Below are 56,184 nucleotides of genomic sequence, written 5' to 3'. Positions count from 1 at the left end.
GGTCATCAACTGGAACTTGTTCTTGACGACCTGGTTCACCTGTACTTGCAGCTCGTTCCTGTAGGAGACGGTGTCGTAGATGCCGCCATTTTCGTCAGCCATAAGGCTGATCTCGGCCGCCACGACACCATCCTGCACTGCCTGCATCATGATCTGCTCCATGACCATATGGCGATGGGCCACCTGGGGGAGGAATCGGATCACCAGATGCTCGGTGACATTGCAGTCGATCACTGTGCCGTTCTCGGTGACCTCAAATGGGTCGTCAGAGGCGATCACGCCCTTGGTCTCCCCATCGGAGATGACCAGCTGATAGGTCAAATTGCAGTTCTCATCCATCACATTCTGCTCTATGACCAGCATGTCCCCGGCCAGGGTGATGGTGATGTTGGTGCTCTCGTTCACAAAGAGATGGTACATACCAGTGGGGTTGTCGTGCAGAACGACCGTTGTGGTGTCGTCGACGATCTTGATGATGGACCCATGGGTCTCGATTTCATCAGGAGTGGATCCTTCCATGACTATGCTGGATAGGATGACCTTTTCCCCGTCGGAAGTGATCAGGCCGTAGTCCGTGATCATGCCGTTCTCTTCATTCAGATCGTAGAAGATAAATCCGCCTTGACCGTGGCCGTAGCTATAGGACATCTTCCCCATCAAGGAGCGGTTCACTCCCAGTTGATACATGGAATCGTTCACCTGCTCGCCCGGAGTGGCTGGCTTTTCCCCGCCGCCCTCGGACCAGGGGCCGTTCCCATCTTCGTTGCTCCCTCCGTTACCGTCCGCCAGGACTGGCGTGGCTACGAAGGCGAGTGCCGAGATGAGAAGCAAGCCTCCCAATATAATGCTCAACGCCTTCTTGTTCATTTTTTATCACCTAATTGCTAGACCCCGGGGAAGGGTCATGAGCGTTTTGGTACGGTCGTCGAACCGGTTGGTACAGGTTTCGAACTCATAGGATAAATCCTGAGTCCTGCAACACCCGAGCGAACTCGGGCAGTATGTCCATGATGCCATTGATGACGAATTGTATGGATATGGCCATGACCAGCAGCCCCATCAGACGGGTGACCACCTTCCTCCCGCCCTCCCCGAAGAACCGATCTATACGCTCCGACTGGACCATCATAAAATAAGATATGGTGATGGTCACGGCGATACCGATATAGACTCCTAGGACGGCTAGGCCGCCGGTGAGCACTCCGTGTTCAGATATCAGATTCATTGATTCTGACATCAGGACCACTACGGTAACGATGGTCCCAGGCCCGCTAGTGAAAGGTATGGCCAATGGAATGAGGGCGATATCCCTAAAACGCTCCTCGACATTCACCCCGCTCTCCCTGGGGTTGAGCATGCCAACCGCGGTGCTGAAAAGCAGGACGCCCCCGGCGATGCGGAAAGCCCCCACGCCAAAACCGAAAATCTGGAACACCAAGAGGCCAGTTAGGGCGAAGAAGATCAATATGCCCCCGGAATAACGAATGCTCTTCGCAGCTATCCCTCGCCGCTGTTCGTGGCTCATCCCTTCGGTCAAGGTGATGAAAACGGCCGATGTGGAGATGGGGTTGGAGATGACGAGTATGGAAACGATGGCCGCGACCACGAACTCCAGCCCTATCACTAGATCGCCCATGGAATTATCTAAGGGGAACGTCCATAAACAATTTCCCATCGGTTCGATGATTGAACCATAACGGTTTATTGCCAAAAAGGGTATGGAACAATCATGCAACCTTTGGATTTGGCCTTGAGGATCGTGCTGCTCGGTCTTTCGGTCATAATGCTTGTGGTCAGCGTGCAGGCCTGGAGAAGGGTCAGGGGAAGGAGGATGACCTGGGTCATGCTCTCCTTCCTGGGGTTCACCGCACTCTCGGCCATGGCGCTTTTCGGGGAGCTTACCGATGATGCGGTGTGGGGCATACCTAACCTGGTGGTGCTGGTATTGATCCTAATAATCGGCACGAACTACCTGGCTCTGTTAAAGGGATGATATCGATGGACGAGCCCCTGGACCTGGAGAGCCGCCGTAGGATATTCGAGTTCATACGTTCCAGGCCAGGTACATATATGAGAGAGATGGAGAGGGAGCTGGACCTGCAGGTGGGTATGCTCACATATCATCTGCGAGTGCTCACGGACGCAGGCATGATCCGGGCTGAGGAAGAGGGGAACCATCAGCGCTACTTCCTTTCGGAGGGTTTTATTCTCACAGACCGTAAGATCCTGTCCCATCTCCGCAATCGTTCTACCCGGGCCATACTCATGCACGCCCTGGACCGGGGCAGCGTCAGCTTTTCTGACCTGATGCTCCTGGTGGCAGTGTCCAAGTCCACCCTCTCCTATCATATAAAGCGGCTGTCCGCCGCCGGTCTGATCAAAATAAGCAAGGACGGAGGGACCTTCGTCAGCGTGGTCGACCCTAAAAAACTGGCCGATCTGTTGGTCTGGGTGGAGGGAGACATGGAAAGAGATGCCGCCGACGCCCTCATCGACATCTGGAACAGGATGCGGAATGATTAGGCTGAAATCATATCCATACCTGTCCGATCCTCGAAAATCGTATTTATTGGGCAAATATGGGCATAGATTATACGTTAATCGTAGTCTTTCTTACGAATTAACGTAATTAAGTCCTTTTTCATTATCCCAAATGAAAATAGTTTTAAATTAAAATAAGGCATCCGTGTCGAATTATGGCAGACGATACCAATTCTAGTCAACCTGCTGACAGCGGGGCCTCCCTGAAAAAGAAGGGTGGTAATAAGAACATGATGATCATCGCCGTCGTGCTGGTGGTCGTTGCGGCACTGGTGGCCGTTGTGGTATTGGGTGGTTTCCTCAACAGCGACAATAGGACCGCTTTGGAAAAGATCCAGGACCGCGGAACGATCATTGTCGGAACCCAGGTCCCATATCCTCCGTTCGAGAACATCAACGCTACCACTGACGAACTCGAGGGCATAGACATAGAGATCATGCAGTACATCGCCGCGAAGCTAGGTGTCGAAATTGATTGGCGACCCATGGACTTTGACCCGCTGTTCGCCGCTGTGCAGACCGGTCAGCTGGATTGCGCCATATCTTCCATAACCATTACCGCTGCGCGTGACGTGATCAATGACTTCACCGTACCCTATTACGTCGCCAACCAGGCCGTCCTGGTGCAGAATTCAAGCACCATAGCCGATCTCGACGACCTGAACGATTCTACCCTGGTCACTCAGACCGGGACCACCGGACAGTGGTGGGTCGACGATAATCTGGACCCGGTCAGTCATGTGCCCCTCTCCGACGTTCCCGCAGCCGTGCTGGGAGTGGAGAACGGACTGTATGACGCTTTCGTGGTGGACACCCCCGTGGCCAACAAGTATGCCAACGATACGAACTACAATCTGAAGGTGGCTTTCGTCATCTACACGATGGAATCCTATGGTATACTCATACCCGACAGCGAACCCGAGCTGAAAACGGTCATGGATTCAGCCATCAACGACATGGTCGCTGACGGCACCCTGGACGAGATCATGCTCAAGTGGCTGATCTAAGCGTTCTACAGGAACTAAACCTCTTCCCTAATCTATATTTCAAAAAAAGAAAGGGTGCTGCAACATGGTAATGACCATCGACTGGACCATTGTCCCGGAATACTTCGACGTCTTTATGCGAGGGTTGCAGATGACCCTCCTGATCGCGGTCATATCGATCGTTCTCGGGTTCATAGGGGGGATCCTCATCGGCATGGGGAGGATATCCCGTAATCCGGTGATCTACGGTCTGTCCACGATCTATGTGGAGGCGTTCAGAGGAACGCCACTTCTGATCCAAATATTCCTTGTCTATCTCGGCCTTCCGCAATTGGGCATCTATGTATCCAGTCCTCTAGTGGCTGGTCTCCTCGCTCTTTCTCTGAACAGTGCCGCCTATCAGGCGGAGATATTCAGAGGTGGGGTCCAATCAATATCAAAGGGACAGATGGAGGCAGCCAGATCCTTGGGCCTCAGTTATAATCAATCTTTGTTCAGCGTCGTGATCCCCCAGGCCATCCGCAATGCCCTACCTCCGTACACGAACGAGTTCATCACTATGATCAAGGATTCCTCGCTGGTAATGACCATAGGGGTCCTAGAGCTAACACTGAGGGGTAAATTGATCAGTGCAACGACCGGTCAATCCATCCCGGTGCTCATATTCGTGGCGGTGCTCTATTTCGTCTTGACCTTCAGCACGTCAAGGATCATGAGGGTCGTGGAGAAGAAGTTCGCCATACCAGGCATGATGGGGAGTGAGTGAAGATGGTGGAACCTATTCTCGAACTCGTGGACGTCAAGAAATCGTTCGGTGACCATGAGGTCCTCTGCGGCATTTCAATGAAGGTCATGCCGCAGGAGGTCATTACCATCATTGGTCCCAGCGGCAGCGGGAAGAGCACTTTGCTGAGGTGCATGAATCTGTTGAACGAGCCGGACGGTGGAAAGGTGATCTTCCTGGGGCACAACATCACCGACAAGGACATCGACATCAATGCAGTGCGCGCCCAGATGAACATGGTGTTCCAATCCTTCAACCTCTTCATGCACCTTACGGCCAAGAGGAACATCTCGTTGGCCTTGATGAAGGTCAAGAAGATGAAGAAGCAGGAGGCCGAGGAACTGGCGATCCAGACCCTCAACAAGGTGGGGTTGAGCGACAAGGCGGACGCCTATCCCGGTGAGCTCTCCGGGGGGCAGCAGCAACGGGTGGCCATCGCCCGCGCGTTGGCCATGAACCCCAAGGTCATTCTGTTCGACGAACCCACCTCGGCCTTGGACCCCGAACTCATAGGCGAGGTGCTAGATGTCATGAAGTCCTTGGCCTTATCGGGAATGACCATGGTGGTCGTCACTCACGAGATGGGCTTCGCCCGGGACATGGCCGATCAGGTGATCTTCATGGACCAAGGCCTAATAGCAGAACAGGGAACGGCCGAGCAGATATTCGTCAATCCGCAGAATCCCCGTACCAAGACCTTCCTGAAGCGCATCTTAAAGGAAGTAGGTGCGCTGGACCCAGGCATACCCAGCGATTTCGTACCGGACGCCGAAAACGGACAAGACAATCCTTAAATAGACCAGCGGAAATACAAACGGACCATGTACGCGCTAGGCGATTCGACCGATATTGTTCTGGTCCAGCGCGTCTTGGGTATTTGAAAGGGGAGCCGATGGCTTTCCCGATCTATTGTAGGATGGTATGGCAATGAGAGGTTCATTCTTTCTCGGTCTCATGGCGATCGGTCTGGTGGAAGGAGGGGTGCGCAGGTCCAAGAAGATCAGGGAGGGCAGTGAATGCCATCAGCTCCCATGGCTCTCCACTCCAAAATATCCGTGCGGCCAAGACAATGGACGGGACGACGAAGGATATTATTCTCCGATAAAAAAGAATCATACCGTGCGCAATTACCAGATACCGATAAAGAACAAGAAGAATTGAAGGTCAGGGATTCGACATGGAAGTCATATCGATGGTCGTGAACGACGAGTTCGGAGTGATGCAGAGGATCATGGGTGAGTTCACCCGCAGGAAGATCAACGTGGATACTATCGTGGTAGGTAAGTGTGAGATGCCTGGTAAGTCCCGTGTCGTCCTGAGCGTCTCCGACCGCAAGGAGGCAGAGTGGGCAGTGGACAGTCTGCAGCGCCTGCAAGACATCGTCCAAGTGGAGATCGTGGACGATACCCGTCAGGAATCCTACGCCCTAGTGGCGAACACGGTGGGCAAGGCCCGCCTCATAGGCTCCATAGAGGAAGTGGAGAAGATGGTCCAGGCCACCAAACCTGATAAGTACATAAGGGCAGTGAACGCCATTTGAGGGATAGCATGGACAGCAAGATCTGGATGGACGGCCAGTTGGTGAACTGGGAGGACGCCAAGGTGCATGTGCTGGCCCACGGTTTCCACTACGGTACCGGGGTCTTCGAAGGGATCAGGGTGTACCACACCCCTCAAGGAAAGAACATATTCCGTTTGAGGGAGCACATGGTGCGCTTCCTGAACTCGGCCAAGGTTCTGCAGATGAAGGTCCCCTATACGCTGGACGAACTATGCGAGGCCTGCCGTAAGGTCGTGCGCACCTCTGGGCCGGAAGGAGATTACCTCAGGCCCATAGCCTTCTACGGAGTGCATCCGGAGTTCAAGATCGGGTTGAACCCTTCGAAATTGGGAACGAACGTCTCCATCGTATGCACCCATATGGGCGTGTACATGGGGAAGGACAAGGTGGAGCAGGGTGCGAACATAGTCACCTCCTCCTGGGAGAAGTACTCCAATCGCGCCGCGGCACTGAACGCCAAGATATGCGGGCACTACGTCAACTCGGTGATCGCGAAGCTCGAGGCGATCCAGCGAGGGGCGGACGAGGCGCTAATGCTCAACGGCAACGGCACCGTTGCCGAAGGCACCGGGGAGAACATATTCATGGTGAAGAACGAAAAGGTCTTCACCCCTCCAGTGTCCGCTGGGATCCTGGAAGGCATCACCAGGGACTGCATCATGACCATCGGACGAGAATTGGGTTATGAGGTCATCGAGAAGGAGATCACCCGCTCGGAGCTGTACATGGCCGATGAGGTGTTCATGACCGGCACGGCAGCTGAAATTTCGCCGATCAGGACCATTGACGGACGGATCATTGGCGACGGGAGCATCGGTCAGATCACCAAGCGCATCGGACGGTCCTTCCACGCCGCGGCCATGGGCGAGGACCCCAAGTACGCGCACTGGTTGGACATGGTGAAATGAAAATTCCCTGCTGAGAGAAACCTCTTTCCGTCTCCAATTTTTCAGACAGCACTATTTTTCAAAGAGACGGCCGCTATTACAGCACCTTAATACTAAATAGCGTGGGAAAGATGATAATTCTCCGCTGGAGATAGGCCATGGACCGTCTTGTAAGACTATCAAGTCTGCTGTTAGTGGTTATCGTTTGCTTCAGCGCGCTCACTGCCCTGGTCCAGCAGACCGAGACCTCCTCGTTGTACTCACAGGAGGTGATGGGCGGCATGTCCTCTGGAAATATGGACCTAAGGTACGCCCCCGCCGGCAAGGACAAACTTTTCGATCTGGTGAACACCACTGGCGTCTCCTATCTTCGCGTGGAAGTACTGAATCTATATCTTGATGGAATGTGGATCAAGGAGGAGAGCGGTTTCGAGAAGATGGTCGAATGGTCCGATCTCAACGAACATACTCCGGAGGTGGACATGACGGTCGTTCCGGCCATGCGCATGAGCGGCGGCATACCTATCCTTAAGGATTGTGTGGAGGTCGATTTTGGCAATCTGCCCAAGGGGCGCTATAATACCGAGCTGCAGGTGCTGCGCAGCAACACTCCGGTGCTATTCCCCTATCACGTGAAGGCAGCCAATATCATGTTCCCCCGGGAAACCTTGGAGGCAGCCAACGTCACGTCCGAAGAGGTATACACACAGGTCCCGACCGAACTGCAACAGCGGCTATTGGATACCGCCAGCATGATCACCGTCGGTCTAGGCAGTCCGTACGAGAAAGCGCGTGCCCTCAACGAGTTCATCCGGGAGAACTACGAGTACCGCTTCGATTTCTCCAGTCCCCCGGACGGCGTCGACCCCATGGAATGGTTCCTTTACAACAGCAAGGAGGGGGTATGCACTCATTACAACACCGCGTTCATCATGCTGGCCCGGAGCTTGGGCATCCCCGCGAGGATGGTATACGGTTTCATGGTCAATCCCTACCTTCAGAACCAGGAGGTGACCGGCGCCCAGGCGCACGCCTATGCAGAGGTGCGCTTCGACGGGTTGGGCTGGATAATCATGGATGCCACTGGCCTTCGGGATGAACAGCTGTTCCCCGATGAGAGCACCGCCATGACCATGGCGGGAGTGGTCTTTGAGGACCTGAACATGAACCAGATCCGGGACCCGAACGAAAGGGGGTTGGCCGATCAGGAACTGCGGATATCCGGATCCGGCGGTCCGTTGAAGGTGGTTACCACCGACGAGGGCGGTGCCTACTCCTATCGATATCCCAACCCCGGTCCCTACGGCATCGATTATATCGTACCGGAGGGCTGGCGTGCGACCACCAATTCCAGCATCCATATGAACTTCATAGGGGTGAGGATGGAAGGGCTGCAGTTCGGGGCGGTCAGGGACCAGGACGTGGGCGGGGGTGCCTCGGCGATCCATACGAGCCCTGTCGACCCAGAACTGGACAAGACGACGACCTTCTCCGTTTCGGGGAGGCTCGAATCACTGATCGGCAGGTCGGTGGAGATGACCAAGGTCCGAGTCTACCTGCAATCCCCATCGACAGTGCCGGAAAGGACATTGGTGGCAGAGACGAACGTCATCGATGGTCAATTCTCAGCAGTATGTTGGATACCGAGGGAGCTCAAGGTCGGAAACTACCGTCTGGTGGTCCGGTCATTGGGGAACAGCGAGCACTCCCCGGTAGAGGACGAGCATTTTGTCAGGGTAACCGACCATGTCACCATGCAGTTCCTTCGCCCAGAGAAACTGGCGGCGGGCGTCCCGGTCACAGTGACGGTAATGGTCACGGAGAGGACCTCAGGCCGCCTGCTGGACGGTATAACCGTACATCTGGAGGTGCCGGGGGCGGACATGTGGCCCAACGACCGGAACGTGACCTCCGATTTCTTCGGCCAGGCGGTGTTCACTGTCCGTTCTTGGAACGTCGGCCTTTTGACCTTACGGGCCATTTCCGACGATTTCAGTTTCTTCAGTGACCATCAGATCAAGGATGAGGTGCCGGTGGTCCTGCCGATGCTCAGCCTTAGCTCGGAAAGCCTGGTCCGAGGGGAGATCAACAATCTCATCTTCCGGGCGCAAGCCGAGGAAGCCCCGCTCACCGAACTAAAGGTCCGGTTCGATCTGGAGGGCGGTGAAAGAGCGGGGTCCGAGACGGACAGCGAGGGCTTCGCCATACTCAGTGTTCCAATGGGCAACGACAGTCAGTTGGGGCCGAGGAACGTGACCGTGGTGGCGCTGGTCCGTGGTGACAGCATCCCTCTGCAGGAGTTCTCCATCGATGTGACCGCCAGGACGGTGCTGCTCGGTTGGCAGGAAGGGGACGTTCTCAAGGCCAGATTGACCGACGACCATGGTGTGCCCTTCCCGGGCACTGCCCTGACGGTGAGATCGGGGGGTGATGACCTACATCTCACCACGGACATCAACGGAACCATCTCCCTGCCGCTGCAGGAGCTAGGTGCCTTGGAATGCACCGTGGCCTTCGCTGGCGAGGGCTCATATCTTCCGAGCACCGCCGATGTGGTTCTGCAGGGCGAGATCGAGGGAGGCTTCCCGTACATGACATTACTGATGGTCCTGGTACTGATCGTCGGCGTCCTCGGGACGGTGGCCTACCTGCGCCCCCGGCGCGCCGTTGGGTCATCGGAGATCGATGAGACCGAACCGGACAACATTGACGGACCACACATCCTCACGTTCCCCCAGATCCCTCAGGGGATGCCTCTGATATGGGCTCCAGGAGAGCCGTTGGAGGTCAATGTGGCCACCCAGGACGAACAGGTGATCTTGTCGATCGACGGGGGCGAGTTCATAATGGACACCTCCTCGGGAGGGGCTACTGTCACGCTTCTGCTGGCTGCAGGGGCGAACGCATTGAGGGTCAAGGGTGACAGCGGGCAGACCAAACGGACAGTGTACATCTCCTCATTCCGGGAAGCGATCGCCGCCACCCTCGCTCAGGTGGTGAAAGACCTTCCGGAGAACGATCTCCGGGTGCAAACACCCAGGGAGGTCCAGGCCATCATCAAAAAAGGGTTGGACGAGCCAAGGGCCAAGAGCTTGGACGAACTGCTCGATCTGTTCGAAAGATCTGAATACGGTCCATCAGAGATGAGGCTGGACGATTATCAGCAGGCCTATCGTTTGATGGTGGAGGTGATGGGACGGCATCCTTGAGCTCGATACTCCGCAGGAAGGAGGTTCGGTTCCGGAGCGGTCCGGAGGTGTTGCGAAAGCTGGCGGCTTTGACCGCCGCCCTGGCATTGCTGATCATCCTGATCGGCGTCATATTCTCATTGTTGGCACCGAGCGAGGAAGGTCAGATGGACCTAGGTTTCCTCTCGATCCCCCTGATGCTCTTTGTTCTCCTTTATTACGTATCCGCATTGATGACCACCACACTGGAAGGTCCATTGGCACGACCGCTCTCATCCGGTACGATACTGTTAGGCAGCGCGATCTTCATGTCTCTGGTCCTGACCACCGGCCCCTGGTTCCGAGGACGACTGGACGTGGGTGTCTTGGCAGTGACGATCGGCATATCTCTTCTGGCCATGACCGTCACCCGTCCCTGGAAGCGGAACTGGTTCACCATCTCCCGCACAGTGACACTGGCCGCCCTCGGCGCATTCGAGGCGGTCCTGCTCTGGGCGTTGGGTGAGGAAGGCACCGCCCTGATGGCGATCGCGATCTCCTTGATCGCCATCGTCCTCTCGATATCATGGTTCAATTCCCGCGCTCGATTTTGGAGGTGGACAGGGTGGGCCGCTTCCACGCCAAAACTGTTCGGCTCCTATGCCGTGCTGACCATCATCACCATCTATATCATGACCGCCAGGGGTCTGGTGGCCGAGATCGGACCGGACCAGCTTATCATGGTGGACTTCGGACTGACCGCCGGCTGCGCCCTGATCGTAGCCAGTATACAGTTCGTTGCCAGTCGTTTCCCGGAGGAGGGCGTTCTCAGAAACATGGAGGCCCCCAGATCCCTGACGTTCTTCCCCGAGGGGGTGGAGGAGTTCTCCGCACCCATCCGCAACTTCGTGGAGCAGGGGGAGAGGGAATGGTTGGTGGCATTGTTGGTCAGGGTCCTTCTGGAGAATGGTTTGAAGGAGGGCGAGACCGCTCCAGTGCTGCGCATCCTGACGCGGTATCAGGAACCTCGTCGCGCCCTGTGGCCAAGCTGGCGATCAGAGAGGTTGGAGGAAGGGAGACGGAAGGCCCGCAAGGCCACAGTGTCCTCGGTGCTGAACCAAGCAGAAATAGCTATCGAGAATCACAGTAGATATGGAACGGGAAGGTGAAGCGGTGGAGATCAAGGAGTTCAAGAGTTTGTCTCGGGAGTTCATAGATGTCATAGGCGGACTGTTCGTCAGCGATGAGACGGTGGTGCGCAAGACATTGAGCGCGGCCCTGGCCAACGGTCACGTTCTCTTCGAGGACATGCCCGGATTGGGAAAGACCCTGCTGGCCAAATCCTTCGCAAAGGCCAGTGGTTGCCGGTGGAGCAGGGTACAGTTCACCCCCGACATCATGCCTGCGGATATTCTGGGGACCAGGATATGGGTCCCCAGGAGCGGGGAGTTCGTGCTGGAGAAGGGGCCGATATTCACCAACATTCTGCTGGCCGATGAGATCAACCGCGCACCGCCGAAGACGCAGAGCGCCTTGCTGGAAGCAATGGAGGAGAGACAGGTGACCATTGAAGGCAACACGCTGACCCTCACCCGTCCCTTCTTCGTCATCGCCACTCAGAACCCTATCGAGCACGAGGGCACCTTCCCATTGCCAGAAGCGCAGATGGACCGTTTTCTGCTACGCATGCGGACCGGGTACGTCAAGGACCTCGATTCAGAGATGGAGATACTGAACCGTCGGGTGCGATGGCGAAGCGAAGATCCGGTGGCGGACCTGAGGCCGGTGGTCAGTCAGGAACGTTTCGTGGAGATGCAGGCCGTGGTGGAGGAAAGCATATTCGTGCATCCTGTGCTCATCTCCTACATATGCCAGCTTGTCCGCGCGACCCGGGAGCATTTCGCGGTGGAGGCAGGTTCCAGTCCCAGAGGCTCCTTGGCACTGATGAAGCTGTCCCGGGCTCACGCTGCCATCATGGGACGCGATTTCGTCACCCCGGACGACGTGAAGCTGTTCGCCCTGGAGGCTTTGTCCCACCGTATCATCCTGAAGATGGAGTACGAGGTGGAGGGTGAAATAACCCCTGCCCAGGTGGTCGAGGAGGTCCTGAAGGGCGTCGAGGTGCCCAAGGACTTCGGCCGGTGACCAGATGACCCCTCGCAGAAAGGCGCTGACCGCCAGGATCGCCCCTATCGCGGTCATTATGATGACCGGTCTGTTCCTGGGGAACATGGCACTGATGATCATCTCGTTGGTACCCTGGTTCTTCCTGGCATTCAGCATAGCCATACCCGGACCGCGCGTCTCCAGGTTGGAGGGGGAGATCAAAAAGGGAGCGATCTTCGTGGGTCGCGATCTGAAGGTGGAAAGGGAGACGACCATCGATCACGGCATGGGGCTGGTCGTTCTGGCGGAATCGATCTCGCCCACCTTCGAACAGAGGGATGGAAAAGCCATACGTGTTCTCTGGAAAGGCAGAGGGGTCCTCAACGCTCCTTTCAACTACACCATAAGACCGATGCGCCGCGGGGAGTACGATATCGGCAACGTGAGGAGCGAGGGAATACATTTTTCCGGACTCTTTCCCAGTGATCAGAATGTCTGGGGAAGTAAAAGGTCCCTGCATGTGGAGCAGATGGTCATGCGGGCGGCGGAGATCAGGGACCCACGTCTGGAATCACGCATGCCCATGCCCGCATCGGTCATGAGCTCTCACGGAGCACAGACCACGAACTTTCTCGATATACGTCGTTATCAGCGGGGGGACCAGTTCCGCTCCATCAATTGGAAGGCCACGGTACGTTCGGGTGATGTGGAAGCACTGCGTCCCTTGGTGAACGAATACGAACGTGAAGGTCGTCGTAAGGTGTGGATACTGGTGGACGATTCTGAGCGCATGAGGGTAGGTAGTGAGGCCGAGAGCGCCTTCGAGTGCGCCCTGCACGCTGCCCGGGCGCTCTCCGACTTCTATCTGCAACGTAATTGTCTGGTGGGCGCGGCGCTCATCCATCAGGGACGGTGTCAGCTGCCGGAGGGCGGAAGACGTCAGAAGGTCATGCTGGCCGATATGCTGTATCGGGCGAATGTCAAGGGCAGTTCCGGCAGTTTGACCGGTTTCGTCCACGGCCACCGGGGTCATCTAAGGCAGGGCAACCCTCTGTTCATCATCATCTCGATCCTCGATCGGGGCAGCCAGCCAGAGCTCAGAGATGGATTGAAGGAACTGAGGCGCAATTCCGGTCCCAAATCTCGATTCCTGCTCATCGACGTGGACCTTAAGAACATTGCCAGCCGGGACGAGGTGGAAAGCCTGGGTATACAGCTGCGGGGGTTGGAGGAGACCACTGTCCGAGGGCACATCAAGAAGTTGGGCGTGCGGGTCGTCTCCTGGGAGCCCCGGGAGCAGGACCTCTTCCAGGTTTTATTGACATCCAGGGCGGTCGGGGGTGAGTTCGGGTCATGAGCGCGGAGAAAAGCTCACCCTGGATCGCTCCCTCGGTCTCCATCGGTCTCATGGTCGGTCTGGCATTCTCCTGGTGGACCTTCTCCAGCAACCTGCTGTTCGTTGATATGGGACTGCACGATCTGCTGTCACCACTCGACCCATTGGTGCTCACCGGCGTGGGCATATTGATGTTCATCGCCCTGCTCTTTCTCATACTGGAAGGTCGCTGGTCGGTGCTGGTTATCATCGCTGGATGGGGACTGTACACTCCATCCTTGCTGTATATGTCAGGTATCGATTGGTCCTATGCCTTCGGACTGTCCGTGGACAAGTACGCCTTTTACACCATCACGTCGCCGTTCCTCATCGCCCTGAACGGTGTGGTCCTGGCGGCGAGCACCTTACTATGGCGCCAAGGCGCACGCCTGGAGAGGACCGCCCGGCAATTACTGGAAAAGGGGGCTACGGGACCGGAGGTCAGTACTGTGATGAACAAGGCCTGGGTCCTGAACGTGACATTGGTTCTGGTCGCCTCTATCACTACCGTTGGCGTTCTCCTGCTGACGGGGGCGTGGTCCGATGCCGTCGGTGAGATACTACCACCTCCGGAGTTCCAGGGGCTGCTGTTCGCACTTTTAGCAGCGGTCATGGTCCTGTTCTCGCTCTGGATCTACGCTCGGGACCCCGAACATAGCTGAGAGAGTTTCGTATCCAGTCCGCTACAATGATTAAATACGATTCGCTCACATAATACACTGGGTTCGCAATGTTCGAGGTCAGGTTCCACGGTCGAGGGGGTCAGGGGGCGGTGATGGCCGCTCAAACGCTTGCCGAGGCGGCGGTCATCGAGGGAAGGCATGCCCACGCGTTCCCTTTCTTCGGAGCGGAAAGGCGCGGAGCTCCGGTCATGGCCTTCGCCCGCATCGACGACGAGAAGATAAGCATCAAGTCACAGGTGTATGAACCGGACCTGCTGGTGATACTGGACGAATCGCTCATCGACATCGAACCCGTAGCCCGGGGCCTTAAGAAGGATGGAAAGGCGGTCGTGAACACCCGGAGGTCGCCGCAGGAGATCGACCTAGGTGTGGTGGTGGAATGCGCCACGGTCAATGCCAACGTCATCGCCCTGGAGTTCCTCAAGGCGCCCATCGTGAACACTGCCATCCTGGGGGCCGTGGCCAGGGTAACCGATCTGGTCTCCATAGGCTCTATGAAGCAGGCGATAGAGAACCGCTTCGGGGAGAAGTTCGGGGAAGAGGCCGCTCGGGTCAATGTCGGAGCGGCCGAGGCGGCCTACGAGCAGGCGTCCGTCGGATTATGCCAGGGCATCAGACCCTTGGTGACCAAGAGGGAATGGCTTCCGGATTGGAGGGACATTCCTATCGGCAACAGTCTGTCAGTGGGCACCAAGGACGGGGTGATGGTGGGGCCCGGTGGCGCTCGACAGAACCTCACCGGGAGCTGGAGGGTGCAGACTCCCCACTATGATAAGGAGAAATGCGTGCGTTGCCTACGCTGTTGGTTCACCTGTCCAGAAGGATGCATCAAACGAGAGGAGGACGACTACGTTCGATGGGACCTCAACTATTGCAAGGGCTGTGGCATATGCTCCCAGGTATGCCCCGTGAACGCCATTGACATGATCAAGGGGGGTTCAAGATGAAGGTCAGGGTCATCAGCGCCGATCACGCGGTGGCGTATGCGGCCAAGCTCGCTCGAATTGAAGTGATACCATCGTTCCCCATCACCCCGCAGACGCTAATAGTGGAACAGCTGGCGGAGTTCATTAGCAACGGGGAATTGGACGCGGATTTTATTCCGGCCGATAGCGAGCATTCGGTGATGAGCATAGCAATAGGCGCTAGCGCCGGGGGAGTGAGAGTGTTCACCGCGACCTCCTCGCAGGGACTGGCCTTGATGCACGAGATGTTGTATTGCGTCCCCCAGAACCGTCTGCCCATCGTGATGGTCAATGTCAACCGCAGCCTCGGTGCCGCCTCAGGCATCTGGGTGGAGTACAACGATTCCATGGCCGAGCGGGACTCGGGATGGCTGCAGATGTACGTGGAGGACAACCAGGAGGCTTTGGACGCAACGATCATGGCTTTCCGTCTGGCGGAGGACCGCCGGTCGTTGCTGCCCGTCATGATATGCCTGGACGGTTTCATTCTATCACATACGGTAGAGAAGGTGGAGCTACCGGAGCAGGAGGAGGTAGATGATTTCCTTCCCAAATACGACCCGCTCAACATTTTGGACCCCGCGGACCCCAAGGTGATCAATCCCATCGTCCCGCCGGAGTACGCCATGGAGATGCGCTACCAGTTGGATAGGGCGATCGAGCATTCTCGGGAGATCATCATGGAGGTGGACAAGGAGTTCGCCAAGGTCTTCGGCCGCTCCTACGGTGGTCTCATCGACACCTACCGCATGGAGGATGCGGAGTTCGCCATGCTGACGTTGGGGACGGCGACGGGTCTAGCGAGACGCACGGTAGACGAGATGAGGGCCGAAGGCAAAAAGGCCGGTCTGATCAAGCTGCGTTTCATGCGTCCCTTCCCTTTCAAGGAACTGTGCGAAGCCACCAAGGGCCTCAGGTCCCTGGGTGTCTTCGACCGTTCCGTCTCGTTCAACGGCGGGGGGCCGGTCCACACGGAGGTGGCGGCAGCCCTGTGCAACGTACCGGTGACCGTCACCGGACATATCGCCGGGATCGGCGGCCGCGATATCACTCCCAGGCACATGCGGGATATGTACGACCTTGTGGAGAAGGCGGCGAGGGGCGAGGACGTTCGAAAGGTCACCTGGCACGGCCTAAGGGGGGATATGGAGTGAACGAGAGGGAGATGAGCACCATCAAGGACATGCCCCGGAACGATCCGTTCACCAGCGGGCACGGTGCCTGCGCCGGCTGCGGCATGGCCGTGGCGGTCAAGAACATCATGAGGATATTGGGCGAGAACACCACCGTGTACGTCCCGGCCAGCTGCCTCATCGTCATCAGCGCCATGTACCCCACGACCAACTTCCGGACGCCCTATCTGTACACCGCTTTCGAGAACACCGGGGCGGTGATCACCGGGATACGCGCTGCCCAGAGACGACGAGGACTGAGCTCCACCGTCGTCGGTCTGGCTGGAGACGGCGGGACCTTCGACATCGGTCTGCAGGCGCTGTCCGGCGCCGCGGAGCGAAACGAGGACGTCCTCTACGTCTGCCTGGACAACGAAGGTTACATGAACACCGGCATACAGAGAAGCGGGGCCACACCGTTCGGTGCCTGGACCACCACATCCCCGGTGGGGGACATCGTAAAGGGAAAGAGGGAGTTCAAAAAGGACCTGATGGCCATCATCGCCGCTCACGACCCCCCCTACGCCGCTTCGCTCTCCATAGCTCACTTCAACGACTTCGTGAAGAAGGTGGAGAAGGCCAAGAACATGAAGGGATTCCGCTTCCTGCATGTCATGACCCCCTGCGTCCCTGGATGGCGCAGCGATCCCTCCATGACCGTCGAGATATCCCGGTTGGCGGTGGAAACTGGTATGTGGACGCTGTTCGAGATCGAGGAAGGCAGCTCCCGAACGACCTATCGTCCGCAGACCATGCTGCCGGTGACCGACTATCTGAAGCTGCAAGGTCGGTTTCGTCACATGGAGAACGACGACATTGCCAAGCTGCAGGATTGGCTATGCCGAAAATGGTATATTCACTACGGGCACGAGGCTGAGCAGCCAGTATGCGCCGTCTTCGAAAAGCAGAAGCCCATGCGCACTCCGCAGGAGGAGCAGCTGCACTTCATCTAGGACCTCGTTCAACCGGACCGCGGAAGGGACCGCGCCAGGATCTTGGTATCTTCCAGGCGGTCCCTCAGGACATCCAACGTACCGTGGCGGGCTTCGTACCTCAGCTTCAGCGTCTCGGCGAAATCCATTGACTTCTGTTCGTAATGATCGCGATCACCGATACCGGTGTCGATGAACAGCAATCGAGAATATCCATCGAACAGTATGTCTAAGAACCACTGCACGTCCACCCCCAGCTCCTCGTGGTTGGGCATCTTGCTATCCAGATCCTTCTGGAAGTACTCGACCCCCATGTCCGAGACGAACGGTATGGAGAACAGGGTCCCGGTGCAGACCTTCCTTTCCCTCGTATACTCGTCGGTGGTGAGCAGCGCTCCGACGCAATCGTCCGCGTCTATGGTGACGGTCGGCACCTCCAGCTCTTCGATCACGTCCTTCAGCGAGTTGCAGGTTCCGTATCCCAGGAACACTGCGTCCACCTGTCCGCGCAGTACATTGACATGAGCGATAACTTCCCTCTTCAGGTCCTGGGGGTAAGAGTGCAATCCGAACTCCAGGTATTCCTTGAAGGTGATGTCCGGGTCCCCCTCGGTCAACAGGTCTATCTCCTTCTTGAAACACTCGCAGGCCACTACGCCGATCCTCAATCATCCCACCATCTAACGGCACCTGCCGTCGGCCACGCTATCGTCCTTGGTAATATTTAAATATAATTTAGTACAATTCTTCTATTACTGATGACGGCTACCAACGATGACCTGTTGAAGAAGATCGAGGAAATGCGGCAGGAGATGGACTCGATCAATCGATCCGTCGTATCACTCCGGCAGGACAACATGACCAGGGTGTTCAGGGAGCAGATCGGGGCTTCCTTCCTGGACCACAACCGGGGTGCTTTCCGCGCGGCGATCGAGGACCGGCGGGACATTGCGTCTGGATATTCCAGGGAATCGCTGGGCCGCCTGTCGGATCTCTATGATAATGCTATCGACCGTTACAAGGGCGACGACCTGAGCGGAGCCATGCACGGGCTGGATGAGCTTAGAGGTCTCATCAGCCAGGTCTCCGATGCGGAGACGATCAACCGGACCCTGCTGGAGGTCGTGGACCGAGCACGGCAGCAGATGGCATCGATGGAGACGCTCCGTTTCCAAACCGGGAGGCCGATGCTGACGCGGTCCTGCGAGAGCGTTTTCGGCGAGGTGGAGCCGGAGAGAATGGAAACCTACCTCGCACCACTCTCGAGCGCTATACGGTTGAAGATACTGGCCATGCTGTATACCAGCTCGCGCAGCTTTACCGAGATCAGTAAGGAGCTGGACATGAAGAAGGGGCACCTCCAGTTCCATCTCCGGAAGCTGGTGGATGCCGGTTATGTGAGCGTCGACCCCCGGACGCACCTATATTGCATCGAGGAAGAGGCATTCCTCATCCTGGAGGGACTGGGAAGATTATTCTCCCAGATTAGCTAGGGAGGACGCCGCCAAGATCCACCGGCAGTAATATCATATGGATCGGTCCGCGGGTTCAGGCCACAATGCACTTATGCGTTTCGAGCGTTCTTATCGCTATAGAAATGTCGCATACCAGTGATATACGGTCACCCGACCGTTCGACCACGACGGCATTGGATAACCCTTTTATAGAACCATACCTTTGAGCGTTCCTGCTCTAATGAGCCTGTGAATAATGAGGATGTTTATACATCGGAAGGAGGTATAAGTTTGGCAAAAGCAGTATTTGTTAGGTTCGAAATGCCCAAGGAGCTCAAGGACAAGGCCTATGAGGTCGTAGAGCTGGCCCGGGATACCGGCAAGCTAAAGAAGGGCACTAACGAGGTCACCAAGATCGTAGAACGCGGCGAAGCCGTCCTGGTCGTTCTGGCCGAAGATGTTCAGCCCCCTGAGATCCTGGCCCACATGCCCATGCTATGCGAGGAGAGAAACATTCCCTACGTATACGTGGACAGCAAGGCTCAGCTGGGAAACTCCTGCGGTCTGGAGAAGCCCACCGCTTCCATAGCGGTGCTCGATGCTGGAAAGGGCAAGCCCATCCTGGAGAACTTGGTCGACCAGGTCAAAAAGATAAAGGGCTAAAGGGTGTAGTAAATGGCTGACGAAGATAGCATTCCTTCAGAAGTCGTGGAGGTTATCGGCAGGACGGGCATGACCGGGGAAGCCACCCAGGTAAAGGTCCGCGTGCTGGACGGCCGTGACAAGGGAAGGATCATCACCAGGAACATCATGGGGCCGGTCCGAATGGGCGACATTCTGATGCTCAGGGAGACGTCCAGAGAGGCTCGAAAGCTCTCTCTCAGGTAAGGAGGTCATCAACATGGTCGAGCAACGTTTATGCTCCTTCTGCGGCGAGCAGATCGAGCCTGGAACCGGCAAGATGTACGTCAAGAAGGACGGCACCGTATTCCTCTATTGCACTAACAAGTGCTACAAGAACATGGTGACTATGAAGAGGGTGCCCCGGAAGATCACCTGGACCCAGGCGTACGCCGTCAAGAAGAACCTCACCCTGGCAGCCAGGGAGAAGATCGAGCAGAAGGAGCGAGCTCAATGATCGAGCGCACCTTCGTGATGCTCAAGCCCGATGCGGTGCAGCGCGGTCTGATTGGTCAGATCGTAGCCCGGTTGGAAGCTAAGGGCTTCCGCCCGGTAGCCATGAAGTTCATGCGCATCCCGCGCGAGCTGGCTGAGCGTCACTATGGTGAGCATAAGACCAAAGGTTTCTTTCCCAAGTTGATCGATTACATGACCGCTGGTCCGGTGCTTGTAATGGTCTGGGAGGGAGACAATATCATCTCCGTGATGCGAGGTATGATGGGCAAGACCAACCCGGTGGAGGCCGCACCCGGCACCATCAGGGGCGATCTCGCTCAGCAGACCGGCCGCAACATCATACATGGATCCGATTCCCCGGAGTCGGCCAAGCGGGAGATCGAGCTTTTCTTCAACGACTACGAGATGCAGAGCTACGAGATCTGCAGCAAGGTCTGGCTGTTCGAGTAGAATAAAAATCCTTTCCCCAAACCTTATTTTTTATACCTTTTTTTTTCAATATGATGCTTCTACGCCAGTCGACCGTGGTTTGGAAAAGATACTAATATGCATTTTCGAATCCGATGAACATGACCATCCGGCAACCCATCGTCAGCGTGCTGGGCCATGTGGACCACGGCAAGACCAGCCTGCTCGATTATATCCGGGGGACGGCGGTCATAACTCACGAGGCGGGAGCCATCACTCAGCATATCGGCGCGACGGAGGTGCCGTTGGATCACGTCAACAAGGTCTGCGCCAAGCTGCTCGGCAGCAGGAAGTTCACCGTACCGGGACTTCTTTTCATCGACACCCCTGGGCATCATTCCTTCACCACGCTGCGCGCCAGGGGCGGGTCCTTGGCCGACATAGCCATCCTGGTCATCGATATCAACGAGGGATTGAAACCGCAGACCCTGGAATCGATAAATATCCTCAGACGTTTCAAGACCCCTTTCATCATCGCCCTGAACAAGATCGACCTGATCAACGGCTGGGTCACCCACCCTTCGTCTCCTTTCATTCTTTCCGAGAAAGCGCAGACCGAGGAGGCGCTGGATGCGATGAACGAGAAAATGTATAACGTGGTCGGCCGCCTGGCATCCGAAGGGCTCTCCTCCGAACGCTACGATCGCATCGAGAACTTCAAAAAGAACATAGCGCTGGTCCCCATCAGCGCCAAGAACGGCGAGGGCGTACCCGACCTCCTTCTGGTCCTGGTCGGCCTGGCCCAGCGCTTCTTGGAGGATTCACTGAACACCGCCGTGGGTCCGGGCAAAGGCACCATACTGGAGGTCAAGGAGGAGCGCGGGCTGGGGCCGACCATCGACATCATACTCTACAATGGGGAGCTCAGGCAGGGTGACACCATAGCCCTCGGGACGAAAGGTAAACCGTTGGTCACCAAGGTCAAGGCCATACTGAAACCTAAGCCGCTGGACGAGATAAGGGACCCGCGGGACAAGTTCGACCGCATGAAGGAGATCACCGCGGCAGCGGGGGTCAAGCTGCTCTGTCAGAACTTGGAGGGGGCGGTCGCAGGGGCGCCCCTGCGGGTCATCAAGGGCGATCAGGACGAGGTGCTGAAGGAGATCGCCGAGGAGACCACGATCAACATCGAGGTAGTGGACAACGGTCTCATGATCAAGGCCGATGCCCTCGGCTCATTGGAAGCGCTCGCCTTTGAATGCAAGAGGGCGGACATACCCATCCGCAAGTACGAGATCGGGGACATTTCCAAACGTGACATCACCGAGGTCACCGCATATAACGATCCGTTGCACAAGGTGGTGCTGGGCTTCAACATCAACATGCTTCCGGACGCGAAAGAGGCACTGCTTCATCACACCTCCAAGGTATTCATCAACGAGGTGGTGTACGGTCTCATAGACGATTACCAGAGATGGGTAGGGGAGGAGAAACGCAAGGCCGAGCTGGAGAAGCGTTCCTTGGTGGCCTTCCCCGGAAAGATCAAGATATTGCCCAACTGTATCTTCCGCACCAGCAAGCCGGCCATCGTCGGCGTGCGTGTGCTGGCGGGCCGCATTCGTACCGGTCAGAAGCTGATCACCCATGACGGCAAGGACCTCGGCCGCATACGTTCGCTGCGGACAGGCGAGGACGTTCTGCGCGAAGCGATCGCTGGTCAGGAGATCGCCGTGGCCATAGAGGATGCCACCGTGGGGCGGCAGATAGACGTGGAGGACATCCTCTACATCGATATTCTGGAGTCGGAGATCAAGAACCTGCGGGACTACGACCTAAATCACGACGAGAAGGAGGTCCTGGAGCAGCTGTTGGAGATCAAGCGAAGAGGCGACCCCTTCTGGGGAATGTGATCATCTTTCTTTCCCGCAGTACGGGCAATATCGTCCGTAGGATGGCATGACCTCGCCGCAGCCCGCGCACTTCCTGTCACTTGATTCTGTTGCCCTCTGCAATCTGTTGCGGTTGGAGATGCGGAGCACGATCAGGAAAACCATACCGACCATGCCCACGAAGGCCATGAGGCCAATGAAAAGGTCCCAACGTGGCTCCTGCTGTACCTCCAGGTTCTGGGTGACCACCTGGTAATGCACCGTAAGATCGCCAGGGAAGGACGGTGTCCCGCCCCGGTCCGAATTGTCGATAAGCAGGGTGAAATCGCCCCCCTCCAGGAATAGGTGGTAGACACTGGCCGGTTCAGACCCAGCGTTCAATGAGGAAGAGTCGCTCACGTATTGGAACGGTCGTCCCGCCAGATACTCGCCGAATTGATCCTGGGTCATCAGCAGCACGTCGAAGCTGGTCTGCTCCGAACCAGTTTTAAGATAGGCCAGATAACGAATGCTGCCCGCGTCGTTGTAGGTGTACATCGAGGGAGCGGCATCGACGGTGAAGTTCATGATCACCATATGTCCCCCGGCCTCGATAGTGATGTCGTCATCAAGGGACAGCGCCTGGACCGACGTCGGTATGAACGAGGTCAGGACGACCAGGATGAGGACCGTGGCCAAGAGGCGGATCGACGACCTTGACACGGGCCATTCATGAATTTCCAGATAGATAAACCATGGTCAGGGTTATCTATCCTCACGCTGTTTCCCGTGACATGGGCTCCCGGCCGATCATCAACGTATACAATCCTGCCACTTTGGAAAAGGTTGGCCAGGCGGTGTCTACGCTTCCGGACGAGGTCCCCGGCATGGTCGAGAAGGCCAGGCAGGCGCAGTCCGATTGGGCCACCAGTCCACTGGCCGAGAGGTCCAAGGTCCTTCGTAAGGTGCAGAGCGCGCTGGTGGAAAGGGCGGACGAAATAGCTGAACTGGTGTCCCAGGAGACCGGCAAGCCGCTTATGGAGTCCTTAGCAACCGATGTCATGAACGCGATCAGCGTAGGAGACTTCTCCATCGAGCGCATGGCGCACCTCTTCCGCCGGAGCACGATCGATCTCGGCAGGATCTCGTTGATCATGAAATACATGGGCCGCTCCTCGTACATCGTCCCCCGGCCCTTGGGGGTGATCGGTATAATCACCCCTTGGAACTATCCTTTGGCGATTCCATATTCACTGACAATGATGAGCCTGGCCGCCGGTAACGCGGTGATCATCAAACCTTCCTCGTTCACTCCGCTGACCGCGTTGCGCTTGAAAGAACTGATGGAGGAGGCTGGATCGCCGACAGGGCTGGTCCAGGTGGCCGTAGGGGCAGGGGATGAGATCGGCGAGGCGGTGGCGTCATCGGCCGTGGACCGTATTATCTTCACCGGTCACGCCGACGTGGGCCGAAGAATAATGGTCCTGGCCTCTCAGCGGCTCACGCCGATCACCCTGGAACTTGGAGGTAAAGATGCGTTCATCGTCCTGAGGGACGCCGAACTGAAGCGCGCGGCCAAGGCGGCCTGCTGGGGTTCCTTCGTGAACAGTGGTCAGACATGCGGGGCCATAAAACGCATCTACGTTCACCGTTCGGTCAATGAAAGGTTCACTGCCCTACTGATGGAGGAGGTACGCTCCCTCCGCCAGGGTTTCGACCTGAAGGACCCGACCATATCCATGGGGCCTATGATCTCTGAGGAGATGGTGCAGAACATGGAGAATCAGGTCTCCCGAGCATTGGGAAAGGGGGCCAAGGTGATGGTCGGGGGAAAAAGGAGCGAGGGTCTTCGGGGGCATTACTTCGAACCGACGTTGATATCGGACCTGACGCAGGATATGGATATAGTGCATCAGGAGACCTTCGGACCGATAGTTGCTATGCTGACCTTCGATACCGAGGAGGAGGCTGTACACATGGCCAACGACAGCGCCTTCGCCCTTAACGGCAGTATCTGGACCGCAGACCTGGAGCGGGGGAAAAAGTTGGCCACCGAACTTAGGGCGGGCACGGTCATGGTGAACAACGTCGCCTACACCTATGGGCTGGGGGCCACTCCATGGGGTGGCCGGGGCGAGAGCGGCTCCGGCCGTACTCACGGGGATATAGGCTTCGAGGAACTGGTGGAAAGGCAGCACCTGCACGTCGACAAGGGAAGTTTCTCTTCGGAAATATGGTGGCATCCCTATGGAAAGGATGGTGTGGAAGCTATGCATGACTTCACTGGAATGGTGTTCAACCGGGAGAGAGGCAGTCTCATCCCTCGATTGCTGAACTCCCGTCGTCTTATGCGCCGCTGAGGCAGCAAACGGTATTATAGCATCCATCCGTTTTTGTGGGAGGGTCGGGATATGAAAAGTAGGGGCTGGAACGATCGAGCCAAATGGTATTTCATCTTGACCATCTTGCTGATAGCGATCGCATGGTCCTACACATGGTTCAGCCGGGAGGTGCCCCTGCACCAACATCTGCTGATACCTTTTGCCTTCGTCACCTTGGGCATGGCCATCAAGTATGGTGACCAGGTGTTCGACCTGAACATTGGGAGCAAGCGGAAGGCCACTCTGCTCTCGATCCCTGTCGGAATGCTCATGGGGGCATTGATCTTCCTCGACGAGGGATCGGCGACCATTTTCATCGGGCTATTACTGGCGTTGCTCATCGCCTCCAAATACGATAACCTGGCCTTCCGGTTGGGCTTCGTGGTCGCCGGGGGGTTTTCCATACTGGCGGTGGTGAGTGGCAACCCCTTCCACGGGGTCGGGGCCATAATGGTGATGATGGCGGCCTTCGCCGATGAGGTGCTCAGCGACCACGGGGACCGTATGAAGCCCGGTGTGCTATCCATATTTCTGCGGGAACGCCCGATCCTCAAGGTGGCCGTGCTCATGTTGTGCGTTGTATCGATCCTACCGACCTACCTTTATTTCATAGCGTTCCTGGGCTTCGACACCGGTTATTCGTTCGTGGAGCAGATCAGTCTTTCCGGAGGGATCGGACATCGAAAACCATGATGTGCTGGTGGTCGGCGCCGGTCCTGCCGGTGCCGCGGCGGCCTTCTTCCTATCTTATCTAAGCGAAGGAAAGCTGGACGTACTGTCCCTGGAGAAGCTGGAAGAGCGTTACGACCGTTACCATCACATGTGCGGGGAGGCCATGAGCGAGAAGGCCTTCGAGAGACTGAGCCCATTGATGCCGGAGGCGGTCACTTTCAAAATAAAGAGGGCGGTGGAGCATTGGCCCGGGGACATAACCATCGAGACCGAAACCCAAGGCTATATTCTGGACAGGCCGGCCTTCCTACGCAGGTTGCGGGAACGGGCGGCAAAGGAGGGCTGCCACCTGGAAAAGGGTACGGCGGTGAACGTCACCAAAGTGGGAAATGGATACCTGGTCCGGACCCGAGAGGGAAATGAGCATCGGTGCAAATGGTTGGTGGGTGCGGACGGATGGAACTCCCTGGTCCGCAGGACCTTCTTCGCCGGAGGTCCGCGCCTGCTCTGGGCGGAACAGTACGTCCTGGAAACGAAGACCGAGAACGACACCATGCACTTCCATTACGATGAAAGATATCGGGGGGGATACCGCTGGGTGTTCCCTCATCCATGGGGGAGCAGGGTGGGGTTCACCCGGGGGACGGAGCCCCGCCCATCGGCATTGGAAAGGCATGTGCGGGCCATCCCCTACGATTATCGGGAGGTGGTCAAAGGTAACGCCTGCCTGGTGGGGGATGCCGGAGGGCAGGCAAACCCTATTACCTTCGGAGGCATAGGCATCGGCATGAGCGCGGCCATGACCATGGCCAGATCATTGGTCGAAGGGAGCCTTTCCGGTTATGCCCACGATTGGCCCCGTTCGCCTTACGCTTCCCCGCTCTACGTCGACGCCTTCAACGCGTTGCGGGGGATGGACAACGCCGCTTTACGTCGTTCGGTGCGACCGTTCGTGAAGGGCTACGGCCGGGCAGCGGCCCTACGGGCCGCGGTCTCGGACCGGGAGAGCAGAAGATTGTACCGGGCATACGATCTGGCAGCGAAATGGGGATGGTGAGATGATGGACTGTGATGTGTTAGTGGTGGGGGCAGGACCGGCAGGCAGCGGCGCGGCCAGGACGTCCGCTTTGACCGGGGCGAAGACCTTGATGGTCGACAAGAAGAAGGAGATAGGCACACCGGTGCAGTGCGGAGAGGTGATCGGGCTGGAACTGGTAAAGCGATCAGGATTACGCATCCCTCCCCAGACCATCTGCGCCCGGCAGTCCTTCACCCGCTTCGTGCTGGGACGAGAGATCATCGTTGACAATGCCGAACCGTACTGGCGCAGCGTGACGGTCGAACGGAAGCTGTTCGACAAACATTTGGCGTTGAGAGCGGCCCTAGCCGGCACGGCGGTCCAGGCGGACACCAAACTTCTGTCGGCCAAGATGCGGGACGGGGCGATCACCAGCTGCCTGCTGAGCCATCACGGAGAGGAGATAGAGGTCGAGCCGAAGGTGGTGGTGGCCGCGGACGGGGTGCACTCTACACTGGCCAAGGTCATGGGGGCGGAGTTCTTCTCCCCGCAGGACGTGGCGCGAGGCGTGGAGTTCGAACTGGTGGCAAAGAAGGACCTCCCCGGATGCATGCAGATATTCATCGAGGAGGAGATCGGCCTAGGTTATGGCTGGATCATTCCCAAGGGAAGGAGGAGGGCCAACGTCGGACTGGGCCTCGTAGGCGTGAACGCCTCCCGCCGCTCCTTCCTGGAGGATTGGATAAACGGTCATCCAGTGGTCTCCCAGTACTTCGACGTGGAGAAGGTTTTGGAAGTGAAGATGGGCGACGCCCCTGTGCCCGGTTTCTTGGGCGGTCCGGTTAAAGGCAACGTGCTCTTCTGCGGGGATTCGGCCGGACAGACGCTGGCATTCGTGGGCGAGGGCATAATGCCATCGTACATATGTGGCGGACTGGCAGGCAAACACGCCGCGCTTATGGCCCAGGGGGAGCAACAGAATTACGAGGAGGATCTCGTGGACGCAATGGGCGACCAGCTGGTCATGGGCGCCGTCCTCAGGGACACGCTGGTGGAGCTTTGGTCCTCGAACGTCTTTGACCCCAAAATGCGTCCACTGCTTTCGGGAGCGGTCATGAACGAGCTGATCGGCCCGGACGATATGATGCAGACGGCGTCGTCCCTGGACGCGGAACCCTTAAAAGCCTTCCAGGCCATGGCCAAAGGCAGCGGGAGAGCTATTAAGGCGAGACGCTGTAAAAATACGCTCCATACGCCTCGGGGCGACCAATAATTATTTAAGTAAAACTACGTTAGGGCGGAATACTCATAGCGCTCAAAAGGTGTTTGGAATGGTTGAATTCAAGGCCGTTGTTAATGATATAAAGACCGGCATGTCTTACAATGTCCCAGTGTCGGGACATCACGCCAATTCCCTGATAGGGAAGAAGATAGGCGACACCATAGATGGAATATTCGTCGGGCTGCCCGGGTACAAGCTAGCGATCACTGGTGGGAGCGATAAGGACGGTTTCGCCATGAGAAAGGACCTTCCTGGACCGCGGAGGAAGAAACTGTTGCTGACCATCAGCACTGGATTCTACACCACCGAAGGTGGTCTGAGGAGGAGAAAGTCCGTGCGCGGGAACACCGTGGCCACAGACACTGTCCAGATAAACATGAAGATCGTCTCTCAAGGGACCAAACAGGTCGAAGAGCTGATCGTTAAGAAAGAGGAGAAGAAAAAATGAAGGTGTCCCACCAGCCTGAGGTCAACATCGGAATGATAGGTCACGTGGACCACGGCAAGACCACGCTGACCAAGGCGCTTTCCGGTGACTGGACCGATCGACACTCCGAGGAGATCAAGAGGGGTATCTCCATCAGGCTGGGTTATGCGGACGTAGCTTTCTATAAATGTAAGGATTGCGCCGAGGAGACCTTCTCCAACGACAATGTGTGCAAGGTCTGCGGCGGCGAGGCTGAATACGTGCGGTCAGTGTCCTTCGTGGACGCCCCCGGACACGAAACCCTGATGGCCACTATGCTATCTGGTGCGGCCATGATGAACGGTGCCCTGCTTTTGGTGGCGGCCAATGAGGAATGTCCTCAACCCCAGACCAAAGAGCACCTGATGGCCCTGACCATTATCGGGGTCGAAAATATCATCATCGTTCAGAACAAGATCGATATCGTGACCAAGGAAGAGGCCCTGGAGAACTATAATCAGATCAAGAAGTTCGTCAAGGGCACCATCGCCGAGGACGCGCCGATCATTCCCGTATCGGCACACCACGATGTCAACATCGACAAGCTGATCCAGGCAATCCAGAAACATATTCCCACTCCAAAGCAGGAGGAAAAGAAAACGGCCAAGATGTTCGTGGCCCGTTCCTTCGATATCAACCAGCCGGGAATGTCCATCGATGAATTGCACGGTGGAGTGCTTGGCGGGACGCTCATGCAAGGAAAGATCGCCGTTGGCGATGAGATAGAGATCTCCCCTGGTAGAAAAGTGGAGCTGCCCGGTGGTAAGTTCAGCTGGGAGACCATCACGACCACCATAGAGTCGCTGCACACTGGCGGTGCTCCGATCAACAAGATCAAGCCCGGCGGTCTTATCGCCATCGGCACCAAGCTCGATCCGTCGATGACCAAGTCCGACGGTCTCACTGGTCGCGTCGTCGGCAGGCCCGGCACGCTGCCTCCGGTACATTTCAAGTTCAATATGAGCACCCATCTTTTGGAGAGGGTGGTCGGCACCGCCGACGATATGATCGTGGAGAACATCAAGACCAACGAACCGTTGATGCTAAGCATCGGAACGGCGACCACGGTCGGTCTGGTCACCAGCGCTCGCGGTGATCAATCAGAGGTCGCTTTGAAGATACCGGTCTGCGCCGAGCTGGGGCAGAGGGTGGCTATTTCTCGCAAGATCGCCAACAAGTGGCGTCTTATCGGCTACGGTATCATTGAGTGAGGCTTCATGCAGAAGGTGGTCCTAGACACCAACGCGCTCCTTATGCCGTTCGAGTTCAAGATGAACTTGGACCTGGAACTGATCAATCTTTTCGGAGAGTTCGAAGCCTACGTTCCAGGGCCAGTCATAGGCGAACTGAAACGGTCCGGCAGCAAGCACGCCAAGGCCGCATTGATGCTGGCCGGCAAATACATACGTTATGAAACGTCGACCCAAGGCGACGAAGGAGTGGTGGAGGTCGCCAAGGCCTTGAACGCCATGGTGGTGACCAACGACTTCATCCTACGGCGGAAATTGAGGCAGGAAGGGGTGCGCGCAATTTTTCTGCGCTCGCGCAAGCGCCTGACCATCGAGGAATGATCAGATCAACGGTCGTGGCGGATCTTCCGGACCGCTCTTGTTCTTGAGGTCCATCTGTTCTATGCGCACTGCGCAGATGTCCTTTCCCACATGAGTTACGGCAAAGACCGGGACCTTGGTCCCTACCTGCATCGCCCCCTCCTCCTTGGCCATTCTCCATAAATGCTTGGAGGCGCAGGCTGTGACAACGTCGCAGTTGTCCAGCAGCACTTTCGACTCGTTCTCGTCCAGACCACTGGTGTGCACTCCGAAAAGAACGACATGATCGCCAAGCTCCTTGCGCAGCAGGGCAGCATCATTACCTCTGGCCACGGTCACACCTATCTTGCGATAGCCCATGTCCCATGCCATACGTCCTCCGGCCACCTGATCGATGCGCGCCGTTTCCGGGTCCAGCACCCTATCTCTGCCAATGGCATCAATGATGGTGAGGATGGGCGTGGTTTCCATCAGTCCAGAGATCCGTCCTCCTATTCCCTGTACAAGATCGGGGTCGTCGACCACCGCGGTCCCGGCACCATCACATACGACCACCGCGCAATCGAGAATACCTTTGGAGACGCACATGCCCATGAGCTCGGACACCCCGAAGCTGAGGAAGTCCCGCATGCGCATCTTACGGTCTGGAGCGCACATGCCGAAGTCCTTGATGCGGAACTCGATATTGTTCCGCACGATCTCGGCGGTGATCTTCTCGATCCCCCGGTGCTTGAAGAAGAGCGGGCAATAGTCCAGCTGAGGTTCACCCACCTCCACCACCTTGCCATCCTCAATGACCACTCTGGTCTTGCCAAGAGCTTCCATGACATGTCGGTCCTTCGTCATCAAGGTAGAAAAGAAATCATTTGATATCAAACCTACCGTATGATGTTAGTAAGTTTTTAATGGCGATATCTGTTAACCAAGATAGTAATCTATTACAGATTACCTAGTAGCAAAGAGCGGAGTGGTCACATTGCAACCCGAGAACGACGAGAAATTCGTTACCGCCCTCCGGCGCATCGCCCTAATGGGAGGGTTACACGATTACGTCGCCCTGTCCTCCCGGGAACTGGGAGATATGCTGGAAATGAGCCAGCAGTCCGCCTCCAAGCGTATCCTGGAGCTTTTGGACAATAAATTGATAGAGCGCGACCTGGGAGCGCGTCGTCAGCGCATCCGCATAACCACGAAGGGTGCGGACATGTTACGTAGGGAATATATCGAGTACCAGAAGATCTTCGAAATGAAGGACGAGGTAGTGATAAAGGGGAGCGTCGTCGAGGGTATGGGCGAAGGGCAGTACTACGTGACGCAGCCTGGATACATGGAGCAGTTCACGGAGAAACTTGGCTTCAAACCCTACGAGGGGACGCTCAACGTCAAGCTGCTGCCCACGGAGCACCATAAGTTGGAGACCTTGCGGAACGGCAGGACCATCGACATCAAAGGCTTCGAACGCAACGGTCGCACCTTCGGTGACGTGCACTGCATTCCTGCCAGCATACAGAACGTGGAGTGTGCGGTGGTCCTTCCCCGGCGGTCACATTACGAGGACGTGCTGGAGGTGGTCTGCAAGTACCATCTGCGACGAACGCTCAGTCTGGATGACGGTAACATGATAGAGGTTCGCATCCACCTGAACTTCTGATCACTTCACGCTGCGGACGACCGAACGGAACATGGACAGTCCGTCACCATCTTCCTTCCATTCTTCCCTGGTCCAATCAGGGTGGGTCTCCCTTCTAAGAACACGTTCGGGGTGCGGCATCATGCCTAGGACGTTACCTGCCGGATTGCATATCCCGGCGATATTGTGCAGCGATCCATTGGGGCACCACGGATATCCCGCATATTCCCCGTCCGGGTCGACGTAGCGGAACATCACCTGGTCGTTCTCCAACAAACGGTCCAGCATCTTCTGCTCCTTTTCCTTGGGGAACATGAGCTTGCCTTCAGCGTGCGCAGAGGGGTACATGACCACGGTGCCTTTCGGCATGTCCGCGGTGAACACGCTCTTGGCGCTCTTCTCCTGCTTGAGCAATGTCGGCCTACATTCGAACCTACCGGAGTCGTTGGTGTAAAGCGCCGCATCCGGAACGTCCGACATAGTGCCGTCCATGGCCGGCAGCAAACCCAGTTCCACCAGTATCTGGAAGCCGTTGCAGATGCCGATCACCGGTCTGCCATTATCCACGAACGATATCAGCTCCTTCTTCAACCCGCTCTTCATGCGGGCGGCGAAGATGGCGCCGGCGCGAACATAGTCCCCGGCAGAGAAACCACCGGGAAGCGCTAGTATGTCGTAGCTCCCCAGGTCCCTTCCCAGGTCCGAGGGGCACTGTCCCAATAGCTGCTTCAGGTGCACCCTTTCCGGGCTAGCACCGACCGAAGCGAAGGCCTGGAAGGTCTCATCCTCACAGTTCGTGCCCTCTATTCTCAACACGCAGACCTTGACATCCTTCATATGTTCACCCCATCAGCTTTCCGAGCGTCCCGCTCCAGGCGTTCCTCATCTCGTCGAGGGAGATACTGAACTTCTCAGTTTCCGTGGAGACCGTCAGATCCCTTCCGCCGACCTTTCCCAGTTTCTTGACCGGTACGGTCATGATCTTCAGGAACTCCTTCTCTTCGAACGGTTCGATCTCCACCACCCAACGGGTGTTGCTCTCCGAGAACAGCTCCTTCGTTGTCATGTATATGTGGATATCCGCTCCGATGTCCCCTCCCAGGCACATCTCGGCGACCGTGACCGCCATTCCCCCGTCCGAAATGTCGTGGCAGGAAGCGATCAACCCTTTCTTCATGCATTCGTGGAGCTGGTCCATGGACCGTTTCAGCACTTCAGGGGAGACGTCCGGGACCTCACCCCCCTGACCGCCGTATCTGCGGTACAGGGCGGAACCTCCGAACTCCTCCTTGGTCTCGCCGACCTGATAGAGCAGATTGCCCTTTTTCTTCAGGTCGGTGGTGACGCACTCGCGCACGTCCTCTATGATCCCCAGACCGAGCACGGTCGGCGTGGGCAGAACGGAACCGCGGGCCGTCTCGTTGTATAAGGAGACATTTCCGGAAGGGATCGGGAGGTCCAGATAGGAAGCAACCTTTCCGATCCCGGTCACGGCCTGTTTGAACTCGCCCAGCCTTTCCGGTTTCTCGGGGTTGCCGAAGTTCAGACAATCCGTCAGGGAATCCGGGTATCCTCCAACGGCAATGATGTTGCGGCATGCCTCGTCGACCGAGGCCATGCCGCCACGGTAGGCGTCCAGTCCGCAGAACCAGGGATTGACGCCTACGGCCAGAGCCAGCCCCCTCTCTCGATCGGGCAGTGGTTTGATAACGGTAGCATCCGAGGGGCCGCTCTTGTTCATGATCCCGGTGGCCGGTTTGACGACAGTGCCGCCGCGGACCTCGTGATCGTACATCCGGAACACCCACTCCTTGCTGGCGATGTTAGGATCGCTGAGCAGGTCGATTATGATGCGGTCTATGGAAGGCAGTTTTGGCACGATGTGCTTGACGGTGGACGAGCGAACATCGACCTTGAAAGGCCGGCAATACTCCGGTCCCTTGGTCAGGAAGTCCAGATCGACCTGGAAGATCTGCGAGTCCTGCCAGAACAGAGTGACCTCGTTGCCCGGGACGACCTTTCCGACGACGGTGGCTTCCACATCCCACATGGCGAACAGGTCCAGTATCCGCTTCACATTTTTCTCGGAAGCGGCAAGCATCATCCTTTCCTGTGATTCGGAGACCCAGACCTCCCAAGGAGCCAATCCGCTCTCCTTCAACGGTACGGTGTCCAGCTGCACCTCGGCGCCACATCCTCCGGACAAGGCCATTTCTCCGACGACACAGGAGAGACCGCCGCCCCCCAGGTCCTTCATGCCATTGATGAGGCCTTGGGAGTTCACTTCCAGACACGCATGGATGAGCGGTTCCTTGGTGATAGGGTCGCCCAACTGCACCGCGCCCCGGCTCTCGTCCTCTGAGACGGAGCTCAGTTCAGCAGAGGCGAAGGTCACGCCATGAATGCCGTCCCTTCCGGTGCGCCCGCCGCATAGGATGAGGTGATCCCCGACACCGCCAACGGCGTTGTCCCGTAGGTCCTCTCTCTTCACGATGCCAACGCAGCCCACGTTCACTAGGCAGTTGCCCAGATATGATTCGTCAAAGAACAGACCGCCGCATACAGTCGGTATGCCGATGCGGTTGCCATAATCCCTGATCCCACCGACGACCCCGGAGACCAGGTACTTGGGTGTCTTGGAACCGGCCGGCAGCGCTCCCTTATGGTCGATGGGTCCGAAGAACAGCGGATCGATGAGCGCGACCGGCTGGGCTCCCATGCACAGCACGTCACGCACTATCCCGCCGATGCCGGTGGCCGCACCCCCGTAAGGTTCTATTGCCGAGGGATGGTTGTGACTCTCTATCCTCAGAGCATAGCCGTACTCATCGTCGAAGACCATGACGCCGGCATCGCCCCTGGCCAGTACTCTGTCGTTGTCGATCCCGAAGATGTGCTCCCGCAGGAACACTTTGGATGATTTGTAGCAACAATGTTCGCTCCACGCCTGGGCGATGGACTCCACTTCAACGTCCGTCGGTCGGCGTTTCAGTCTGACGAAGTAATCCCTGATGCGCTGCATCTCCTCCAGGCTGAGCGAGAGCCCCATCTCATTGCTTAGGGCCTTCAGTTCATCGTCGGAGGCCTTTCCCAGGGCTATCTCATATAGACTGAAGGGCACATCACGCTTGAAGAACAGGTGTTCGAGGGGCATTTCCCTTCACCTAAGTTCGATCTTGAACTTTTGGATGACCGGATTGGCCAGCAGTTTCCGGCACATCTGCTCGCACTGCTTCTTGGCGGTTTCGTGGTCGGTGTCCATCTCTATCTCGAACATCTTGATGGAACGTACTCCCTCGATGTCATTGAAACCAAGCAGTTCTAGGGCTTTCTTGGTGTTCTTGCCCTCGGGATCCGCCACCCCCGGCTTGAGCTCGATCCTTATCTCTGCCACAACCATATATGCACCGATTGAGGAATGCCCCTTCTGTAATTAATCTTCTGCCCTCTGACTATATCCCCCACTGGTTGGAGACGGCCTCGAAGACTCCGGAAATGATGAACTCGACCGCTATGGCCGCTAACAGCAATCCCATGATCCTGGTGAAGGCCATGGCACCGGACCGTCCCATGCGGGTGAACAGCGGACCGGCGTACTTCAGTAGAACGTAGGCGATGGCTATGGTGGCCAATATCCCCAGGAACACGGAGAAGAATCCGAAGGTGGAGTCCGAGGAATTCTGGGCGTAGCTGACATAGATCATGACGGTGGTGATGGCGCCCGGGCCGGCGAAGAGGGGGATGCCCAACGGTACGACGCCCACCTGATCCTTCTCCGACGCTTCCCGCGTCTCCTCGTCCGAGATCTTGGACTTGGTCATCTGCCCCCTGGTCATGGTGAATGCGATGGAGAAGAGGAGGACGCCCCCGGCGATCTTGAACGCCGGAATAGTGATCCCGTAAAGGTCGAAGATATAGTTGCCGAAGAAAGCGAAGACTATCAGGACACTACCGGCGACCAAGCACACCTTGCTTCTGACCTTCTTCAGAAGTTCAGCTGAATAACCTTCGGTGATAGCCACGAACACCGGTATGTTACCCACTGGATTAACGATGGCGAAGATCGAAGCGAAGGCGGATATGGCGAAGGCCAGGTCCATGTAATAACGAGCGTTCTCGGGCTATTAAAAATTAAGCGAAGAACTCATGTTGATACCTTCCTCGCGAACACCAGATACCCGGTATGTCCCAGCGTCTCGTAGGAAGGTCGCACTCCCATATCGTGCACCACCATCTCCCTCTGCATGTTCTCCAGGCTGCGGATCTCAACGAATCCCTTTCTTCTTAGTTGGCGCACCACATCCTCCAGCTGGTTGGTGTTAGGGACATATGAACAGAATCTCCCACCGTTACGAAGCATGGAGGACACGTTGTCGATGGCGTCCCAGGGGTCCGGCATGTCCAGCACCACCGCGTCCACGACGATGTCCAAGCGGTCCTTGCGCACGTCCCCCATCTCCAAGCGCCAGGCATCCGCCAGTCCGGCCTTGTCCACGTTCCTCTTGCCCTTCTCCGCGAACTCCGGGCGTATCTCCATGGAGATGACCTGTCCCCAGGGACGAACCTGGTTCAGCAAGGCAATGGTGAGGGCGGCCGAGCCGACCCCCGCTTCCAGCACCTTGTCCCCGGACTTCACGTTCAGTTCGAGCAAGATCGTCGCCGCGTCCTTGGGGGTGATGATCTGGGCGCCGCGCTCCACCGAGGACATCATCTCAGAGGCGCCCGGAACGAGAAGCCAGAACTTCTTTCCCGCCACGCTGACCTCGGCGCCGTCCTCCGCCGCCAATAGGCGGTCCCCGTCCACCACTCCCATACTGGGTAGCTTCAGCATCCCCTTGTTCAGGACGATCCACGTCCTCTTCCCCTTTTCATCCAAAAGATACACTAGGGAGCCGTCAGGCAGCATGACGAGGTTATCTGTCCGGGCGATTAAATGATTGTGCCTCAGTCCTTCAGCTTTGCCCCGCAGTCGGAACACTTCTTGTCCACGTGCGATATTGCTGCGCCACATTCCGGACAGCGAGGTATGCCTTCGATCTGATTGAAAATATTCTTGGGCTTCTGCTCGGTCTTCGGCTCTTCCATGGGCTTCTCGACCTTCGGTAAATCATCCTCCGGTCCTTTCAGTTTGTATGTCGGCGGGCCATAGCTCTTCGGATCGACCGCCTTGTCCCTTTCTTTCTCCTTCATGGAGCGAATGCCGATGAAGGCCATGAGCCCAAGTACGGATAGCAGGAATCCGACTACCACCCATACGATCTCCACCTTGCCCTCCCGGTTCATGTACTGATACAGATAGATAGCGATCATCGCTCCGATCGCGAACCAAACCACCAAAGGTATCCAAATATCCAGAGCCATCCCGTCCTATCCTTCAACATGGCTTTACGGATATATCAAATTGATTTTGCCGAATTAAATTAATAATATAATCAAGCGCGACCATATTTTCATCATGGTCCGTTATCAATTCCCTTTGCTCATCATCGTAGCGTTCCTGATCATCGCCGGGACGTCGGTCGCCCACTCCCCTCAATTCGTGGAGGACAACGAGTCTTTGAATACGGCGCTGGAGGTGAAGGACACGGTAAAATCCTGGGCCATATACTCTCATCTACACGATGGCGATCCACGCTATTACACGTTCGAGATGAGCGAAGGGGACCGACTGCTCCTGAACCTCATCGTCCCGGTAAAGGACGGCGACGAAGGCTTCCTTCCCCGAATGGTCCTGATGGCGCCGGGGATATCCAATGAAGGCGCGTTGCCTGGGCTTGTCGAAACTCCGGACGGTTATGGATACCAGGTGATCGAGTCGTCCTTGCCGGAGGAAGCCACCTATGAAGGTTTCTCGCCTAGTGCATACTACGAACTAGGCAGCAGTGACTACCCCGCCCCGGTCACAGGTAGATATTACGTCGCCGTCTTCTCCACCCCACCGATAGAAGGCAACTTCGCGTTGGTCGTCGGATACGCGGAATCATTCACACTGCAGGAGATGGTCCTAATCCCGTTCAGTCTTTATTCGGTGTATCTATGGGAGGGACAGGGGGCATGGCAGGTCCTCGCGCCCATGGCGCTGACGTTAGTGGCGGGCATGGCGCTATTTCTGTACTTCAGAAGGCGGAGAACAGATGGTCTGGAGGTCCAGCACTTCTTGCTTCTGGTAGGAGGGCTGATCATCCTGGGAACGGCGGCCAGCACCGCCACCCAGGCCGTTATTTCGGTCTGGGATAGCCAGCTGGGGATGGAAGTGATGATTACCGTGTTCCTTTTCCTGATACCCGGGGTCTTCGCTCTGTTCATACTACGACGGGCCTGGGATGGTTCAAGTCCAAGCGGTATCGACAGGGCAATATTGGTCGTTCTAGGTCTGCTGTCAGTGGTAGCCTGGGCCGGTTATATCGTCGGTCCGGCCTTGGTGGTGTTCGGCGCTCTGCTTCCTGAGAGGAAGGCATACATGCCCCGCCGTTAGTTCAAAACATCCCAAAGCTGTCCAGGCCCAGTAAGAATAGGGATATCGTCAAGATAACGGGGACCGCGATCACCACTCCGGCCTTGGCAATGTCCCGGCGGCTCACCTTCTTGGTCGAATAGATGAGGGTGATGGGCGGCGTCCCGATAGGGGTGATGAAGCTGAGCGAGACGCACAGCCCGCAGGTCAGAACGAGCAATTGAGGTGACAATCCCAAGGCCCGGGATAGTCCCAGGAGGATAGGGATGAACATAGCGGCCGTGGCGGTATTACTTATGAAATTAGTGATCACAACGGTGACGGTCGCCACGACCAGAAGGACTATGATCAGCTGTGCGCCCAGCAGCGCATTTTGCAATCCATCCGCCAACCACTGCGCGGCGCCGGAGAACACCAACGCTTCCCCCAACGCCAGCCCGGAACCGATTATCAGGAACACGTCCCAGGAGATGGAGCGGGCGTTATCCCAATCGATCGCCCGGACGATGAACAACGCCACCGAGGCGGCCAGAGCGACAACGGCAGCGCTCATGAACGAGGCCGGAAGATCGAACCAGTTGGCGATGTTCGCCCCTATGATCCAAAGCACGACCGTAGGTACGAACACCATCAGAGTGCGGCGCTCGCCTCCGTTCAATCTCCCCATCTCCTTCAGGTCATGACGCAGTTCCCCCACCTCCAAACGCTCTCCCTTTGAGGGGAACAGGCGGGTCAGCAGGAACCAGGCGCTTATGAGAAGCACCAACCCCATGGGGACGCCCACCATCATCCAATCCAGGAAAGTAAATGAAATTTCCTGGGCCAAAAGCCCGGAGGCTATGGCGTTAGGGGCGGACCCGGTCACGGTCATCATTCCCCCAGCGGCGGAACCGATCCCGATGCCGAGCAGCATTCGGGCGGTGACATGCTCCCCTACGTCCTTCAGTCGCGTAGTGATGCCCAGGACCACCGGTATCAATATCGCCACCGCGGCGGTATTGGATATCCACATGCTCAGGAAGGCCGCCGCGCCCATTAGATAGAACAACGTGCGATCGCGGTTGCCGTCGGCACGCAGCACCATAAAGTATGCCAGGCGACGGTCCAATCCGTTACGGTGAAAGGCCTCCGCCATGATCAATCCGCCGATCATCAGGAAGACGATGGGATCTGCGAAAGGTTCCAGGGCCTGTGCTGCGGGAAAGACGCCAAAGAGGGTCAGCAGTACTGGTACCAGCAATGCCGTCGCCGGCAGCGGTAGGGACTCGAAGGTCCACATGATAGCAATGCACAGGAAGATGCCCAGGGCGTCCTGCACCTTGCGATCGAGGTCCAGCGGTAGAAGTACGAAGACGATGAGGGTCAGGAACGGTATAATTAATTTGATGGGACGCTGCCAGGGCGGCCGCAGTCCACGAAAGAAATGAAAGAACGGCACCCGGTCTCGTAGAGAATAGAGGATCGTCCCCAGTGACCGCTCTTCGCCCCGGTTGCCCACGCCAGAGCTATTGGGGCCAGGGATATATTAGAATGTCCGGCGGAACAAGATTTTAATAGAGCGACCACGTTTGACGCCCGATGGCCGAGCTTGCCTATCCTAAAGGACCTATCAAGATATTCTCTCTGCTGCTTATAGTGACAGCGGTGGTCTTCTATTGGGTATGGGGGATCGTCTATGGAAGTTGGAATCTTTTTTCCCCGGAGAACATGGGCGTGTACGCCATTTTCGTCGTCCTTCTCGGTTTTGGTGTTCTAGGGTACCTTCTGACCCGGTTCAAGAAGTGAGCCCGCTACGCAACTATTATATCTGGACACATCGAATATTGTCCAGAGGGAAAGCGTTTGAAAAAATTAGGCAGTTGGTTCGTGCCATACCTCATGGGTCTATTGATCGCCATCGAGGGGGCGGCCTTGATGGTCCTATCTCGAAGGGTGGAGTTCGTGGACGTCCTGGTGCTCGACCAAATGTTGGTCATGGTCCTGGGCGTGGTGTTCTTCGTTCTGGGAATGTTGCTTTTTGTTCCGTTGTTCCCTCAATGGCAGGGGAAGGTCAGTGAAAACATCTTGAAAAAGGTGCAGCTATCGGCAGCTGTGGCCGTACTGATAATATCCCTGATCTTTCTGCTCATAGCCGCCCCGGCGATCGTGGGGGATGTTGGTGAAATAGGCAAGCAGTGGGTGGTGCTGGTCGCTTCTGAGATGTTCCTATTGGGCATTCTCGCCTTCGTTTTCCTCTACTACGAACCGTTGGCCAACCGTAGGATGGCCTGGCTGGAGTGGCTAGGAATGTTCGCCGCATGCCTGGTGATAACCGAAGGAGCGGTCATATTCGGTCTTCGTGGCAATCTGAACATCCACGGGGAAATGCACGTGGGATCGGAGTTCATGATCCTCATAGGCATCATCCTGATCGCATTGGGCATCTTCGAGATGATGATATTCAACCGTCGAAGGGAAGGGGAATCAGAGAAGACGATAAAGATCGTGGACTGGGCCGGTCTGGCGGTAAGCCTGGCCATCGGAGTGATCGGTCTCATCGCCTTGGTCGTAGCGACATCCATAACCCTGGACGGACACACCCTCGGCATCATGTGGTTGGTGGTAGGCGGGCTTCAACTGGCGCTGTTAGGCGCATTGCTCAATTATACCCAAGCATTGGTAGGTGGACGCGAAGGATGGAACATGGACCTGGGTCTGATAACCACCATCGTGCTGCTGATAATGATACCCATAGCTGCCTTGCTCTGAATCACATGGAGCGGGAGGCGTAGGTAGGCCGGTCGACCGGCTTGCCGCAGATCAGGCATTTTCCCAGGTATTCCTCTTTATGATAGGGGGTCCCGAGCAGCTTCAGACCGCTACGTTCCTCGAAGGTACGACCGCACTCTTCCGTGCCGCACCATCCGAAACGCACCACCTTCTCCGGTATGTTCTCCAACGATTCCAGTTCCTGCACCGCATTGTTCGAAGCGGCCACGGCCTTCTCTCTCAATTCGCGAGAGATGGTGATGAGCATTTCACGTACGTGGTCCACCACGTCCGCGCGGTCCAGGGTGCCTTTGCCGCCAGTGTCCCGTCGGGCATAACTGACCTTTCCGCCTTCTATGTCGCGCATGCCCATTTCCAGACGTAGCGGTACACCGCGGATCTCCCAATTGTGGAACTTACTGCCTGGCCTCTCATCGCTGTCATCCAGTTTCACGCGTATGCCAGCTGCCATAAGCTCCTGCCTCAGCTTTTGACATTCCGCAGCCACCTCGTCCACCTTGCCTTTGGCGAGAATGGGGACGATCACCACTTGGAAGGGGGAGATGTCCGGCGGGAGCACCAGGCCCTTGTCGTCACCATGCACGGCCACGACGGCGCCGACCAATCGCTCGGACATTCCAAAGGTGGTCTGATGGACGAATTGGCGGTTGCCCTCCTTATCCTCGTAGGTGATGCCGAACGGTCGAGAGAAGTTCTCACGGTAATGGTGAATGCTGCCCAATTGCAGACTACGGCCATCCGGGAGCAGGGTGTCCACGCCGACGGTGTAGTATGCCCCGGGGAACTTGTCCCATTCGGTGCGCTTGAGCAGGAAGAACGGGAGGCAGAGATGCTTCATGACCTTCTCCAGGATGACAAAGTCCTCCTCGACCTGTTCCTGTGCGCCCGCCTCGTCCACATGGCAGGTATGCGATTCGAAGAAATGGATCTCGCGAACCCGGATGAAGGCGCGGGTCTGCTTCGTCTCGTACCTGAACGTGTTCACCAATTGGTAGGTCTTTAGCGGCAGATCGGTATGTGAGCGCACCCAAAGGGCGAAGATCGGGTACATGGCCGTCTCGCTGGTCGGACGCAATAGAAGACGGACGTCCAGTTCGTTCAATCCGGCATGCGTGACCCAGTACACCTCGGCGTCGAAGCCCTTGATGTGGTCCTTCTCCTTATTGAACTCCGTTTCCGGAATGAGCAGAGGGAAGCAGACCTCGTCGTGGCCGGTGACGTCGCATTCCTCTCGAATGTAAGTGTCAATGAAACGCATGATCTTCCAGCCGTAGGGGGTCCAGATGTTCATGCCCTTGATGGGATAACGCTTGTCAGTGAGGTTGGCCAGTTCCACTACTTCGTTGTACCACTCGCTGAAATCCTCTTGTTTCCTCATTTCACTACACCCTCAGGTCGATATCATCGGAATAATGTGACCTTCTATAATCCTTTGCGAACAGGGGCGATCAGTCCAGGATGGCCTTGGCAACTTCCGGGGCGACGGATATCTGCGAGACCTCGCTCTCCAGCGTGTTTGCGCAGGCCAGCTTGTCCACGTGTTTCTTCAGGTTGTCCAGGGCGTTGCCGACGAACAGTCCGTGGGTGCAGGCGGCCATAACGCTCCTTGCTCCCAATCTCCTCAGTTCCTCGGTGGCGGCGATGATGGTGCCCCCTGTGGAAATGATATCGTCCACGATGAGGACCTTTCGACCCTTGGCGTCGATGTTCTTGGGTGTCATGTGGACATGAGTACCAGATAATCTGGTCTTCACCAGATAGTCCCAATCCACTCCCAGTCGCTCGGCGGTCCAGCCCGCTCTCTTCAAGGCTCCCTCGTCCGGAGCCAGGACCAGGTCCACCCCGAACTCTTTGAAGAAATCCCCCACGCATGGTGCGGCATGGACGTCTATCACTTCGGCCTTGGTGAACCACTCCATGATCTCGGGACCATGGACATCGATCAGGACGACCTTGTCGGCATTCATCTGAATGTGTTCGACCATGACCTTTGCGGACAACGGCTCCCCCCGGTTGAAGCGCTCGTCCTGCCGGGCGTATCCGAAATAGGGAATGACGCAGGTGATCTTCTCCGCTCCCAATCCTAAAGCGGCGTCCTGCAGCAGAAGCAGTTCCACCAACTTGTCATTGGGGTAGGAGTTCTGCACGATGACGACCTCGCCGCTGAGGGCATCCCGGTCGATACGGGCATACGTCTCTCCGTCGGGAAAGGTCTTGGTGATGGCTTGCACGTACTCGGCGTTGAGGTTGCTGGCCAGGTCCTTGGCCAAATTAGTGGAAGCGGAACCGCCTATAACGATCATCGTCTGGAGATGCGATTCCCGATTATTAAGGGATTCCGTGGGCCTGGATGGGTGGTGATCCCGATCGGCCCTTCCGATCTGCGGTTTTCAATGTCCTACGACAATGCCATCATCCTCTCCCCAACTTATTTATCGTGTCCCCCTGATATCATCAACGGATGGGAATGCAAACCAATTCTGTGTTAGAGTCCAGCGGTAAAGCCGAACTGCCTTCTGAGGATGAGGAGGAGATCGTACAGGAAGATGTCTTGGACGACGATGTCGAGGACATAGATATCCCGGACGAGGTGGTGGTGCATCGGGAGCGCCAGCCATCGAAGCATACATTGGATGACCCCAAGTACGGCCACATGGACGGCGTGGGCATAATCTACGGGAATGTCGGCGCCGCCTCATTTCATTTGAGAGTGCTGGGTGACCTGCAGAAGATGGATTACATTCAGGTCAGTCACCAATCTCATGGCTGGGTTCTCGGTCAGGTATCGGAAATGGAGAGGAAGACCGACCTGACCTTGGAAAAGGCCAAGAGACTCAGTGAGGGCATGGATATAGATATCGACGAGATCGTCATCGCCCAGATATCCATCTTAGGTTACCGGGACGAGCGAAATCTGCTACAGATGCCGCGCTCCCCCTTCAAAGCAGGCGATATGGTCTACCGGGCCATGGACACACTGATCAAGGATGTCATCGGCCTCAAGGAGGGGACTCCAACCGGGGCCTACATCGGTAAATTGTACGGATACGACATCAACGTCGAGATTGACATCAATGCCATGGTGCAGAAGCACGTCAGCATCCTGGCAAAAACTGGTGGAGGAAAGAGCTTCCTATGCGGCGATCTGGTCGAGGAGCTGATGAAGCACGATGTCACCGTGCTGATCCTGGACCCGCACGGTGAATATGGTGCCATGAGGGACGTCGGCACCGTCATGCCTGGCAAACGCGACTTCGGCATATTGCCTCAGGGCTTCGCCGACAAGATCACCGAGTTCGCCACCGACACGATCATCAATAAGGACGCTAAACCATTGAAGTTCACCCTGGCCAACATCGACGCCCGTGACCTTCTGGCTCTTACGTCCATTAAGAACGGCAAGGTGTACCTGAACGTGCTGCGGAAGGCCATCGACGGACTGAAGGCGGTCAGGAAGGATTATGGTCTAAAGGAGATCATCGGCATGCTGGAGGCCGACGAGGACGCCAACAATCAAACGCTGATAGCTGAACTGGCGTACCTCAACGAGGTCAATATATTTGCTCCCCAGGGTACCAAGATTGACGAGCTGATCAACATCGGGATGACGACCATCATCAATCTTAAAGGGACGCCTCCGGACATACAGGAGCTTATCGTGACCCGTTTGGCCACGGCAATGTTCGAACTGCGCAAACTGGGCAAGGTCCCGCCGATGATGCTCATCGCCGAGGAGGCCCACAACTTCTGCCCCCAGCAGGGGACCACGTCCTGTTCCAAGATATTCAGGACCATTGCTGCGGAAGGCCGTAAGTTCGGTCTTGGTCTGACCATCATTTCTCAGAGGGCGGCCAAGATCGACAAGAACGTGCTATCCCAATGCAATACCCAAATGATCCTGAAGGTCACCAACCCGAACGATCTGAAGGCCATCGCCGCCTCTGTCGAGGGATTGCAGGCTGGAATGGAGGACGAGATACAAAGGCTTCCGATCGGCGTCGCTCTCATCATGGGCGGCAACATACAGATGCCTCTGTTCGTGGAGGTCCGTCCCAGGCAGAGCAGGCACGGCGGGGAGAGCGTGGAGATCATCCCCTCCAAGAGGCTGTGAGATGCGGGACACCATTTCCAAAGAGCATCTGGAAAGGTACTTGGACATCACCAAGCGAGCCTTGGACAAGATCGGGATCGCCGCGCCCGAGCGTTCCTTCAATCGCAAATTGGCCGAATCGTTCCTGGAGATGGCCACTACCTATTACCAGGATGCCAAGCACTTCGCCGAGAAAGGCGATTATGTGAACGCGTTCGCCTCGGTCAACTATTCCCATGGCTGGCTGGACTGCGGGGCTCGCATCGGACTGTTCGACGTGGGCCAGGACGACCAGTTGTTCACTCTCTATGAGTAGGGATCAGAGCAGCCTAGGCCCCTTGACGTCCAAGGTGCAAAGGAACGTCTCCCCATAGGCGGAGAGGGCCTCCTGCAGAAGCGTCAGGTCCGGACCAGTGGCGAAGATCGAATTGCCGATCATCGCCTGGCTGGCCCAGCCCCATTTCTTGGCCTCCCAGACCGCTCGGCGCACCTCCGGCGTGGAAAGCCCGGACCCTTCCATGAACTCGTTGGACAGGCGGAAGAAGTTGTCCAGAGTCGGTTCCCGCATCAGATCGTCCACGCATCTTTCGCCCACAGCGTTGATGTGTTCCCGAACTTCCTTCTTGCCCAGCATCTCCGTGGTGGGGATGGAAGGTCCGACGATGGCGAGGACGAGGTTCATATGGCCGTTCATCCGCTGCACATCTCCGATGGGCGGAAGCCCTGGCTTCTTTCGCAGTTCGATCCCCCCGCGCATGATGCCGGAGACATCACCCATGCCCGTGCGGTTAACGATCTCGGCGGAGTGGGCTGCGGAGTACGCCTCCCCCTCTGGTAGATCCAATAAAGAGGCCAAGGCCCAAGCCGCGGACAACGAACCTGCGGCGCTGGTGCCGAAACCTTGTGCCAAGGGGATCTGCAGTTCGTTGTGCACATCAACGTCCAGTTTCCTATCGCCAAGCAATGAACGGACGGCGTGCTCGGTGACCGGCGCTTGAGCTTTCAATCCGTTCAGCCAGATGTTTATCATGCCAGTACCTTCCGTCACCTCGACCTCGCTGATCACGCCCAACGAGATGCTCAATCCAGCGCCTCGTGAACCACAGGTCATGACATCCTCATGCTCGCAGACCTGGAACAGTCCGGTGATGTGCCCGGGGCAGAACGCCTTGGTCTTCATAGGTTGGAAACCTCCGTGATGATCATATGGGCCACTTGGGACTTGCTGCCCTCCAGGGCCTTTTTTCCTTTTTTAGTGACAAGCACGATCCTGGTCTGACCCTTGGTCACGTCCTTTAGATCGTTAGCTGCGACCGCCAGCAGATCGTTCTTCTTCAACGATGAACGGGCCTCCGATAGGAGGGTCGCCTCATCGACCTGGGATTCGGCCTTGAAGCCTACCACCGTTCCGCATCTTTCGCGGATGAGGGGCAACATCTTGGGTGCGCTCTTCAATCGCAGTGTCACCCCGCCCTCCTCTGACGGCAACTTACCTCTCTCCCCGTTCAAAGTAAAATCAGATAGGGCGGCCGGGACCAGCACGATGTCATGGGAAATATCGGGGATCATATTCTTCAGGTCGGCCAAGCTCTCGAAGCGACGCGTCGGTAGGAACGAAGGCAGCGCCACGCTGTGCCGCCCCATCCACAGTTCCATATCCGCGCCCTGATGGTAACCGGCCATGGCCAATTCCACCGCGGTCTCTCCGGTCCCGAGATTGGTGATTATGCGCATGTCGTCCATCCGTTCCGCGGAGGAACCACCGATGACCAGTACCTTCTTGCCGCACATCTCCCCGGCGCTCAACCTGCGGATGGTGGCATGGACTATCTCCTGCATATTGGCGATCTTGGCCTTCCGTCCCTCCATGCGCGGACCGATGAACTCCACGTTCGCCTTCTTTAAGCGCTCGATGTTCTCGGCCACCATGGGGTTGTGGAACATTGCCCCGTGCATCGCCGGGGCTATGAGCAGGGGGACTCCCGATCCCAAGGCCACCGTGGCCATGGTGGTCACGGTCGTATCATCGATCCCACAGGCGATCTTGGAGATGGTGTTGGCCGTGCAGGGGGCGATGAGCAGAAGATCGGCCCGTCCGGGCACGTCTCCCAGCAGGGTCACGTGCTGCACACGTCCGTCCAGCTCTGTGATGGTCTCCTCTCCAGTTGCGAAGCTCATGGCGTACGGAGTGACCAGTTTGGTCGCCTCCGATGACAGGACCGGGATCACTCGCGCACCGTGCCTCATCAGTTCCCGGGAAAGCTCGAAGCATTCCACCGCGGCAATGGAACCAGTGATGCCCAATACGATGGTCTTCCCGCTGAGCAGGGAGGATACACTGCCACGAATTCCCTCGGAGGGATGCATGCCTGTAAATTCGAAGGTCTCGATTTAAACGTATGCTTGTACGACCCTCTTTACCTGCTCGAGCACATCTGGCAACGGTCCATTGGAATCTACAATGCGCCAGTCGAACCTATCGACCAGCATCAGATAGTTCTCCTGCACCTGTTTCAGATAATCGCTTCTCTCGAACTTACTAAGGGACCCGCGATCCCCCACCCGTTTCATGGCCAGGTCAACATCGCTGGTCAGCAGAACTGTCATATGAGGGCGACGGATCACCGGTGAGTTGATCAGGACCAGCCAGGGCAGGCCCTCCTCTCCCATGCTCTCCTGCAAGGCGGCGCCCTGATAGGCGACCGTGGAGCCGAAATATCGATCACAGATCACCATCTTGCCCTGGTCCATCCATTGAACGATCTGTTTGGTATGCTCACAGCGGTCAGCGGTGAACAGCAGCGATTCTGTGAGGGGGTCCAGCCCTTCTTCGTTGGACCTTCGTACGGCCAATCCCAGCCAGTCCTTGGTCGGTTCCGCGGTCAGCACCACCTCTCGCCCCATCTCCCGCATCCAATCGGCCAATTTCCTGGAGATGGTGCTCTTTCCGGTGCCGTCTATCCCTTCCAGTACTATGAACGCCCCTTTCTTCCTGTTCAAAGAGTTCCCCTCCCTTGCTTCCGTTGGTATATCCTCCAACTGAGGATGAGCTCTTTGGCGGCATAGACCTCGTCCACCCGTCCCACCGCGGTGTTGTGCGGCGCGCTCTTGATATCTTCCGGGTCCCCATTGGCGATGTCCAGCAATGCTTGCGCATACTTGTCGAGGGTCTCCTTGGACTCGGTCTCGGTAGGTTCAATCATCAGTGCTTCCTCGACCAGCGAGGGGAAGTATATGGTGGGGGTCATGAACCCCCGGTCCAGCAACGCTTTGGCGATATCCGAGGCGTGTATCCCCTTCTCCTTGGCCAGCCTGCGCGCGGAGATCACGAACTCATGTTTTCGCAGTTCGGCGAAAGGCATCTCGTAGGTCCCGACCACCCTGCTCTTCAGGTAATTGGAGTTGAGCACGGCCTTCTGCGACACTTCCTTCAGACCATCCCCTCCCTTGGCCAGTATGTAGGCGTACGCTCTGACCAGCACCGCGAAGTTGCCGTACAGCGAACGGACCTTGCCGATACTGTCGATGCGATCGAACTCCAGGGCGTACTTTCCCTCGGCCGATACGATGCGCGGCACCGGCAGAAACGGTTCCAGGAACTTTCTGACCCCGACCGGCCCGGCACCAGGCCCCCCTCCTCCATGCGGGGTGGCGAACGTCTTGTGCAGGTTGAAGTGCACGATGTCAAAGTCCATGATCCCCGGTGTGGTCATGCCCATGATGGCGTTCAGGTTCGCTCCGTCGTAATAGAGCAGCGCTCCGGCCTCGTGCACCATTTCGGCCAAGGTGCCGATGTCCTTCTCGAACAGTCCCAAGGTGTTCGGGTTGGTGACCATGACCGCCGCCGTACGTTCGGATAGCGACGCCTTCAAGGCTTCCAGGTCAACGCACCCATCCGGGCCGGAAGGGACCTCCACGACGGTATAACCGGCCATGGCCGCGCTCGCCGGGTTCGTTCCGTGAGCAGAATCGGGGACGATGACCTCGTCCCTCTGTTGGTTGTTGGCGGAATGGTACGCCTTCGTCAGGAGCATTCCGGTGAACTCACCATGGGCCCCCGCGGCCGGTTGCAAGGTAACCGCGTCCATGCCAGAGATGGCGCAGAGACACTTCTCCAGCTCGAACATCAGGTGCAACGCCCCCTGCAACGAATCCTCGTCCTGGCAAGGGTGCACCGACGTCACCGTCGGTAAGGAGCTCAGCAGGTCGGCGTACTTGGGATTGTATTTCATGGTGCAGGAACCGAGCGGATAGATCCCGTTGTCCACGCCGAAGTTCATCTGGGAGAGGTTCACATAATGGCGCACGACCTCTCGTTCAGGCAGATCTGGCAGGCACAGGGTCTCTCGACGCATGCTCTCCGGAACATTCTCTTCATCCTCGCTCATTAGGCAGAAATCGTTCTCTCCTAGCAGCTCAAAGATCAGAGGCTCGTCATATCTGGCCTGGCGGTAGCTCATTGCACCACCTCTTTGAGGGCGACGATCAGACGATCGATGTCCTCCGCGCTGTTCATTTCCGTGGTGGTGAGAAGCATATGGTCGTTCAGGCGCGGAAGGTGTCTGTGCATCGGCATGCCGCCGATGATCCCGTGACGCAGCAGAAGCTTGTTCAGCTTCTCCGGCCTTACCGTCGTTTTGACCACGAACTCGTTGAAGTGCGCACCGTTGAAGAAAGGCGAAGTGAAACCATCCAGCTCATCGATGCGCTGCATGAGGGACCGGGCGTTCCTCATGTTGATGCGAGCCAGGGCGCGCAGTCCCTTGCTGCCGACCATGCCCAGATAGGCAGAGACCGCTATGGCCAGCAATGCCTCGTTAGTACAGATGTTGGAGGTCGCCTTGCTCCTGCGGATGTGCTGTTCCCTGGTCTGTAAAGTCATGCAGAACGCCCGCCGACCGGTGTTATCCTTCGTCAGTCCGATCAGTCGTCCAGGCATTTTGCGTACATGTTCCAATGTGCAGGCGAAGAGGCCGAGAAGCGGTCCTCCCACGTTCATCGGCAGGCCCAATGATTGACCTTCCCCGATGACTATGTCCGCACCGTACTCGCCGGGCGGTCTCACCAGCGCCAGGGAGAGCGGGTTAACTCCGACCACCAACGGCACTTCGGGGAATTCCTTCTTCAGAAGCGGCGCCCGGGAATCGATGATCCCGAAGAGGTTGGGGACCTCGATATACAAGCCGCAGACATCATGGGTCATCTTCTGCCGAATGTCCTCCAGGTCAGCTTCGCCGGTGTAGGGGTCGTATGAATATTCCACGATGTTCAGTTCCGGTCCGGACACGTAGTTGCGTAGCACCGACCTCTTCTCCCAGCTCATGGCCTCCGGCACCAGGAACGTCTTCTTCGGCAGGATGCGGTGGCACATGGTGGCCGCTTCGCCGAGGGCGGTGGACCAATCATAATTAGATGAGTTGACCACGTCCATCGCGGTCAGCTCTGAGATCATGCTCTGATACTCGAACATCGATTGCAGCATGCCTTGACTGATCTCGGCCTGGTACGGTGTATAGGATGTAAGGAACTCCGAGCGTGAGGTGATGGTGCTCACCGCGGAGGGAATGAAGTGATGGTAGATGCCCCCGCCCAGGAAGCAGGGGGCCTGTTCGGCGGTCAGGTTCTTGGAGAGCATGTCCTGGACCGTTCGGATGACCTCCATTTCGCTCTTGCCTTGCGGAAGGGGTATCCCCTCGATACGAATCTTCTCTGGGATGTCCGAGAACAGTTCCTCGACGTTCTCGATGCCCAGTTCCTCCAGCATCCTGCGGTCCAACGGCATGGTAACGTTCACTCCTAGGCCGGTATCCCAATAAATAGTTTGTTTGGCTGGGTCATCGATACCGGCCCTTCAACGTTATTTCGAACGCTTCCATCGCTACCTGGCCTGCACTTCCTGCACCAGCCGGGAGTATAATGACGGTAACGATTGCACATCCTTGATGTCCTGACGGGCGATGGTCACCAACCGTCGGCGCAGGGTATCATCGAAGGGAACGGCGTTGGCCTTCAAGGCGTTCTTTAGAAGTCGGCACAGCTGTCCTCCCTTCCGGTCCCAATCGGTAAGGATGATGGCGGAACGTTTCTCTCGTGACAACCCTTCCGCTACTGGGAATATCCCGGTGCTGCTCTGCACCTGGATGATGTCGCCTCTAATACCCAGTATGGTAAGTGCCCCGCGGTCGCGCAGTCCCTCGACCAATATGACCGTGTCCGGGGAGCGCTCGGCCATCTCATCCAAGATCGATTGCATCTCATCCAGACGTTCCTGGGAGGAGCGACCGACCGTCATTTCAGATGCTCCAGTGCCGCCCTTACCTTGTCCGGAGAGGAATGCAGCAACACAACTTTCATCCTCTGAGTGTGACCTCGTACCACTTGAACCTTGACGCCGATCACTGATGATAGAAGGTCCTCCACCTCTTCGTTGGCCTTGCCGCCCTCCGGAGGGGCGTGCACCTTGACCACCAGCCTGTGCCTCCAGGGATCGACATCCTGAACTCCCGGATTATTAGAGCTCGGCGTGACGATGATGTCCATTTCCGCATCCGCCCCGGAAGGCCGCAGGCATTTGGAGAGGTCCACGACACGAAAACACCGCGGGATTACTTAACGTTTGAGCAGAGCCAGCGGGGGGTGCCAGTTTAATACGGCCGTTGGGTCAGGTTCATATATCAACAATCGAATCGGTGTATAATGGCGCCTCCTCTCGAACAGATCAACTACAAGGAGGTCACCGAGATCCACCGCAAGGAGCAGCGCTCCGCTGACCTGGTGGAGGTTAGGCGTGACCTCTATCCGGCCTACCGAGATTTCCTCGCCAAGCTGAAGAGGGAGAGCGAGGAGGAGATACGCAAGGACCCGTATTCCTTCAAGGCCAGCGGCATGGCCAACGAGTTCAAGAAGGTCTTGAGCAAGGGACAGCAGATCTTCTTTTTGCGCATGAGGAAGATTCTGACCATGGCCACACGGGCGTCCAGTGGGGCCAAGATCGACCTGGTCCGTTTGACCGAAGAGGAACGGGAGATGTACGATCAGGTACTACGTTCCATCAATGAGTGCCGCGAATACTCCATGGAAGGAAAGATACCAGAGGCCCACGTGGCGCCGAACAACGGGTCGGTCTGCTTGACGGTCGACCGGGGGCAGATGAACGACGCCCTTAGAAGGGTCAATGGGGGCAGTTCCAAGGAAAATGTCGAAGCACCTCAACCATCGGATAGGGTGCTGGTCAGGATCATGGAGGACCTGCCGGAGATAGCCGGGATGAACCGTCCTTACCGATTGACAAAGAACGATGTGGCCAATCTTCCAGCGCCGATAGGGTGCGCGCTCATCAAGAGGGGAAAGGCCCAGGAGATCGTACCCTTCTGGCGCAAGATCGAATGAACGCTGTTTCCGTAACGTTTATCTATGTAAATATGATTTCGTGGCATACTCGGGCTCGTAGCTCAGCCAGGTTGAGCGATCGGCTCTTAACCGATAGGCCGAGGGTTCAAATCCCTCCGAGCCCGCTTTTTTTTCACTCATTCTCTCAGTTTTGAAGGCATTTCAAAGTTTTTTTCGGTTCCACGTTCGTTCGATGAAATCTCTCCTTTTTTATTCACATTTAGATTCTCCGAACGTGGATGATCGCTGACCGATCAGATCTTGTCTAAAACCTACAATTTTCCATCCTCGACCCGACGACAGAACAATGTAAATCGGACCAAGGCCATGGGGGGTCAATGGACGAGACCGATGTGGCCCTGTGTCGTCTCCTGATGCGCAATTCCCGCACATCCTATTCCGCTCTGGGGAAGGAGCTAGGCCTAAGCCCCCAGGTGGTACATCGGCGCGTTCAATCATTGATCGAGGCGGAGATCATCCGCGGCACCTATGCCACACTGAGCTTCAAGGCGACGGGTGTCATGTGGGTGGTGGTCCATGGTTGGTCCAGAGCCCGTTCCATGGATGAGGTCGATCGCAAGTTCCGGGCGATACCTCAGGTGGGGATCTTCCAGGTGGCCAGCGGTAATTACGTTTATGTGCATGGAAATGTCAAGGATTCGGCGGAGCTGGCCGATTTCGTTTCCGCGGTACAGCGCGATGCCCAGATCAGCGAACCCCAGGTAGGCATCATCCCCCTGCCCCCCTTCACGGGAAGCGTGCTCACGCCCATGGACCTGCGCATCATTCAAGCGTTGGCCATGGACGCGCGACGCCCCATATTCAAGGTGGCCGAGGAGCTGGGCACGACGGTAAAGACCGTCAACCGTCGGCTGAACCGGATGGTCCATGAGGACCTGATCATGCTATCCATCCACTGGCAGCCCGATACTCTGGGAGACACCATCAGCCAGATACACCTGGTACTTAGGGACGACGTTCCCCGGGAAAAGGCGGCGTTCCTGCTGATCAAGCGGTTCGCCCCGGGAACGGTGCGTACATACACCTTTAGTAACCTGCCCAATCAGGTCATAATCACTTATTGGAGCAGGAACGTGCGGGAGATGCAGAACGCCTGCCAAGAGCTCGAGGCGGAAGGTATCTTCGTGAGCGTAGTACCGAACATCATCCGATCTGTCTTTTACTACGGGGATCATCAGAAGGCATCATTGCAGGAAATGCTGAGACAGGCAAAGAAAAAGTGACCCTTCACCTCTGGATGGTATGCGGATAACCACATTTTCATCCGTTTCGGTTAAGGAAAGGTCATGTTAGTGGGGCTTAAGGGCTATTTTTTCTCGCGATCGTTTGACGAGCGCCTAAGACCCCTGGCGTCATGGCCGTTTTTGGTGAGTTAAACGAACGTCCCTAGAAGAAAAGGAATCGTAATAGTTTGCTTGTTAGCCGTATTACAAAGCGTGGTCAGGCTCGTTATAGCCATCCTGCTCTCTGCGGAATGCGGGCCGGTGCTGGATAACCCGGTATCGGACGAGGTCATGATGTTCATAAACATCATGTTCTTCGTCCTAGGGGTCCTAGGTCTCCTGACCGCCTTTGGCCTTTGGACGGGAGAACGGTGGGGCTATAATGGCACCATAGCTCTGAGCCTGGCGACCATCGCCTTCGACGTTTGGGCTGTACTAGCTGTGCAATCCTCAGCGGCCTTCGGTATAGTGTTCCCGGCGGTCTTCATCGCCTACCTGGCGCTTGTACGCCATGATATCGCCAGGGGTGAGGGGCAGTGAAGACCTTGGTCGCCTTCGGCACCAAGTACGGTTCGACCGAGAAAGTGGCGCTGGAGATCACCTCCGTTCTGCAACAAAAGGGGCACAAGGCAGATATGCTGGACCTGCGTGGACGTAAGAACATCGAACTGGAACAGTACGAATTGGTGGTCATCGGAAGCGGCATTGAGTACGGTTCCTGGTCAAAGGAGGCGCTGTGCTTCCTGGATAGGAACTCCAGAACCCTGAACAAAAAGAAGCTGGCCATGTTCGCCTGCTGCGGTGACCTGATGTTCGACCCCATTCGAGCGGACGAATATCGACGCAAGTACCTGCAGGACGTGGCTGATAAATTTGGATTGCACCCGATCGACATCGGCCTTTTCGGGGGCGTCCTGGACTTCAGCAAGTACAGCTTCTTGGTCAAGGACATACTGAGCGTACACAATACCGGCGAACGGGGCGCAGGGGAGAAGGACATCGATCTGAACAAGCTCTATGACCTCCGAGACTGGAATGTCATCCGGAAATGGGCCAGCGACCTAGATGGGGTGCTGTAAATGGCTGCCTTCTACCGTCAGGAGACCGACCTCATCCCCTGGTTCGTGACCGGGGGTACGGCAATTATCTGTGCCCTGGTCCTTATCGTCATGGCTGCCCTGGGACCTCTAGGGACCGGAGATCTGCAGTACCATACTTCGCAATCGGGTGAATGGCAGATAATGGGCCAGGACCTGGCCGATCTGTTCCTAATCGCCCCCCTTCTGCTCATTGGCGGCGCCCTGCAGCTGATGCGCCGAGATGGTGCCAAGTACTTCCTGATACTGACACCCATCACCCTGATCTATACTGGCCTTTCCGTAGGCGTGGGGCAGGAATGGACATTGTATCCGGGCAATGCGGAGAACTACTTCTGGATATACCTGGCGCTCATGGTGGGAGGCCTGTTGCTGTTGGTCGGGACCCTCCCTCGATTCACTGACTCTGAGACCCCGGCGTTCAGCAGACGGGGGCTGCGGTTGTTCGTGGTCTTGACCGCCTTGGCGTTGCTGTTCTTCGCTAAGATGTGGCTGGGACAGATAACCGAAGTGATCGGAAACGGGGACCTGGCCGACGGGTCGTATTCCAACGCGTCCAACGCCTTCTGGGTGATACGCTATCTGGACCTGGGAGTGTGTGTACCGCTGGGATTCCTGGCCTTGTTCATGCTGATGTCCCGTCCGGAGAAGGCCTATGGGATGGTGCTTCTACTCTTCGGCTTCCTCATCACCATGGCCGTGACGGTCAATACCATGGCCATAGTGCAGGTGCTGAACGACGATCCAGCCGTGGCGACGATGGGAGCGGGCCTGGCCATATTCCCGGTGCTGCTGGTCCTGATGTTTATCGGGCTATTCTATCTGGTCAGGCATAAAATGGGCTCTTCATCGATCTGGCCGGTGTACCAATGAACAATAAGGAGCAGATAATAATCGGTTTCGTTGCCGGCGGATCTGTAGCCTTCCTAGGCGTCATGATAATAATGGGGTCCTGGGAGGCGATCGAACAGAGAGCCATTACCGCTGGCTATGGGGTCGATGGAAGTTTGGTGGATTGGGCGATAAGATGGGGCGCCATCGCCATCATCATCGGATTAGCTGCATCTCTCGTATTCCCATACGTATCTGCCAGACTGAACTGGACAAGGATGCAGTACCTGTCCCTTTCTGTCATATTGATGGTGGTATTCGATCTGCTGGCATACTTGCCTATCTATGATAGCTCGGTGCACATCTATCCCGTCGCAATTCTAGGACTGAACGCCGTCTTTTTCTTAGGTTTTGGGTCTCTGATCCCCAATTTCGGCGATATTGAGCGTCACCAGGAGTTGGCAGCATGATCCGAGCACCAGAGAAAAAAGATGCTAAGCTCGATGACCCAGAGATTGTCACCCCGGGGCTTGCTATGCCCCTGGAGGAACAATATATCACTACATATGCCTCGTGGATCAGTGTTGTGGACGTTGGACAAATGGCCGATGTCGATATATCGGCCATCAGCGGTCCTACCTGCTCCTTTGGAATGCCACAACCAATGGTCGAGCTCGTGGACAGTTCGAGCGGTGTGAACCTGCAGGAGAACATCACGCTCGTTTCTGGCACCAGTTCTAAAAGCTTCTTGAGCGGTACGGTGAATAGCATTGCGGCAATGCTCAAGGATATCGTCACCAGGGCCGCTCCCCAACGCTCATCTTTTCCATCTAGGCAAGAGTCTCCCGATCAGAGGAGGGTCGATGTTGAACTGGGCCGGATCGAATTGAGCAGACAGATGCGATAGAAACCTTTTTTTTAAAAAAATTTTATGAGCATGTTAAGAGAATCCATTATCATTATCAGGGCAGGGATTGTGGGCATTTCGGCGGGCTGCTACGAGCAGATGAACGGTTACAGGACGGCCGTCCCTGAGGTACATGACAAGCCCGGAGGAATCTGCACCCCGTGGAAGCGCAATGGCTTCACAATGGACTAATGTATGGGGAATGATACATCATCCTACATACAGCAAAGTCATTGGTGTCATCGAAGGAGATGAGCAGCCGATCGATCTCATCGTAGGTCAGGACCTTCGGTAATGTCATCTTTCCCCGAGAGGGCTTTATATCGTCCTCGGAAACCCCTTTTTTAGAAGAAAAACCGGGAGTTTTGTCGTAGAATC

The 56,184-nt window shown here is 56.7% G+C and carries 65 protein-coding genes and 1 tRNA gene (1 of these 66 only partly in view); 44 read left to right on the top strand and 22 right to left on the bottom strand.

Going from position 1 to position 56,184, the window contains the following annotated elements:
* A protein-coding gene (locus VMW85_07825; GenBank protein ID HUT27936.1) for a hypothetical protein crosses the window boundary here: on the bottom strand, positions 1-867 show its 5' portion. The gene continues 348 nt to the left of window position 1, outside the view; only the first 867 of its 1,215 coding nucleotides appear in the window; its start codon is at positions 865-867; its stop codon lies beyond the left edge, outside the window.
* Positions 868-952: 85 nt separating this feature from the next.
* The gene (locus VMW85_07820) at positions 953-1,636 is read right to left on the bottom strand and encodes a MarC family protein (GenBank protein HUT27935.1); all 684 of its coding nucleotides are present in this window, start codon (positions 1,634-1,636) and stop codon (positions 953-955) included.
* 93 nt (positions 1,637-1,729) lie between these two features.
* On the opposite strand from VMW85_07820, the gene VMW85_07815 reads away from it, so the two are divergent.
* The 16 genes from VMW85_07815 (at position 1,730) to VMW85_07740 (ending at position 17,180) form a co-directional block, all read left to right on the top strand.
* Positions 1,730-1,993, top strand: a complete 264-nt coding sequence (locus VMW85_07815) for a hypothetical protein (protein HUT27934.1) — start codon at positions 1,730-1,732, stop codon at positions 1,991-1,993.
* Positions 1,994-1,998: 5 nt separating this feature from the next.
* On the top strand, positions 1,999-2,523 hold the full coding sequence (locus VMW85_07810) for a helix-turn-helix domain-containing protein (GenBank protein HUT27933.1): 525 nt from the start codon (positions 1,999-2,001) through the stop codon (positions 2,521-2,523).
* Between the two features lie 173 nt (positions 2,524-2,696).
* Positions 2,697-3,548, top strand: a complete 852-nt coding sequence (locus VMW85_07805) for an ABC transporter substrate-binding protein (protein HUT27932.1) — start codon at positions 2,697-2,699, stop codon at positions 3,546-3,548.
* A 64-nt stretch (positions 3,549-3,612) separates the two neighbouring features.
* Positions 3,613-4,293: an amino acid ABC transporter permease gene (locus VMW85_07800; protein HUT27931.1), complete on the top strand. Its 681-nt coding sequence runs from the start codon at positions 3,613-3,615 to the stop codon at positions 4,291-4,293.
* Positions 4,294-4,295: 2 nt separating this feature from the next.
* Complete coding sequence (locus VMW85_07795; protein ID HUT27930.1) at positions 4,296-5,105, top strand: amino acid ABC transporter ATP-binding protein; 810 nt, start codon at positions 4,296-4,298, stop codon at positions 5,103-5,105.
* Positions 5,106-5,238: 133 nt separating this feature from the next.
* Complete coding sequence (locus VMW85_07790; GenBank protein ID HUT27929.1) at positions 5,239-5,472, top strand: hypothetical protein; 234 nt, start codon at positions 5,239-5,241, stop codon at positions 5,470-5,472.
* Between the two features lie 16 nt (positions 5,473-5,488).
* Positions 5,489-5,851 carry an ACT domain-containing protein gene (locus VMW85_07785; protein ID HUT27928.1) on the top strand — a complete coding sequence of 121 codons (363 nt, stop codon included), beginning with the start codon at positions 5,489-5,491 and terminating at the stop codon, positions 5,849-5,851.
* 8 nt (positions 5,852-5,859) lie between these two features.
* Positions 5,860-6,780, top strand: coding sequence for a branched-chain amino acid transaminase (locus VMW85_07780; GenBank protein ID HUT27927.1), 921 nt, complete (start codon positions 5,860-5,862; stop codon positions 6,778-6,780).
* A 137-nt stretch (positions 6,781-6,917) separates the two neighbouring features.
* The gene (locus VMW85_07775; protein HUT27926.1) at positions 6,918-9,968 is read left to right on the top strand and encodes a transglutaminase domain-containing protein; all 3,051 of its coding nucleotides are present in this window, start codon (positions 6,918-6,920) and stop codon (positions 9,966-9,968) included.
* Complete coding sequence (locus VMW85_07770; GenBank protein HUT27925.1) at positions 9,965-11,095, top strand: hypothetical protein; 1,131 nt, start codon at positions 9,965-9,967, stop codon at positions 11,093-11,095. Before VMW85_07775 ends, VMW85_07770 begins: the two co-directional genes overlap by 4 nt.
* A complete protein-coding gene (locus VMW85_07765) occupies positions 11,079-12,071 on the top strand; it encodes a MoxR family ATPase (GenBank protein HUT27924.1) in 993 nt (330 codons plus the stop codon). Before VMW85_07770 ends, VMW85_07765 begins: the two co-directional genes overlap by 17 nt.
* Positions 12,072-12,075: 4 nt before the next feature.
* A complete protein-coding gene (locus VMW85_07760) occupies positions 12,076-13,389 on the top strand; it encodes a DUF58 domain-containing protein (GenBank protein ID HUT27923.1) in 1,314 nt (437 codons plus the stop codon).
* Complete coding sequence (locus tag VMW85_07755) at positions 13,386-14,069, top strand: hypothetical protein (GenBank protein ID HUT27922.1); 684 nt, start codon at positions 13,386-13,388, stop codon at positions 14,067-14,069. Before VMW85_07760 ends, VMW85_07755 begins: the two co-directional genes overlap by 4 nt.
* A gap of 68 nt (positions 14,070-14,137) precedes the next feature.
* A complete protein-coding gene (locus VMW85_07750; GenBank protein ID HUT27921.1) occupies positions 14,138-15,037 on the top strand; it encodes a 2-oxoacid:acceptor oxidoreductase family protein in 900 nt (299 codons plus the stop codon).
* Positions 15,034-16,209 carry a pyruvate ferredoxin oxidoreductase gene (porA, locus tag VMW85_07745; protein HUT27920.1) on the top strand — a complete coding sequence of 392 codons (1,176 nt, stop codon included), beginning with the start codon at positions 15,034-15,036 and terminating at the stop codon, positions 16,207-16,209. The genes VMW85_07750 and porA overlap by 4 nt, the downstream gene beginning before the upstream one ends.
* The gene (locus VMW85_07740; protein HUT27919.1) at positions 16,206-17,180 is read left to right on the top strand and encodes a thiamine pyrophosphate-dependent enzyme; all 975 of its coding nucleotides are present in this window, start codon (positions 16,206-16,208) and stop codon (positions 17,178-17,180) included. Before porA ends, VMW85_07740 begins: the two co-directional genes overlap by 4 nt.
* 8 nt (positions 17,181-17,188) lie before the next feature.
* Here VMW85_07740 and VMW85_07735 read toward each other — a convergent pair whose 3' ends face one another.
* Positions 17,189-17,827: a DUF1638 domain-containing protein gene (locus tag VMW85_07735; protein ID HUT27918.1), complete on the bottom strand. Its 639-nt coding sequence runs from the start codon at positions 17,825-17,827 to the stop codon at positions 17,189-17,191.
* 90 nt (positions 17,828-17,917) lie between these two features.
* On the opposite strand from VMW85_07735, the gene VMW85_07730 reads away from it, so the two are divergent.
* The 6 genes from VMW85_07730 to infB all read left to right on the top strand — a co-directional run bounded on the left by VMW85_07730 (position 17,918) and on the right by infB (position 22,068).
* Complete coding sequence (locus VMW85_07730) at positions 17,918-18,652, top strand: winged helix-turn-helix domain-containing protein (protein ID HUT27917.1); 735 nt, start codon at positions 17,918-17,920, stop codon at positions 18,650-18,652.
* A gap of 252 nt (positions 18,653-18,904) precedes the next feature.
* Positions 18,905-19,276, top strand: a complete 372-nt coding sequence (gene rpl7ae / locus VMW85_07725; GenBank protein ID HUT27916.1) for a 50S ribosomal protein L7Ae — start codon at positions 18,905-18,907, stop codon at positions 19,274-19,276.
* A 12-nt stretch (positions 19,277-19,288) separates the two neighbouring features.
* Complete coding sequence (locus VMW85_07720) at positions 19,289-19,501, top strand: 30S ribosomal protein S28e (GenBank protein HUT27915.1); 213 nt, start codon at positions 19,289-19,291, stop codon at positions 19,499-19,501.
* A gap of 13 nt (positions 19,502-19,514) precedes the next feature.
* On the top strand, positions 19,515-19,751 hold the full coding sequence (locus tag VMW85_07715) for a 50S ribosomal protein L24e (GenBank protein HUT27914.1): 237 nt from the start codon (positions 19,515-19,517) through the stop codon (positions 19,749-19,751).
* On the top strand, positions 19,748-20,200 hold the full coding sequence (gene ndk / locus VMW85_07710; protein HUT27913.1) for a nucleoside-diphosphate kinase: 453 nt from the start codon (positions 19,748-19,750) through the stop codon (positions 20,198-20,200). The genes VMW85_07715 and ndk overlap by 4 nt, the downstream gene beginning before the upstream one ends.
* A 119-nt stretch (positions 20,201-20,319) precedes the next feature.
* Positions 20,320-22,068, top strand: coding sequence for a translation initiation factor IF-2 (gene infB / locus VMW85_07705; protein HUT27912.1), 1,749 nt, complete (start codon positions 20,320-20,322; stop codon positions 22,066-22,068).
* Here the strand turns inward: infB and VMW85_07700 are convergent, their stop codons facing one another.
* Positions 22,069-22,749, bottom strand: coding sequence for a zinc ribbon domain-containing protein (locus tag VMW85_07700; protein ID HUT27911.1), 681 nt, complete (start codon positions 22,747-22,749; stop codon positions 22,069-22,071).
* A 32-nt stretch (positions 22,750-22,781) separates the two neighbouring features.
* Between VMW85_07700 and VMW85_07695 the strand changes: the two genes are divergently transcribed.
* The 7 genes from VMW85_07695 to VMW85_07665 are packed head-to-tail and all read left to right on the top strand — an operon-like array spanning position 22,782 to position 29,416.
* Positions 22,782-24,386: an aldehyde dehydrogenase family protein gene (locus VMW85_07695; protein HUT27910.1), complete on the top strand. Its 1,605-nt coding sequence runs from the start codon at positions 22,782-22,784 to the stop codon at positions 24,384-24,386.
* A 51-nt stretch (positions 24,387-24,437) separates the two neighbouring features.
* Positions 24,438-25,100, top strand: coding sequence for a hypothetical protein (locus VMW85_07690; GenBank protein HUT27909.1), 663 nt, complete (start codon positions 24,438-24,440; stop codon positions 25,098-25,100).
* 1 nt (position 25,101) lies between these two features.
* Entirely contained in the window at positions 25,102-26,136 is a 1,035-nt protein-coding gene (locus tag VMW85_07685; protein HUT27908.1) for an NAD(P)/FAD-dependent oxidoreductase, read from the top strand.
* Between the two features lies 1 nt (position 26,137).
* The gene (locus tag VMW85_07680; protein ID HUT27907.1) at positions 26,138-27,370 is read left to right on the top strand and encodes an NAD(P)/FAD-dependent oxidoreductase; all 1,233 of its coding nucleotides are present in this window, start codon (positions 26,138-26,140) and stop codon (positions 27,368-27,370) included.
* A gap of 58 nt (positions 27,371-27,428) precedes the next feature.
* Complete coding sequence (locus VMW85_07675; GenBank protein ID HUT27906.1) at positions 27,429-27,827, top strand: 30S ribosomal protein S6e; 399 nt, start codon at positions 27,429-27,431, stop codon at positions 27,825-27,827.
* A complete protein-coding gene (locus VMW85_07670; protein HUT27905.1) occupies positions 27,824-29,056 on the top strand; it encodes a translation initiation factor IF-2 subunit gamma in 1,233 nt (410 codons plus the stop codon). Before VMW85_07675 ends, VMW85_07670 begins: the two co-directional genes overlap by 4 nt.
* Positions 29,057-29,062: 6 nt before the next feature.
* The gene (locus VMW85_07665; protein HUT27904.1) at positions 29,063-29,416 is read left to right on the top strand and encodes a twitching motility protein PilT; all 354 of its coding nucleotides are present in this window, start codon (positions 29,063-29,065) and stop codon (positions 29,414-29,416) included.
* Here the strand turns inward: VMW85_07665 and VMW85_07660 are convergent, their stop codons facing one another.
* A complete protein-coding gene (locus VMW85_07660) occupies positions 29,417-30,241 on the bottom strand; it encodes a methanogenesis marker 8 protein (protein HUT27903.1) in 825 nt (274 codons plus the stop codon).
* 130 nt (positions 30,242-30,371) lie between these two features.
* Here VMW85_07660 and VMW85_07655 point away from each other — a divergent pair, with 130 nt between their 5' ends.
* Positions 30,372-31,046, top strand: a complete 675-nt coding sequence (locus VMW85_07655) for a DUF120 domain-containing protein (protein HUT27902.1) — start codon at positions 30,372-30,374, stop codon at positions 31,044-31,046.
* Here the strand turns inward: VMW85_07655 and purQ are convergent, their stop codons facing one another.
* The 6 genes from purQ to VMW85_07625 are packed head-to-tail and all read right to left on the bottom strand — an operon-like array spanning position 31,047 to position 36,386.
* Positions 31,047-31,862, bottom strand: a complete 816-nt coding sequence (gene purQ, locus VMW85_07650) for a phosphoribosylformylglycinamidine synthase subunit PurQ (GenBank protein HUT27901.1) — start codon at positions 31,860-31,862, stop codon at positions 31,047-31,049.
* Positions 31,863-31,866: 4 nt separating this feature from the next.
* Positions 31,867-34,179: a phosphoribosylformylglycinamidine synthase subunit PurL gene (gene purL / locus VMW85_07645; protein HUT27900.1), complete on the bottom strand. Its 2,313-nt coding sequence runs from the start codon at positions 34,177-34,179 to the stop codon at positions 31,867-31,869.
* A gap of 6 nt (positions 34,180-34,185) precedes the next feature.
* Entirely contained in the window at positions 34,186-34,425 is a 240-nt protein-coding gene (gene purS / locus VMW85_07640) for a phosphoribosylformylglycinamidine synthase subunit PurS (protein HUT27899.1), read from the bottom strand.
* A 52-nt stretch (positions 34,426-34,477) separates the two neighbouring features.
* Positions 34,478-35,125, bottom strand: a complete 648-nt coding sequence (locus VMW85_07635; GenBank protein ID HUT27898.1) for a MarC family protein — start codon at positions 35,123-35,125, stop codon at positions 34,478-34,480.
* A 44-nt stretch (positions 35,126-35,169) separates the two neighbouring features.
* Positions 35,170-35,931 carry a tRNA (adenine-N1)-methyltransferase gene (locus VMW85_07630; protein HUT27897.1) on the bottom strand — a complete coding sequence of 254 codons (762 nt, stop codon included), beginning with the start codon at positions 35,929-35,931 and terminating at the stop codon, positions 35,170-35,172.
* 38 nt (positions 35,932-35,969) lie between these two features.
* Positions 35,970-36,386, bottom strand: coding sequence for a zinc-ribbon domain-containing protein (locus VMW85_07625; protein HUT27896.1), 417 nt, complete (start codon positions 36,384-36,386; stop codon positions 35,970-35,972).
* Positions 36,387-36,480: 94 nt separating this feature from the next.
* Between VMW85_07625 and VMW85_07620 the strand changes: the two genes are divergently transcribed.
* Positions 36,481-37,500, top strand: a complete 1,020-nt coding sequence (locus VMW85_07620) for a hypothetical protein (GenBank protein HUT27895.1) — start codon at positions 36,481-36,483, stop codon at positions 37,498-37,500.
* A gap of 1 nt (position 37,501) precedes the next feature.
* On the opposite strand, the gene VMW85_07615 is transcribed toward VMW85_07620, so the two are convergent.
* A complete protein-coding gene (locus tag VMW85_07615; protein HUT27894.1) occupies positions 37,502-38,977 on the bottom strand; it encodes an SLC13 family permease in 1,476 nt (491 codons plus the stop codon).
* An 80-nt stretch (positions 38,978-39,057) separates the two neighbouring features.
* Between VMW85_07615 and VMW85_07610 the strand changes: the two genes are divergently transcribed.
* Both VMW85_07610 and VMW85_07605 read left to right on the top strand, forming a co-directional pair.
* A complete protein-coding gene (locus tag VMW85_07610) occupies positions 39,058-39,264 on the top strand; it encodes a hypothetical protein (GenBank protein HUT27893.1) in 207 nt (68 codons plus the stop codon).
* A gap of 57 nt (positions 39,265-39,321) precedes the next feature.
* Positions 39,322-40,227 (top strand): hypothetical protein, encoded by a 906-nt coding sequence (locus VMW85_07605; protein HUT27892.1) that lies wholly within the window; start codon positions 39,322-39,324, stop codon positions 40,225-40,227.
* A gap of 1 nt (position 40,228) precedes the next feature.
* Here the strand turns inward: VMW85_07605 and proS are convergent, their stop codons facing one another.
* Positions 40,229-41,626 (bottom strand): proline--tRNA ligase, encoded by a 1,398-nt coding sequence (proS, locus tag VMW85_07600; protein ID HUT27891.1) that lies wholly within the window; start codon positions 41,624-41,626, stop codon positions 40,229-40,231.
* Positions 41,627-41,696: 70 nt separating this feature from the next.
* Positions 41,697-42,551 (bottom strand): ribose-phosphate diphosphokinase, encoded by an 855-nt coding sequence (locus VMW85_07595; protein HUT27890.1) that lies wholly within the window; start codon positions 42,549-42,551, stop codon positions 41,697-41,699.
* Between the two features lie 164 nt (positions 42,552-42,715).
* Between VMW85_07595 and VMW85_07590 the strand changes: the two genes are divergently transcribed.
* Both VMW85_07590 and VMW85_07585 read left to right on the top strand, forming a co-directional pair.
* Positions 42,716-44,359, top strand: coding sequence for an ATP-binding protein (locus tag VMW85_07590; GenBank protein HUT27889.1), 1,644 nt, complete (start codon positions 42,716-42,718; stop codon positions 44,357-44,359).
* A gap of 1 nt (position 44,360) precedes the next feature.
* Positions 44,361-44,654 (top strand): DUF357 domain-containing protein, encoded by a 294-nt coding sequence (locus VMW85_07585; protein ID HUT27888.1) that lies wholly within the window; start codon positions 44,361-44,363, stop codon positions 44,652-44,654.
* Positions 44,655-44,657: 3 nt separating this feature from the next.
* Here the strand turns inward: VMW85_07585 and VMW85_07580 are convergent, their stop codons facing one another.
* From VMW85_07580 to VMW85_07550, 7 genes are all read right to left on the bottom strand, one after another.
* On the bottom strand, positions 44,658-45,518 hold the full coding sequence (locus VMW85_07580) for a pantoate kinase (GenBank protein HUT27887.1): 861 nt from the start codon (positions 45,516-45,518) through the stop codon (positions 44,658-44,660).
* Complete coding sequence (coaBC, locus tag VMW85_07575; GenBank protein ID HUT27886.1) at positions 45,515-46,705, bottom strand: bifunctional phosphopantothenoylcysteine decarboxylase/phosphopantothenate--cysteine ligase CoaBC; 1,191 nt, start codon at positions 46,703-46,705, stop codon at positions 45,515-45,517. The genes VMW85_07580 and coaBC overlap by 4 nt, the downstream gene beginning before the upstream one ends.
* 24 nt (positions 46,706-46,729) lie before the next feature.
* Complete coding sequence (gene tmk / locus VMW85_07570) at positions 46,730-47,338, bottom strand: dTMP kinase (GenBank protein HUT27885.1); 609 nt, start codon at positions 47,336-47,338, stop codon at positions 46,730-46,732.
* A complete protein-coding gene (gene gcvPB / locus VMW85_07565) occupies positions 47,335-48,798 on the bottom strand; it encodes an aminomethyl-transferring glycine dehydrogenase subunit GcvPB (GenBank protein ID HUT27884.1) in 1,464 nt (487 codons plus the stop codon). The genes tmk and gcvPB overlap by 4 nt, the downstream gene beginning before the upstream one ends.
* Entirely contained in the window at positions 48,795-50,120 is a 1,326-nt protein-coding gene (gene gcvPA, locus VMW85_07560; GenBank protein ID HUT27883.1) for an aminomethyl-transferring glycine dehydrogenase subunit GcvPA, read from the bottom strand. Before gcvPA ends, gcvPB begins: the two co-directional genes overlap by 4 nt.
* A gap of 96 nt (positions 50,121-50,216) precedes the next feature.
* Entirely contained in the window at positions 50,217-50,630 is a 414-nt protein-coding gene (locus VMW85_07555; protein HUT27882.1) for a Toprim subdomain protein, read from the bottom strand.
* A complete protein-coding gene (locus VMW85_07550) occupies positions 50,627-50,923 on the bottom strand; it encodes a DUF167 domain-containing protein (GenBank protein ID HUT27881.1) in 297 nt (98 codons plus the stop codon). The genes VMW85_07555 and VMW85_07550 overlap by 4 nt, the downstream gene beginning before the upstream one ends.
* A 111-nt stretch (positions 50,924-51,034) precedes the next feature.
* Between VMW85_07550 and VMW85_07545 the strand changes: the two genes are divergently transcribed.
* The 9 genes from VMW85_07545 to VMW85_07505 all read left to right on the top strand — a co-directional run bounded on the left by VMW85_07545 (position 51,035) and on the right by VMW85_07505 (position 55,998).
* Positions 51,035-51,727, top strand: coding sequence for a hypothetical protein (locus tag VMW85_07545; GenBank protein HUT27880.1), 693 nt, complete (start codon positions 51,035-51,037; stop codon positions 51,725-51,727).
* A gap of 51 nt (positions 51,728-51,778) precedes the next feature.
* Positions 51,779-51,852, top strand: a tRNA-Lys gene (locus tag VMW85_07540).
* 213 nt (positions 51,853-52,065) lie between these two features.
* Positions 52,066-52,971, top strand: a complete 906-nt coding sequence (locus VMW85_07535; GenBank protein ID HUT27879.1) for an AsnC family transcriptional regulator — start codon at positions 52,066-52,068, stop codon at positions 52,969-52,971.
* A 213-nt stretch (positions 52,972-53,184) separates the two neighbouring features.
* Positions 53,185-53,511 (top strand): hypothetical protein, encoded by a 327-nt coding sequence (locus VMW85_07530; GenBank protein HUT27878.1) that lies wholly within the window; start codon positions 53,185-53,187, stop codon positions 53,509-53,511.
* Complete coding sequence (locus tag VMW85_07525; protein HUT27877.1) at positions 53,508-54,050, top strand: flavodoxin domain-containing protein; 543 nt, start codon at positions 53,508-53,510, stop codon at positions 54,048-54,050. The genes VMW85_07530 and VMW85_07525 overlap by 4 nt, the downstream gene beginning before the upstream one ends.
* Positions 54,051-54,941 (top strand): hypothetical protein, encoded by an 891-nt coding sequence (locus VMW85_07520; GenBank protein ID HUT27876.1) that lies wholly within the window; start codon positions 54,051-54,053, stop codon positions 54,939-54,941.
* On the top strand, positions 54,938-55,369 hold the full coding sequence (locus tag VMW85_07515; GenBank protein ID HUT27875.1) for a hypothetical protein: 432 nt from the start codon (positions 54,938-54,940) through the stop codon (positions 55,367-55,369). Before VMW85_07520 ends, VMW85_07515 begins: the two co-directional genes overlap by 4 nt.
* Positions 55,366-55,806, top strand: coding sequence for a hypothetical protein (locus VMW85_07510; GenBank protein HUT27874.1), 441 nt, complete (start codon positions 55,366-55,368; stop codon positions 55,804-55,806). Before VMW85_07515 ends, VMW85_07510 begins: the two co-directional genes overlap by 4 nt.
* A 69-nt stretch (positions 55,807-55,875) precedes the next feature.
* On the top strand, positions 55,876-55,998 hold the full coding sequence (locus tag VMW85_07505) for a hypothetical protein (protein HUT27873.1): 123 nt from the start codon (positions 55,876-55,878) through the stop codon (positions 55,996-55,998).
* Here the strand turns inward: VMW85_07505 and VMW85_07500 are convergent.
* On the bottom strand, positions 55,985-56,184 hold a 200-nt coding region (locus VMW85_07500), incomplete at its 5' end, for a hypothetical protein (protein HUT27872.1). The genes VMW85_07505 and VMW85_07500 overlap by 14 nt on opposite strands.

The organism is Methanomassiliicoccales archaeon (assembly GCA_035527755.1).
Classification (GTDB): domain Archaea; phylum Thermoplasmatota; class Thermoplasmata; order Methanomassiliicoccales; family UBA472; genus UBA472.
This window is presented reverse-complemented; position numbering and strand designations above follow the sequence as displayed.

Bases quoted from the DNA above. Each gene is read 5' to 3' on its own strand.
- VMW85_07820 (HUT27935.1), bottom strand. From the start codon at position 1,636: ATGGGCGATCTAGTGATAGGGCTGGAGTTCGTGGTCGCGGCCATCGTT.
- VMW85_07815 (HUT27934.1), top strand. From the start codon at position 1,730: ATGCAACCTTTGGATTTGGCCTTGAGGATCGTGCTGCTCGGTCTTTCG.
- VMW85_07810 (HUT27933.1), top strand. From the start codon at position 1,999: ATGGACGAGCCCCTGGACCTGGAGAGCCGCCGTAGGATATTCGAGTTC.
- VMW85_07805 (HUT27932.1), top strand. From the start codon at position 2,697: ATGGCAGACGATACCAATTCTAGTCAACCTGCTGACAGCGGGGCCTCC.
- VMW85_07800 (HUT27931.1), top strand. From the start codon at position 3,613: ATGGTAATGACCATCGACTGGACCATTGTCCCGGAATACTTCGACGTC.
- VMW85_07795 (HUT27930.1), top strand. From the start codon at position 4,296: ATGGTGGAACCTATTCTCGAACTCGTGGACGTCAAGAAATCGTTCGGT.
- VMW85_07790 (HUT27929.1), top strand. From the start codon at position 5,239: ATGAGAGGTTCATTCTTTCTCGGTCTCATGGCGATCGGTCTGGTGGAA.
- VMW85_07785 (HUT27928.1), top strand. From the start codon at position 5,489: ATGGAAGTCATATCGATGGTCGTGAACGACGAGTTCGGAGTGATGCAG.
- VMW85_07780 (HUT27927.1), top strand. From the start codon at position 5,860: ATGGACAGCAAGATCTGGATGGACGGCCAGTTGGTGAACTGGGAGGAC.
- VMW85_07775 (HUT27926.1), top strand. From the start codon at position 6,918: ATGGACCGTCTTGTAAGACTATCAAGTCTGCTGTTAGTGGTTATCGTT.
- VMW85_07765 (HUT27924.1), top strand. From the start codon at position 11,079: ATGGAACGGGAAGGTGAAGCGGTGGAGATCAAGGAGTTCAAGAGTTTG.
- VMW85_07760 (HUT27923.1), top strand. From the start codon at position 12,076: ATGACCCCTCGCAGAAAGGCGCTGACCGCCAGGATCGCCCCTATCGCG.
- VMW85_07755 (HUT27922.1), top strand. From the start codon at position 13,386: ATGAGCGCGGAGAAAAGCTCACCCTGGATCGCTCCCTCGGTCTCCATC.
- VMW85_07750 (HUT27921.1), top strand. From the start codon at position 14,138: ATGTTCGAGGTCAGGTTCCACGGTCGAGGGGGTCAGGGGGCGGTGATG.
- porA (HUT27920.1), top strand. From the start codon at position 15,034: ATGAAGGTCAGGGTCATCAGCGCCGATCACGCGGTGGCGTATGCGGCC.
- VMW85_07730 (HUT27917.1), top strand. From the start codon at position 17,918: ATGACGGCTACCAACGATGACCTGTTGAAGAAGATCGAGGAAATGCGG.
- VMW85_07720 (HUT27915.1), top strand. From the start codon at position 19,289: ATGGCTGACGAAGATAGCATTCCTTCAGAAGTCGTGGAGGTTATCGGC.
- VMW85_07715 (HUT27914.1), top strand. From the start codon at position 19,515: ATGGTCGAGCAACGTTTATGCTCCTTCTGCGGCGAGCAGATCGAGCCT.
- ndk (HUT27913.1), top strand. From the start codon at position 19,748: ATGATCGAGCGCACCTTCGTGATGCTCAAGCCCGATGCGGTGCAGCGC.
- infB (HUT27912.1), top strand. From the start codon at position 20,320: ATGACCATCCGGCAACCCATCGTCAGCGTGCTGGGCCATGTGGACCAC.
- VMW85_07695 (HUT27910.1), top strand. From the start codon at position 22,782: ATGGTCAGGGTTATCTATCCTCACGCTGTTTCCCGTGACATGGGCTCC.
- VMW85_07690 (HUT27909.1), top strand. From the start codon at position 24,438: ATGAAAAGTAGGGGCTGGAACGATCGAGCCAAATGGTATTTCATCTTG.
- VMW85_07680 (HUT27907.1), top strand. From the start codon at position 26,138: ATGATGGACTGTGATGTGTTAGTGGTGGGGGCAGGACCGGCAGGCAGC.
- VMW85_07675 (HUT27906.1), top strand. From the start codon at position 27,429: ATGGTTGAATTCAAGGCCGTTGTTAATGATATAAAGACCGGCATGTCT.
- VMW85_07670 (HUT27905.1), top strand. From the start codon at position 27,824: ATGAAGGTGTCCCACCAGCCTGAGGTCAACATCGGAATGATAGGTCAC.
- VMW85_07665 (HUT27904.1), top strand. From the start codon at position 29,063: ATGCAGAAGGTGGTCCTAGACACCAACGCGCTCCTTATGCCGTTCGAG.
- VMW85_07660 (HUT27903.1), bottom strand. From the start codon at position 30,241: ATGACGAAGGACCGACATGTCATGGAAGCTCTTGGCAAGACCAGAGTG.
- purQ (HUT27901.1), bottom strand. From the start codon at position 31,862: ATGAAGGATGTCAAGGTCTGCGTGTTGAGAATAGAGGGCACGAACTGT.
- purL (HUT27900.1), bottom strand. From the start codon at position 34,179: ATGCCCCTCGAACACCTGTTCTTCAAGCGTGATGTGCCCTTCAGTCTA.
- purS (HUT27899.1), bottom strand. From the start codon at position 34,425: ATGGTTGTGGCAGAGATAAGGATCGAGCTCAAGCCGGGGGTGGCGGAT.
- VMW85_07635 (HUT27898.1), bottom strand. From the start codon at position 35,125: ATGGACCTGGCCTTCGCCATATCCGCCTTCGCTTCGATCTTCGCCATC.
- VMW85_07630 (HUT27897.1), bottom strand. From the start codon at position 35,931: ATGCTGCCTGACGGCTCCCTAGTGTATCTTTTGGATGAAAAGGGGAAG.
- VMW85_07625 (HUT27896.1), bottom strand. From the start codon at position 36,386: ATGGCTCTGGATATTTGGATACCTTTGGTGGTTTGGTTCGCGATCGGA.
- VMW85_07620 (HUT27895.1), top strand. From the start codon at position 36,481: ATGGTCCGTTATCAATTCCCTTTGCTCATCATCGTAGCGTTCCTGATC.
- VMW85_07610 (HUT27893.1), top strand. From the start codon at position 39,058: ATGGCCGAGCTTGCCTATCCTAAAGGACCTATCAAGATATTCTCTCTG.
- proS (HUT27891.1), bottom strand. From the start codon at position 41,626: ATGAGGAAACAAGAGGATTTCAGCGAGTGGTACAACGAAGTAGTGGAA.
- VMW85_07595 (HUT27890.1), bottom strand. From the start codon at position 42,551: ATGATCGTTATAGGCGGTTCCGCTTCCACTAATTTGGCCAAGGACCTG.
- VMW85_07590 (HUT27889.1), top strand. From the start codon at position 42,716: ATGCAAACCAATTCTGTGTTAGAGTCCAGCGGTAAAGCCGAACTGCCT.
- VMW85_07585 (HUT27888.1), top strand. From the start codon at position 44,361: ATGCGGGACACCATTTCCAAAGAGCATCTGGAAAGGTACTTGGACATC.
- VMW85_07580 (HUT27887.1), bottom strand. From the start codon at position 45,518: ATGAAGACCAAGGCGTTCTGCCCCGGGCACATCACCGGACTGTTCCAG.
- coaBC (HUT27886.1), bottom strand. From the start codon at position 46,705: ATGCATCCCTCCGAGGGAATTCGTGGCAGTGTATCCTCCCTGCTCAGC.
- gcvPB (HUT27884.1), bottom strand. From the start codon at position 48,798: ATGAGCTACCGCCAGGCCAGATATGACGAGCCTCTGATCTTTGAGCTG.
- gcvPA (HUT27883.1), bottom strand. From the start codon at position 50,120: ATGCCGTTGGACCGCAGGATGCTGGAGGAACTGGGCATCGAGAACGTC.
- VMW85_07555 (HUT27882.1), bottom strand. From the start codon at position 50,630: ATGACGGTCGGTCGCTCCTCCCAGGAACGTCTGGATGAGATGCAATCG.
- VMW85_07545 (HUT27880.1), top strand. From the start codon at position 51,035: ATGGCGCCTCCTCTCGAACAGATCAACTACAAGGAGGTCACCGAGATC.
- VMW85_07535 (HUT27879.1), top strand. From the start codon at position 52,066: ATGGACGAGACCGATGTGGCCCTGTGTCGTCTCCTGATGCGCAATTCC.
- VMW85_07520 (HUT27876.1), top strand. From the start codon at position 54,051: ATGGCTGCCTTCTACCGTCAGGAGACCGACCTCATCCCCTGGTTCGTG.
- VMW85_07515 (HUT27875.1), top strand. From the start codon at position 54,938: ATGAACAATAAGGAGCAGATAATAATCGGTTTCGTTGCCGGCGGATCT.
- VMW85_07510 (HUT27874.1), top strand. From the start codon at position 55,366: ATGATCCGAGCACCAGAGAAAAAAGATGCTAAGCTCGATGACCCAGAG.